At 58.1% G+C, this 40,892-nt stretch carries 33 protein-coding genes, 1 pseudogene and 1 CRISPR repeat array; of the genes and pseudogenes, 15 read left to right on the top strand and 19 right to left on the bottom strand.

Going from position 1 to position 40,892, the window contains the following annotated elements:
- Window positions 1-36: 36 nt before the first annotated feature.
- Window positions 37-592: direct repeats of the CRISPR family, unit length 36 nt; unit sequence GTTTCCAATTTCTAGGGATCCCCCCGAAGGGGGAAC.
- A 251-nt stretch (window positions 593-843) separates the two neighbouring features.
- From cas2 to csx2, 10 genes are all read right to left on the bottom strand, one after another.
- Entirely contained in the window at window positions 844-1,122 is a 279-nt protein-coding gene (gene cas2 / locus SYN65AY6A5_RS12565; RefSeq protein WP_011431332.1) for a CRISPR-associated endonuclease Cas2, read from the bottom strand.
- Window positions 1,122-2,111 carry a CRISPR-associated endonuclease Cas1 gene (gene cas1, locus SYN65AY6A5_RS12560; protein WP_099812782.1) on the bottom strand — a complete coding sequence of 330 codons (990 nt, stop codon included), beginning with the start codon at window positions 2,109-2,111 and terminating at the stop codon, window positions 1,122-1,124. The genes cas2 and cas1 overlap by 1 nt, the downstream gene beginning before the upstream one ends.
- A complete protein-coding gene (gene csx18, locus SYN65AY6A5_RS12555; protein WP_099812781.1) occupies window positions 2,111-2,410 on the bottom strand; it encodes a CRISPR-associated protein Csx18 in 300 nt (99 codons plus the stop codon). Before csx18 ends, cas1 begins: the two co-directional genes overlap by 1 nt.
- Before the next feature lie 32 nt (window positions 2,411-2,442).
- Entirely contained in the window at window positions 2,443-4,401 is a 1,959-nt protein-coding gene (locus SYN65AY6A5_RS12550) for an RAMP superfamily CRISPR-associated protein (RefSeq protein ID WP_099884685.1), read from the bottom strand.
- A 29-nt stretch (window positions 4,402-4,430) separates the two neighbouring features.
- On the bottom strand, window positions 4,431-5,072 hold the full coding sequence (locus SYN65AY6A5_RS12545; protein WP_099812779.1) for a Uma2 family endonuclease: 642 nt from the start codon (window positions 5,070-5,072) through the stop codon (window positions 4,431-4,433).
- Complete coding sequence (locus tag SYN65AY6A5_RS12540) at window positions 5,072-5,464, bottom strand: hypothetical protein (RefSeq protein ID WP_099884683.1); 393 nt, start codon at window positions 5,462-5,464, stop codon at window positions 5,072-5,074. Before SYN65AY6A5_RS12540 ends, SYN65AY6A5_RS12545 begins: the two co-directional genes overlap by 1 nt.
- A 13-nt stretch (window positions 5,465-5,477) precedes the next feature.
- Complete coding sequence (gene cmr4, locus SYN65AY6A5_RS12535) at window positions 5,478-6,248, bottom strand: type III-B CRISPR module RAMP protein Cmr4 (RefSeq protein WP_099884681.1); 771 nt, start codon at window positions 6,246-6,248, stop codon at window positions 5,478-5,480.
- Between the two features lie 33 nt (window positions 6,249-6,281).
- Complete coding sequence (locus SYN65AY6A5_RS12530; protein ID WP_099884679.1) at window positions 6,282-7,409, bottom strand: type III-B CRISPR module-associated protein Cmr3; 1,128 nt, start codon at window positions 7,407-7,409, stop codon at window positions 6,282-6,284.
- Entirely contained in the window at window positions 7,406-10,396 is a 2,991-nt protein-coding gene (gene cas10, locus SYN65AY6A5_RS12525) for a type III-B CRISPR-associated protein Cas10/Cmr2 (protein WP_099884677.1), read from the bottom strand. Before cas10 ends, SYN65AY6A5_RS12530 begins: the two co-directional genes overlap by 4 nt.
- A gap of 224 nt (window positions 10,397-10,620) precedes the next feature.
- A complete protein-coding gene (gene csx2 / locus SYN65AY6A5_RS12520) occupies window positions 10,621-11,928 on the bottom strand; it encodes a TIGR02221 family CRISPR-associated protein (RefSeq protein ID WP_099884675.1) in 1,308 nt (435 codons plus the stop codon).
- 178 nt (window positions 11,929-12,106) lie between these two features.
- On the opposite strand from csx2, the gene SYN65AY6A5_RS12515 reads away from it, so the two are divergent.
- The 5 genes from SYN65AY6A5_RS12515 to SYN65AY6A5_RS12495 all read left to right on the top strand — a co-directional run bounded on the left by SYN65AY6A5_RS12515 (window position 12,107) and on the right by SYN65AY6A5_RS12495 (window position 20,212).
- Window positions 12,107-12,691 (top strand): Uma2 family endonuclease, encoded by a 585-nt coding sequence (locus tag SYN65AY6A5_RS12515; protein WP_099812773.1) that lies wholly within the window; start codon window positions 12,107-12,109, stop codon window positions 12,689-12,691.
- Window positions 12,692-12,718: 27 nt separating this feature from the next.
- Window positions 12,719-13,327, top strand: coding sequence for a Uma2 family endonuclease (locus SYN65AY6A5_RS12510; RefSeq protein WP_099812772.1), 609 nt, complete (start codon window positions 12,719-12,721; stop codon window positions 13,325-13,327).
- A gap of 76 nt (window positions 13,328-13,403) precedes the next feature.
- Window positions 13,404-13,970, top strand: a complete 567-nt coding sequence (locus SYN65AY6A5_RS12505; RefSeq protein ID WP_099812771.1) for a hypothetical protein — start codon at window positions 13,404-13,406, stop codon at window positions 13,968-13,970.
- 153 nt (window positions 13,971-14,123) lie between these two features.
- Window positions 14,124-17,840 carry a PAS domain S-box protein gene (locus SYN65AY6A5_RS12500; protein ID WP_240531058.1) on the top strand — a complete coding sequence of 1,239 codons (3,717 nt, stop codon included), beginning with the start codon at window positions 14,124-14,126 and terminating at the stop codon, window positions 17,838-17,840.
- Between the two features lie 320 nt (window positions 17,841-18,160).
- Window positions 18,161-20,212: a prolyl oligopeptidase family serine peptidase gene (locus SYN65AY6A5_RS12495; protein WP_099812770.1), complete on the top strand. Its 2,052-nt coding sequence runs from the start codon at window positions 18,161-18,163 to the stop codon at window positions 20,210-20,212.
- Here SYN65AY6A5_RS12495 and eno read toward each other — a convergent pair.
- Window positions 20,209-21,507, bottom strand: a complete 1,299-nt coding sequence (gene eno / locus SYN65AY6A5_RS12490) for a phosphopyruvate hydratase (protein ID WP_099812769.1) — start codon at window positions 21,505-21,507, stop codon at window positions 20,209-20,211. The two genes, SYN65AY6A5_RS12495 and eno, sit on opposite strands and share 4 nt — an antisense overlap.
- A gap of 659 nt (window positions 21,508-22,166) precedes the next feature.
- Between eno and SYN65AY6A5_RS12485 the strand changes: the two genes are divergently transcribed.
- From SYN65AY6A5_RS12485 to pxcA, 6 genes are all read left to right on the top strand, one after another.
- Complete coding sequence (locus SYN65AY6A5_RS12485) at window positions 22,167-22,601, top strand: alpha/beta hydrolase (RefSeq protein ID WP_240527803.1); 435 nt, start codon at window positions 22,167-22,169, stop codon at window positions 22,599-22,601.
- 210 nt (window positions 22,602-22,811) lie between these two features.
- Complete coding sequence (locus SYN65AY6A5_RS12480; protein ID WP_099812768.1) at window positions 22,812-23,216, top strand: universal stress protein; 405 nt, start codon at window positions 22,812-22,814, stop codon at window positions 23,214-23,216.
- 312 nt (window positions 23,217-23,528) lie between these two features.
- The gene (locus SYN65AY6A5_RS12475; RefSeq protein WP_099812767.1) at window positions 23,529-23,882 is read left to right on the top strand and encodes a ferredoxin-thioredoxin reductase catalytic domain-containing protein; all 354 of its coding nucleotides are present in this window, start codon (window positions 23,529-23,531) and stop codon (window positions 23,880-23,882) included.
- A gap of 113 nt (window positions 23,883-23,995) precedes the next feature.
- Window positions 23,996-24,112, top strand: a complete 117-nt coding sequence (locus SYN65AY6A5_RS12470) for a photosystem II reaction center X protein (protein WP_011431350.1) — start codon at window positions 23,996-23,998, stop codon at window positions 24,110-24,112.
- 82 nt (window positions 24,113-24,194) lie between these two features.
- Window positions 24,195-25,598 (top strand): glycosyltransferase, encoded by a 1,404-nt coding sequence (locus SYN65AY6A5_RS12465; protein ID WP_099812766.1) that lies wholly within the window; start codon window positions 24,195-24,197, stop codon window positions 25,596-25,598.
- A gap of 157 nt (window positions 25,599-25,755) precedes the next feature.
- Window positions 25,756-27,126: a proton extrusion protein PcxA gene (pxcA, locus tag SYN65AY6A5_RS12460; RefSeq protein WP_240527802.1), complete on the top strand. Its 1,371-nt coding sequence runs from the start codon at window positions 25,756-25,758 to the stop codon at window positions 27,124-27,126.
- 172 nt (window positions 27,127-27,298) lie between these two features.
- Here pxcA and SYN65AY6A5_RS12455 read toward each other — a convergent pair whose 3' ends face one another.
- The 5 genes from SYN65AY6A5_RS12455 to SYN65AY6A5_RS12435 form a co-directional block, all read right to left on the bottom strand.
- The gene (locus SYN65AY6A5_RS12455) at window positions 27,299-27,886 is read right to left on the bottom strand and encodes a DciA family protein (protein WP_011431354.1); all 588 of its coding nucleotides are present in this window, start codon (window positions 27,884-27,886) and stop codon (window positions 27,299-27,301) included.
- 8 nt (window positions 27,887-27,894) lie between these two features.
- The gene (locus SYN65AY6A5_RS12450) at window positions 27,895-29,751 is read right to left on the bottom strand and encodes a mechanosensitive ion channel domain-containing protein (RefSeq protein ID WP_099812764.1); all 1,857 of its coding nucleotides are present in this window, start codon (window positions 29,749-29,751) and stop codon (window positions 27,895-27,897) included.
- Window positions 29,752-29,833: 82 nt separating this feature from the next.
- Window positions 29,834-31,921, bottom strand: a complete 2,088-nt coding sequence (gene uvrB, locus SYN65AY6A5_RS12445) for an excinuclease ABC subunit UvrB (protein WP_011431356.1) — start codon at window positions 31,919-31,921, stop codon at window positions 29,834-29,836.
- A gap of 201 nt (window positions 31,922-32,122) precedes the next feature.
- Entirely contained in the window at window positions 32,123-32,983 is an 861-nt protein-coding gene (locus SYN65AY6A5_RS12440; RefSeq protein ID WP_011431357.1) for a hypothetical protein, read from the bottom strand.
- 28 nt (window positions 32,984-33,011) lie between these two features.
- On the bottom strand, window positions 33,012-33,989 hold the full coding sequence (locus SYN65AY6A5_RS12435) for a GTP-binding protein (RefSeq protein ID WP_011431358.1): 978 nt from the start codon (window positions 33,987-33,989) through the stop codon (window positions 33,012-33,014).
- Between the two features lie 122 nt (window positions 33,990-34,111).
- On the opposite strand from SYN65AY6A5_RS12435, the gene SYN65AY6A5_RS14085 reads away from it, so the two are divergent.
- Together SYN65AY6A5_RS14085 and SYN65AY6A5_RS12425 are read left to right on the top strand one after the other, a co-directional pair.
- Complete coding sequence (locus SYN65AY6A5_RS14085) at window positions 34,112-34,282, top strand: hypothetical protein (protein WP_011431359.1); 171 nt, start codon at window positions 34,112-34,114, stop codon at window positions 34,280-34,282.
- A 364-nt stretch (window positions 34,283-34,646) separates the two neighbouring features.
- Window positions 34,647-34,778, top strand: a pseudogene (locus tag SYN65AY6A5_RS12425) (IS200/IS605 family transposase); the annotation flags it as partial.
- A gap of 215 nt (window positions 34,779-34,993) precedes the next feature.
- Here SYN65AY6A5_RS12425 and SYN65AY6A5_RS12420 read toward each other — a convergent pair.
- Window positions 34,994-35,590, bottom strand: coding sequence for a chromophore lyase CpcT/CpeT (locus SYN65AY6A5_RS12420; RefSeq protein ID WP_011431360.1), 597 nt, complete (start codon window positions 35,588-35,590; stop codon window positions 34,994-34,996).
- Window positions 35,591-36,057: 467 nt separating this feature from the next.
- Between SYN65AY6A5_RS12420 and rlmN the strand changes: the two genes are divergently transcribed.
- A complete protein-coding gene (gene rlmN, locus SYN65AY6A5_RS12415; protein ID WP_099836005.1) occupies window positions 36,058-37,128 on the top strand; it encodes a 23S rRNA (adenine(2503)-C(2))-methyltransferase RlmN in 1,071 nt (356 codons plus the stop codon).
- Here rlmN and SYN65AY6A5_RS12410 read toward each other — a convergent pair.
- Together SYN65AY6A5_RS12410 and SYN65AY6A5_RS12405 are read right to left on the bottom strand one after the other, a co-directional pair.
- Window positions 37,125-40,061, bottom strand: coding sequence for an ATP-binding protein (locus SYN65AY6A5_RS12410; protein ID WP_099812763.1), 2,937 nt, complete (start codon window positions 40,059-40,061; stop codon window positions 37,125-37,127). The genes rlmN and SYN65AY6A5_RS12410 overlap by 4 nt on opposite strands.
- A gap of 7 nt (window positions 40,062-40,068) precedes the next feature.
- Complete coding sequence (locus tag SYN65AY6A5_RS12405) at window positions 40,069-40,710, bottom strand: ABC transporter permease (protein ID WP_011431363.1); 642 nt, start codon at window positions 40,708-40,710, stop codon at window positions 40,069-40,071.
- 78 nt (window positions 40,711-40,788) lie between these two features.
- Between SYN65AY6A5_RS12405 and SYN65AY6A5_RS12400 the strand changes: the two genes are divergently transcribed.
- Window positions 40,789-40,892: MerR family transcriptional regulator (locus tag SYN65AY6A5_RS12400; RefSeq protein ID WP_346426191.1), on the top strand; the 104-nt coding region annotated here is incomplete at its 3' end.

The following is a 40,892-nucleotide window of genomic DNA, read 5'->3' as shown; positions in this document are numbered from 1 at the left end:
CCTTTATTTTTGACCAACACTCCGATAAGGAGAGTAGTTTCCAATTTCTAGGGATCCCCCCGAAGGGGGAACTATTTAGGTTTTTCCGAAACTTCTGGTTATGCAAGTTTCCAATTTCTAGGGATCCCCCCGAAGGGGGAACAAGGGCTCGGCAAAGTTAACACATGACCAAGTTGAACGTTTCCAATTTCTAGGGATCCCCCCGAAGGGGGAACAAACCGTAAGCTCCGCAGAGCAAAAGCTCTCGCTAAACAGAGTTTCCAATTTCTAGGGATCCCCCCGAAGGGGGAACCTGTTGTTGATGTTATAAACGGCGTAGAAATTTACGCCAGTTTCCAATTTCTAGGGATCCCCCCGAAGGGGGAACAACCGGTGTTCACCATCATTGTCCGTGATGATTTCACGTTTCCAATTTCTAGGGATCCCCCCGAAGGGGGAACTGCAGCAGCAAATCGAGGCGCTGCGACGACAGAACGAGAGTTTCCAATTTCTAGGGATCCCCCCGAAGGGGGAACGCAGTGGTTTTGGGCCGGTTGCTGCGCAGTTTTGTGGGATCGTTTCCAATTTCTAGGGATCCCCCCGAAGGGGGAACTCTACCCCTATTAAACCCAAGCAGGGCAAGGAATGCAAGACCCATTTGCGAGGGGGTCGGTCGAAGAGGGCAAAAAAGAGCTTGGGAGAGGGGGGTGAGAGGCCTGAAAGCCTTGTGGCGCAAGGCATCGAGCGGGTCAACGAAAGAATCGGCCTTTGCGGGTTTTGGCGAGGCGCTCGCGAAAGCGTTGATACCGTTTTTGTGTGCTTTTGAGAACATCAAGTACTGAAGTGGGTGGAGAGTTGCTTGAGCTAGACAACGATCGAGTGGGGGGGTGCAGTTAAGGGGGGCCCACCCCAGATTTCCACTTGGTCAAGGGCGTGGCTGGTGAGGGGATAGAAGCGGACGCTGTCCTCATCGGGCTTGACCCTTTTCCGGAGCCGTAGCTTGAGCTCCTCGAACTTGTCCTTGTCGAGGACACACTCGAACACGCTGTATTGCACGCGCTTGCCGTAGCCTTCTAGCAGGTCGGCAATTTTCTTGCGGCGCTTATCACAAGGGGTGTCGTAGGTAACGACATAAAGAAACATCAGCGAATCCGGTAAGGCTGATACAGGTCTTGAGGATTATAGACAGAATGCTTAAATTTCTTAACCTGCTGCGTCAGCAAATCCCAGCGGGGTTGATCCCCATCGGGGGTTTGGATGGATCCCTCCATTCTCTGGAGAAAAGCTTTGAGATACTTCTTTCTGCCAGCATCGCTGAGAAAACAGCCCCCATCTCGATACTCGAAGTCTTCTTGGATATCCATAACACCGCTGTTGACCAGCCACAGTACCAGTGAGTCCACAATAGGCGCTCGGAACTCTTCCAGCAAATCGGAAACCAAAGCAGCGTGGCGTTCGCTGCTGGCATGTAGGCAACCTTGATAGGGATCCAAATCTTGCAGCTCAATTAAGGTTAATAGGTGGTTCCAGAGCACCATGTAGCCAAAGCTGAGCATGGCATTCACTGGATTGGTGGGCGGCTGTCGGGTGCGCTTGATCAAAACAAATCCTTTTTGTTGTAAGCAATTGCCCAATTCGGGAAAATACAAAGCTGCGCCGATCCCTTCAATGCCTCGCAATTGATCCAGCGAAGTAGCCTGCAGAGCTTGAGCGGCCAAGTGTTCCAGGCTGCGCAGGGTTAGATCCCTGGTTTCGCTGGGGCGCTGCCTAAGTTGTCGCATCAACAGCACGCGGCCATTGAGGAGCTTAGCTCGCACTATTTGGGCTGCTGTTTGCAGTCTCCATGCTTCAGGGAGCGCCTGTTGCCAATGGGCCAGGCGGCGGTAGCCCCTTTCAATGGGAATGAGGCGACCGTAGCAATAGCCGAGCCGGGAGAGGTAGGCAATGGGGATATTGCGCTTCAAGCACTCCCTCACAACATCGGTAGTCACCTGAGAGCGGCCAAAGATTAAAATTTGCTCCAGCAAGGGCAGAGGCATCTCTTGCAAGAGCGACTCGCCCAAATGAACCAGCACAAACTCTTGCCTGAGGCTTAGCCTGCACCCTTGCTGGGAAACATACAAGGTTCGCATTATTGATCATCTCGACGCAGACTCTCTGAGCCTCGCCTTGGCTCTATGGAAGTGCTGGTCTTGGATTGGCGCTCTTCTGGCAAAACCTCCACGTCAATTTCAGGGCTTGACAAAAGATCCATGACCATCTCTGTTAAGCTTCCAGAAAAGAAGCTGGCAATGGCAACCAAAATAGTGTTGGTAATCACGGCTGCCAGGCCCAAGGGAGCAATGAGCAAAATGGCCAGTGTAATCGAGCCATTGATTACGGCTGTAACAAGGTTTCTGAGAACTTTGGCATTGATCTTCTTTTTGGGCATTTTGTTTCTCCAAAAATTCTTCGAGATTTCTTCTATCTCAAGGGCCAGATTACTTGAAAATCATCAGCATCTTTCTTGAGCTCCTCAAGATACTTTTTCCTAGGATCTGCCGTTGCCCCAAAAACGGTAACCACTTGGTAATCACCCAAATCGGCAATCCAAACCGGAGAGGGCAGAGCACCTCCCTGTACACCCCCGCACAAGAATTTGTCGTACCGGCCTTCATCTTGTCGGCCTAAGCGATGCAAAGTTGCCAGGGCATAGGGTTTGTTGAAATCTTCCTCGCCGCTGCAGACTACGATCCTGCAGTTGGCATCCACCGCTTGCGGCCATTTATCCCTCTGAACCTGGCCAGCACTTCTTGGGCTATCGGGGTTAATGGCCTGCTTGGTTAGAGTCTTGAGAGCGTCAAAGAAGTTGCCCAGGCGCTTTTGGAAAAGCTTCTGAAACCCGGCCACCGACTCCGCCAGCTTCCAAAAGGCATCCTCCGACCTGGGAATTAGGGTAGAGCCGCGCCACCAGGGAGCCCGCTCCCGGTTCTGGCGGGAGTAGCAGGGTCTTCTAGCTCCTTGACCCACACCTCCCAGATGGAACATCATCCAGGTGAGGTTAGTAAAGAGCCTTTTCACCGCCTCCTGCTCTGCTTGGGAAGCGTAATTTTGGCACTCGCTAGAAAAACTCAAGACAAGGATCCCTTCCTGTTGGCCTGCGGCTTCTCCTCGCTGATTGGGCTCCAGCCGAGAGACTTTGCCGTTCAGCAAATCCACATGGATCCAGCCGTGTTTTTGCTGGGGAGTGATGGCCCCAAAAAGTTGCCCCTCCCATTCCTGCACCTGCTTCACGGGCAAAACACCCAGGGCAAAGGTTCGAAACCAGTAGCGCAGCATGTTCTTAAAGGCTACCGGTCGGACTTCGGCAATTGATTTGTTGTCATACCGGTTCTTATCAGGTTTCCAGTTGACCACTTGCCGCCCGTGGATCAACTGACCCTCCAGCTCAAAAGGCAGCCGCAAGAATTCTCCCTTGTATTGAGATAGAGTTTTGCCAGTTTGAATCAGCCGACCGTAGCCGGTATTGACTTGGGATCCCACTCCTTGCTCCAGCCCGCGGATGAGCCATTCTTTCACTTGGGCCAACATCTCGTCGGTGCAGCCTGGGCCTTTGCGGATCCCGATTAAAAACGTGGCCTGTTTGAGAGAGAAAAAGACATTGGGATTTGCTTTATATTCCAAGCTGTTGCCATTCCATCTCCAAACGTTATTGGCAATATCAACAGCCAAGCCTCCCGACCTGGAGTTATCAGGATCCCCTTGTCTTTGGGGACGGGTTGGCACGGGGTAGGCATCTAAAAAGATCACCTTGCCAGCACTATCTTTGTCCTCAGCTTCTAGATGCCCAAGCCAGGGTGCCACTGCTTTATCTGCCTCCTCCCAAGACAGATTGTGCTTCTGCATCAACTCTCGAATGGCCTGGGATCGGGCTACGCCGCGCAGGGTGGAGCTGGGAATGTAAGGGATCCCTAAGGGATCGAAAGCGGGGAGCAACATGCTCTCTGGACCCTTGGCCCCACCGACTCGAATTCGCCAGGGACAAGTAACCTGAAAGGTGTCGCTGGCAATGCGTTGGGTGCGCTCATTCAAAACTTTCAGGCGGGCTCCAAGGTTGATCGTTGTTTCCACTTGGTGCGCCAGCTCCGCTTTGGTGCCGTCTTTAGAAGCATCAAGCGGCGCTCGCATCCAGCGCAGATATTCAATAAAGCCAGCGGTGGGATCCGGCCTGGGCGTGGGATCCAAGGGGTGACCCAGCCAAGGCGAGGGCGGAGGATTGTTGCCTCCTCCACCGCGCGGCTGGTTTCCCCCTCCATTGCCTCCTCTAGGAGAATTAGGGCCCCGATTTTCCTGAGGCGGCCGGCGGCTGGGATCCCCTGGCCTGGGGGGACGAGGAAGCGGCTGAGGAGCGTTGCCAGGACGAGTAGGGCGATTGCCAGTCATGGGATCTTCTCCAAAAGTGGGAAACAGCGTTAGGAATTGCCAAGGGTTTGCCGAAATTTGCGCAACATAGCGCTGGTGCCAATTTCTAGGGCGCGTCGAATGAGTTGAGGTACAAGATTGGGGATGTCGAAGTCTGGAAAAAGCCAGCTGCAGCTTGATTCTACGTAGTCTTCTCCCTGCAGAATAAAGATCCGCAAACTTCGCTCACCCAAGATCCAAACTTCCGGCACGCCGATGGCTCTATAGGCCTCGATAAAAGTTCGGGAAGTAACGTCGGACTCGATGGCCAGATCAGGTGGGGGCAACTGATCGACATCGATCCTGCCCTCGCAACCTCGCACCAACTCCAGGTGATTGACATAGAAGCAGGTGTCGGGCTCCACGCCAGCTCTGCCTGGCTTTTTGAGGGTTGTTGAGCCAAAGTCTTCCCAATCTCTCCCCTGAGCATCTAAGAGAGCCTTTACAATGTCACTGGCAATGCGATGAAGGCGCTCGTGTTTGGATAAAGGAGACATGATCTCAAAAGTGCCATCGTAGTAGGCAATGCGAGTGTGGCGATCTTCGCCCAGCTCCTCCAGAATGCTCTCGCAGTCTTGCCAGGTAAGAGAATGAATAACCACTCGGCTGCCTTCTTGCAGGGAAATCGCTTGCAGGGGGATCGCGACGCCCATTACTCTCCTCCTTTAATGTCGTGGTAGATGGCCATAGCCCAAAAGCCGAATTCCTGAGCCAAAGCCAGACCTAGCCCTGTTAAACCTAGATACTCTTCAACTCCCAATTGCATAAGACGATCCAGGCCGTTGGAGTTAGCAATTCCCTTTTGGCCAGAGATCTCTTCTAGGCAATCAAAAAACTCCTTGACTACTTGTTTTTTCCCTTCCTGGTTGAGGGCATCTTCTTCTGCCTTAAGGCGCAGCAGGCCCCAGGTGGAAAGGTAGGTGTAGAGCTCCACAGTCTGGTTTTTCTGCTCCTTAAGCTTTTCTTGGTCTCTGGTTTGAGCCCTTAACTGGCGAAGGGATTCGTAAACGGGCTTGGCCAACGTGCGGGGATCAAAAGTTTCCATAAAGCCTCCTCAACTAGTTCCAAGACAACTCGACAAAGCCCCGGCCTAGGCTCTCTTGGCCGCCAATTTGTAGAAGTTGGTTCTTCTGGAGAAGCTTCTGAAATTGCTCCACTGCTTCTTGGGAACTGCCGTTGGCCTGGGCTGTTACCCCCCAGGTAAAGTACATCAGGCTATCGGGGGGGATGGCCTCTTCGTAGCGAAAGCCGCCTTCTACAACTTTGTGCTCGCTGAGCTTAACTTTTACCTGCCGCCACAGGCTCATTTGAATAAGGGTGGCACAGTGCTGATCCGGCAAGACAAGGACGCGGCTGATGCTGGAAGATTTGACAAAGCTTTGCCAGTTTTCCCACTTTTTCAGGCCATTTTTTAGGATGGCATCCTTAAGGTAGATGGGTCGGTTTGTCTCCAAGTTGGTGCTATAGGGATCCGGCGCATCCAACTTTTGACCACTTAGCCGCAGCCAGCGCTTGAGCAAGAGGGGGCAGCTAATCCAGACTACCCCGTGGCTGAGGGAAGCCACCGGCACCCACAAGAGGGATCCATCCCCAATCCAAATGGAGCCTTGGGTAAGCTGATCCCCTTCCCCAATTTCGTTGCCAAAGAGCTCGAACTTTAACTCTTTCTCGGCCACGCTGGCCCGCAATTTGCCGCGGATGGTGCTGGAAGGAATGTAGGGCAAGTTGGTGTGGGCTTCGCGGGCAATGCCCAAGAGGTTGCCTTCTTGGGTGGTGCCGCCGGTGTGCAGGGGGGTTAACAGGGTGAGATAAACCAGGTGAAAGCTCATAGAAAAACACTCCTTATCCGTCAAAACAGGACTTCAAAAGTTGACCCAAGGCAGCCAGAGCAACTCGCTGTAGCCCAACAGCCGCCAGCGGTGGAAGACGTTGAGCCGGCCATCTTCCAGCTCCGGCTCGTCCTGGGCAAGGGGAGCCGGCTGCTCCAGGTAGTAGACGCTGCCGGGCGGGGCGGCAAAGACTTGCGGAGCCGGTAGGCTGGTCTTGCGCGGCTCTGTTAGGGAGTCCACCCGCAGGCGACCGCTGATGGGAACTGGCTTGCCGGTGGCCACGCTCACCAGAGGACCGGTGAGGGAGTGGGCAGGATGGGGGGTGACCAAGCGCCATTCCCAAGGCCAGGCGCGGCAGAGGGAGCGCCCATCCACCTTTTTGATGAACACCCCAGGCGTGACGAGGTAGGCCAGGGATCGCTGGCCTTGCCGGAAGGTCTGCCGGGAGAGCTCCTGCAGCGCTTGCCATTGCTCGCCCAGCTTTGGACAGGGGCTTAAGAGGGCGCCGTGGCCTTCTCCTCCCAGCCGCACCACCACTTCTTGCTTCAGAGGCAAGGGATCCCAAGTTTCGCGATCGGGATCCCAGCACTCGATGGAAAGGGCCAGGCTCCAGCCGGGCTGCAGGCGGATGCAGGTCTCCACAAAGTAGCCCTCGGCCTCCCGCACCTGGCGTTTGCCTGCCTGCAGGGTGTTGTGGGGCCGCACTTCCGCCACCCAGGGGGACTTTACTGCCTGCTCCAGATCCCAGCCCTTGCCCTGCAGTGCAGTTTGCACCGCCTGAAAGGGCAGGTAGCCGGCGGCCTTTTGCTTGGAGCTTGGCCGTTCCTCCTCCGGAGCTGCTGCCACCAAAGGGGCGGGCCGGGTGGGATCCCAACGGTAGCCGTCATAGGAATGGCCCTCTTCCAGCCAGGGGATGGGCACCAGCGGGGATCCCTGGTAGAGGTGCAGAGGGCCGGGGAAGTAAAGCTGCTCATCCCAGCAAAGGAAAGGGCCGCATAGGCGCAGGGTTGCCGGCTGGCCCAGGTGAGCCAGAATGGCGCCGGCCAAGGTGTGGCCGCTGGGGGGAAAGCCGCTATTGGCCCAGGCCCGCTCCCCCGGCGCAAAGGGCTTGGCATCGCGAAACATCCACACATCCAAAGGCGAGAGCACAAACCAACTCATCGCGCATTTCTCCCCAATTCCACGGTGCGGTTGCGCAGCACAAAGGCCGCCAGCTTGAACCAGTTTTTGATGGCCAGATCCCACGCCGCCGGCTGGGCGGGCAGGCTGTGCTGCCAGAAGTGCTGAATAAACTCGACCAGCTTGGCCTGGAAGCGATCCTTCTGCTCACTTTCGCCGCGAAAGAGATCCCGGCGGCTGCAGAACAAGCGGGCCCAATCGGGCACTGCTTCCAAGGTGGGGGCTGGGTGCTGCTCCCAGAGCTGGGCGGCGTGTTCAAATAGGGAGCTTTGATCCTGCTTTTGGCCCAACAGCTTCCAGTCAAAATCCAGCAGGTCTTTCCACTTGTCGAAGGTGTCGAACTTGCAGGTGCTCACCAGTTGGTTGCCGTTGGCAAACAGTACCCGCACCTGGGCGCTGTCTTTGGAGCTGCCCTGGGCATAGGCCTGCTCTTTGGCGCCTTGTTCTGCCTCCCAGAGATTCTCCAGGGCAATGGCCAGGGGCACCGAGTGGTGGGCAATCACCACGCCAAAGCTAATACTGGCCAGGGATCCCAGAGTAAAAAGAGGGCGACGGCTGAGGCCAGCCGGCAACTGCGCCTTTTGCCACTGCCAGTAGTCCCCTTCGTTGGCAAACTCGCGCCAGTCGTCTTCGCCGCCGCGGAAACATTGGCGGATGTCCCAGAGCCAACTATCCCACTCCCAGAGGTTGGTGTAGGCCAAAACGTCGTCTCCGCCGGCGTAGATAAGCCTGCCGGCATAGCGCTGCTCGGTGAGGTAGGGCACCAACTGGCCGGAAAAATCCAACAGAGCCCGGCTGAGGGCGCTGTGGGTGGCCGGGCCCATGCGCTTGCGGCTGGCTTTAACAAACTCGCTGAAGGCGTCCTTGACTTGCTTGAGCTCTTCAGAGTCGAGGACGCGGCCAATAGCGTCCCTCTGGCCATCCGCTAGGCGCTGCAGCGGCTGGGGCAGGTAGTCGTAGTAGGGCTTCATCTTCCCCCCGCTCAGCCACTGGCCCATGTCGTCGCCATCGCCCGCGGCCACCACGTACCAACTGGCGGGGTTGATGCTGGGGTAGTAGCGGCTGAGGGTGGCTTCTATCTCCTGGCGGCAGCGCTTCTGGGTTGCCTCGTCTGCTTCCAGGTCCTCCACCAGCCAGCCGGCGTTGAGCAGGCGGGGGTGGTAGCGCAGGTTTTGCTGGTCGGCCCACGGGATCCCCCACTTGCCGCGCATTTCTCGGATGACCTCCCGCATGCCGGGGTGAATGGCCTCAACGGCGCGGCAGGCCTGCTCGAAGTGCTCCAGCTCGCGTCGCCCGTGGGTTTTCAGGTAGCCGGCCACGCCAGCGGTGAGATCTGGGTAGGAAGCGGCGATCTTGTCTTTATCAAGGTTGGGGAAGAGCTCCGGCAACACCTTGTCTAGGGCCCGCTTAACCGTTTCGGTGGCGTTGAGCTGCTCGCGGCCATCGAAAAGCCCTGCCTGGCGCTGCCAAAGCCGCCGGCTCTCCCCTTCGCCAATCCAGCGATCCCCGGGGGAAGGGTGAACCACCGGCCCTAGGCCAGAGACGGTGCTGCGCGGCCCAAAGGCCACCGGCAACTGCCAATCGCGGGCCTGTTTGCAGGCAGCCTGCAGCCGGCGCGTCGCCTCCACTGCCGCTGCCCACCAGGAGCCTACGTTTAGCCCTGGCTTGTGCTGGCGGTGCTGCTGCCTTTCGGGATCCCAGAAGCTGATCCGCAGGAACTTCAGCTCCGGATCGGCAAAAAGCTGCCGCTCTCCTTTGAGGTGGTAGGTGCGGTTTTGGGTGCTGACCCAGGGATCCCGCTCAATGGACTCCTGGGACCTGAGGATGGCGGTGTCTTTGAGCCTTTGCTGGGGGGATCCCAGGGGCGCCGCCGCCCAGTAGATCTGCCACTGGTGCTCCAGCCATCCCTTCCAGGTGGGATCCTCCGGGCGCAACTGCACCAGCCAGCGGCGCTCCAGTTGCAGGTGCTCCAGCGCTCTTTCCGCCAGGTGGCGCCATTCTTCTTTGAGGGTCTGCTGGGCAAACTGCATGGCCGCCTGCAGCCGCTCTTCGGGCAACAGCAAGAGGATCACGTTGGGGAAGCCGGCGGTGAGCAGAGTGTTGGCAGAAGGCTGCGGGATCCACTCGGCAAAGGGGGGGTACTTCTCCAGCAGCCAAGCGTCGATCAAAGGCTGGCCGTAGAGGCTGGGGTAGAGCAGGCAGTCGGGGCCGTATTTCTCCGCCAGGCGCCAGCAAAGCCGCGCCGAGAGGTAGTGCAACAGCCAGGATCCGGCCCAAAAGTCCCGCATCTTGCGGCTGGCTTTGATCAGCTCCTGGATGGGGTTGAAGGTCAAGCTGGCCAAAAAGGGCCGCGTGAACTTGGGCTCGTCGTAGCCGGCCAAACAGCCCGCCAGAGCGGCCACGACGCTAGTGTGGCTCCACAGGGATCCATCGGGCAGCCGCGTTTCTGCCGGCAAAAGCAGGAGGCTTTCATCGCCAAACTCCCGCGCCAGCGCCTGGGGAAAACAGCGCCAGAACCACCAGAACACCTTCTGGATATCCTCCTGTTCTTGCCAAATCCAGTCGGGAACTACCCTTGCTTCCTGCGCCAGCAAGTACTCGGCGCGGGAGCGGGCCTGCTGCAGGGCCCGGTGCTCCTCTTCGGGCAGTTGCCAAAAGCGCTTGCGCCCGGAAAGCAGATGGCTCATCTCTAAGCCCGGCCCCAGGCTCTGGCCGCGATCCGCTAGCTGGTAGTCGATGGCAACGGGCAGGTGGCCAATGGCGGCCCGATCGCTGGCGGAGGCGACCAGATCCGCATCTCCCACCTGTGCCAGAGGGGATCCCTCTGCCTTGGGCGAGATCCACCCCTGCATCGCTGCTAGGTTTGGCCACAGCCCTTCCTTAGCGCGGCCAGAGGCGTCGTGGAGGGCTTTGAGGGCAGGATCATGCAGCAGGCCCCAGAGCTTTGCTTGCCAGTAGTGATAAGCCATGGTGTTCTCGCAGCAGGAAGGGGACGTTTAGAACAACAAAGACAAGAACCCGGCAGCCGTCTGGTGTCGAGGTTACAGAGGCTACAAAACACCATCCGTCGATCCCCCTTGCTTCGTAGATTTCTTCAGCTTTTTTTCTGGTCGTCTGGGAGGATCAAGCTTGAGCTTGGCCAACTTTTTAACTAGGCTTGAAAAGCGGGAACGAAGCTGCCAATGTCTTGGGTTTACCAAGAAGCGGAGGGATCCTTTTCTAGCCGAGTCAATTCGGGAAACAGCGCCTCCAAGCTGGGCAGCAGATCCTGCAGCACAAAGCTCTCCAGAACTTCGCTGCGTAGAGATTTGGGTTTCATCTGCACATGGGCCACGTCGTTGCGGTATTCGCTCAGCCGAGACCAGAGCTTAGCTAGCTGCTGCACATCTGGGACATGGGCGGCAATGGGAGGCAGGGACTGAAGCTGCTCTTGGTGTTGGATAAGGGATCCAGTCGCAGGGAGATCTCCCAAGAGCTGCTCTTCCCGCGGGATGAGGGATCCCAACTGGTGTTCAATTCCCTGCCGCGCTTCTCGTTCGAGGTAGTTTTGGATCCCCTCACAGAGGCAAAGGGCAGAAACCACCCACTCGCGAGCCAAGAGAAGGGCTTGGGTGGTGAAGCGCTTTTCCACATACCAGCGCAGCAGTTGAAAGTGCTTTTGAACTTGAGCGCGGGGATCCTCCTTCTGGTCTGCCGGCAGCGCCAGTTGGCTGTAGCTATTTTGAATGCTTTGCAGCAGCAGGCCGAAGGGCTTGGCAAATTGGCCCACCTCTTCTGCCAACTCCTGGGTAGAGTGTCTTTGTAACTTGCGCAAGTCCTCCTGCAGGCTGACCGGCCTCACCAGCTCCAGAGAACGGGAGATGTCGCGGATGGCTTGTCCAAAGCTCTGCAGCCGGGTGGGCCTGGGATCCCCTTTGCCGGGCCTTTGCTGTCGGTAGAAGTCCCGTTGAACGGTGTCCAAAAGCTGGCCCAGCTCTACTGCCGAGCCGGTGCTGATGAACTTGTCGCTGGCCGTCAGCCAGTCCAGAAGCCGAATGGCCGGCGTGAGATCGATGATGGGGGTTTCTGCCTGGCCATGGCGGTAGAGGCCGTAGTAGAGCCCCTGGATCTCGACATTTTTGGCCTTGCGCAAAAGGGCGGCTCCCAAGAGCACCAGCAGCGGGATGGAGCGAAAGGCGTGGGTGATATCAAAAAGCAGCCGGCTGTTGGGCTCGATGCCATCGACCAGCACGTCGAAAATCTCCCAGGTCTCCGCTTCCGTTTTGCCCTCAGGAATGGCTTTGGCCACCTTCTCCACCTGGGGTGGCAAGGACTCCTGCAAGCGGCCCCAGTGCTTGGCGCGGGCCTCCTCCGTCAGCAGGAGGATGATTCTATCAATTTCAAAGAGCTGGCAGAGGGCCTTGGCGACGTAGCAGGTTTTGTCTGCCCTTTGCTCCCCAAAGAAATACGTCGTCTCGGTGTAGTCGCCAGTGCCCAGGGTGGTCAAAAGGGTTTTAGCCATAGGGATCCTCCAGGTGGGTCTGCAACGCATCAAAGCACAACCGCTGGCAAGCTACCGCAACCTGGAAGCCCCCCCTTCCCAAAAACAAGAGGCCTTTTCCCGCGCAGTGAAGGCGAAAAACCCAAAGTTAGCCTAGAACTAGAAAGCAGTTGGCCTCTAGAACGAGAGGGATCCTGGCATGCTATCGACCGAAGAGCTGTCGATTGCTCATCCAAAACTTACTCCCGAACAGTTTCTCGCCTTGCCAGAGGAAGATACTACCTATGAGCTGGTCAATGGACAAGCTGTTCCCAAAGATTTGCCGATGTCTCCTCAGAGATTTCATGCCTCTTTGCAGAAGCGGCTGCTTTTCATTCTGGATGCCTGGTGTCAAGGCAAGGGGGATCTGTACACAGAGCTGGCAGTTGTTTTGCAAAGGCAGGATCAAGATTGGCTTCCTGTTCCCGATTTGCTCTATGTTTCCTTTGAACGCTGGCCAGCGCAGCTTGAGGAAGACGGCCCTTGTCCCGTCGCTCCCGAACTGGTAGTGGAGATTCTTTCTCCCGGCCAGAGTTTTGGGGCTGTACTTCAAAAAGCAGCGGACTATCTGGAAGCTGGGATCCCTCGCGTTTGGGTTGTGGATCCCCAAGCCAAGAGCATCACCGTTTTCTACCCCGATGCCCCGCCGCGGACTTTTACGGGATCCCAAGCCATCCAAGATGAGTTTCTGCCCGGCTTGAAGGTTGTCCCCCAGGATGTGTTTGCCCAGGCTCGGATCCCTTAGTTGTTTTAGCTATCTGAGAGGGCTACCATGATTGAAGCTCTGGAAAGGCTAGCAAAGGAACCTGCCGAAAGCTCTGCAACAGCTTCTCGGAAGATTTGGACTGATGAAGAGTTTATGGCTCTGCCCGATGATGGCAATTGCTATGAAGTTGTCGATGGGAAGCTGATTGCTTTGGGTTCGGCAAGTGCAAGGCATGGATACTATGTAAGTTTGATTCACATCCTCCTAGGTGCCTATGTTCGCAGCCAAAAGATTGGCTTTACTTTTGACTCCGATACTTCGTTTAAGATGAAATCTGGCAATCGCCGCTCCCCAGATTGTTCTTTCTTCTCCAAGGAGCGGCTGCGATCTCTCGGCGGGATCCCCAAGAGCTATATCGAGGGATCCCCAGATTTGGTTGTAGAAGTTCTCTCTGAAGTCAACACAGTGGGAGAGATCCACAATAAAATCGTCGAGTACTTTGAAAATGGATCCCGCCTTGTTTGGCTTATTCATCCCGAAGAAAAGTATGTTTTGGTTTACCGTCAGCCTGAGCCCGCAGCATTGAAGCGGCCAGGAGATATCCTGGAAGGCGAAGAGGTGATCCCTGGGTTTGCCTTGGATTTGTCAGAGTTTTTTGCCGAACCTGAGTTTTAGCTGTTTGCCAAGCTCGCAAGTCTTCCAGGGTTCCGCGGCACCTGGTAAACTGGCGCCAAAAACGGGATCCAATTTCATGAGGCCGGTTTACCTGCAAGTTCTGGAGCGCAACCCCAGACGGCTGCGAATTGCCCTGCAAAGGTTTACCCCTGAGCAACTGGCCTGGCGGGTGGTGGCGGGTTTGGGGCTGTTGGCGCTGGGATCCCAGCTCTGGGGCCGCTCGCCGCTGGTGGGGTTGCTGGCCGTAGCAGCGGGCCTGGGGATTGGGATCCCTTGGGGGCTGGGGCAGATCCTGAGCTTGGATCGGGAGCGGCAGCGAGCGACCCTGACCCGGCTGGGTGGCCCCTGGGGGCTTTGGCGGCAGCAGGTATTCTCTTATCCCCTCGCCCAATTGCAAGGGGTGCGGCTGCAGCGGCTGGGACAGGAGATCTTGGATGAGGAGGCGCGGGAGAGCTTTCAGATCCAAGCTCAGGTGCGGTTGCAGTTTCGCCGCGGCGCTTTTGAACAAAAGCTTGAAGAAAAATTTCAAGAAGAGGTTATTGCTTGCTTCAGCAGCCAATCGGCGATCAAAGAAGGCGAGCCGGAAGCGCTTACCCTGGCACAGCGGCTGGTGGGCTGGATCCAGGACTATCTTAACCTGTGAGGTTCCCTTCTGGGCAATTGCCGAGGTTATATAGAAGTTCGTGAGTTGTTGATTGTGATACTTGGCAATCCTTGGCAAACTGCCGAGAATTGGTGTGGGTTTGAATAGGCACTCTCGCCTATCTTAACAGAATTTTGGCAATGCTAAGCTGTCATGATCATTCCTTGGGAGACCATTGTTGAGGAAGCTTTGGGCAACTGGCCGTGGCTGCTTTTGTGGGCAGCCTGGCTCCTGGCGCTTGTCTTCTGGCAGAGGCGGCGGCCGCATCAGGCCCAGGTTGGTTTTCCCGATGTCATCATGCTGGCGCGGGCGGATACAACGGTGGTGGAGTGTAACGAGGCCTGCCAGAAGGTTTTCGGCAATTGGCAGGGCCGGCGCTGGATCGAGGCCTTGCCGCCAGAGGAGCAAGAGCAGGTGCGGCAGAAGATATCCCAGCTTACTCCTCAGCAGCCTACCTTTGCTTGGGCTCACCCCTTGTTCGATGCGGAAGGAAAGGTGCGGTGGTTTGAGTGGATCAACCAGGGCCTTTTCGACCGGCGGGGCCGCTTGCAGTTTATTCGCGGGGTGGGCCGAGACATTACCGAGAAGAAGCAACTGGAAGAAAATCTGCGCCTGCGGGAAGCCCAACTGAGGGCTCTTCTGGACGCCCTGCCGGCAGCCATAGGGGCCAGGGATCCCCAGGGAGTGCTGATTTTGCAAAATGCCACCGACTGCGCCTGGTATGGCGATCTGCTGGGCACTTCTCTGCAAGAGGCAGCGCAGCAACATCCCCACTGGCTGGAGTACACTGGGCAAGCCTTGTTTGACCTGGAGCGGCAAGGGTTTTCCCGATTGGAGAGCAAGGAAATCATCCAAGGCCAAGAGCGCTACACCTATCGCCTGGCTGTCAAGCTGCAGGATGAGTCCAAAGGTTTGGGATGGCTCGGCATTGTCTTGGATATTACCGAGCAAAAGCGGCTGGAACAACAACTGCGAGAACAACAGGAGCGCTTTCGCGCCTTCCTCGACAACAGCCACGACATTTTGTGTTGGATCGATGCCCAAGGCTTGGTTCATACTCTCAATCGCCCGGTTACCGAGAAAGTCTTGGGTCGTTGTCCTGAGGAGGGAGAACCTATACCTCTGGATTGGGTTCACCCGGAAGATCGCCAGATCGTTGCCGACGCCCTTGAACAACTGAAGGCTCGGCCTGGCGAGACGCTCAGCTTTGTCTATCGGATGCAGCATGCCGATGGCCATTGGGTGTGGTTGGAGAGCCGCTGCACCAATCTTTTGCAGGATCCTGCGCTAGGGGGAATTGTCTGCAGCACCCGCGACATTACCCAGCAAAAAGAGGCAGAACAGGCGCTGCGGGAAAGCGAAGCCCGCTTTCGCGAAATGGCCGAGGCTGTGCCGGTTTCCTTCTTTCTCTATTCTCCAGATCTCAGTCAATTGTTTTATAAAAGCCCTCAGTGCGAGCAGATCTGGGGATACAAGCCGGAGGAGTTTTACCAAAAGCCCGATCTGTGGCGAGAAAAGATTCATCCGGAAGATCTGCCGAGGATTTTGCAAGCCGTACCTCAGGTCATCCAAGGAGAGAAGCCGATTACCTATCGCATCATTCATCGAGATGGCCGGGTGCGCTGGTTGCGGACTTCCTGCCGGCCTATTTTCAATGAACAGCAAGAAGTGATCCGCATTGCCGGCATTACCGAAGATATCACCCAGCAAAAAGAGGCGGAGCTGGCCCTGCAAGAAAGCGAAGCCCGTCTCAAAGCTATCCTCGATGGGATCTCTTTTCCCATCTTTGTTAAAGACCTGCAGGGCCGCTACTTACAGGTCAATCGGGCTTACCTGCAGAAAAAAGGTAAACTTCCAGAAGAAGTTCTCGGCAAAGTCGATGCGGAACTCTTCTCGCCAGAGGAAGCTCTGAAGTTTCGCGAGGAGGATCAAAGGGCAATCCAATCTGCTCATCCCATCAGCTATGAGCACACTGTTTGCCGTGATGGGCAAGAACTGGAAAAGTGGATCACCAAGTTTGCCCTGCGGGATCGGCGAGGGGATCCCTATGCCGTTTGCGGCATTGTGGTAGATATCACCCCCCTCAAACAAGCCCAGGATCTGCTGCTGCAAGAGGCAGAGCGAGAGAGACTCCTGGGATCCCTGCTGCGCCGCATCCGCGAGAACTTGGACTTGCAGCCCCTCTTGCAGACCACGGCGGCGGAAGTGCGAGAGTTTCTCCAGGTGGATCGGGTGATGATCTACCAGTTACAGGACGGCATAGGGGGATGGGTAGCTGCCGAGGCGGTGCTGGATCCCTGGCCCAGCCACTTGGGCCGCTCCGTGTGGGATGCTTGCTTTCGCCAGGATCCCTGCTATCGCAAGTACCAACAGGGCTTTGTGCAGGCCATCGACAATGTGGCGACAGCCAGTTTGGATCCCTGCCATCGGCAACTCTTGGAATCCTTTCAGGCTCAGGCCAACTTGGTGATCCCGATTCGGCGGAGGGAGGATCTCTGGGGCCTCTTGGTGGCGCAGCACTGCCAATCCAGCCACCCGTGGCAGGAGTGGGAAATTGAGCTTTTGCAGAAACTGACCGACCAGTTGGCTGTCGCGTTGCAACAGGCTCAGTTGTACGAGCAGATAAAAGCTCTAAAGCAAACGCTAGAAGAAAAAGTGCGGCAGCGCACTGCGCAGCTAGAGCGGGCTTTGCAATTTGAGGCTCTCCTAAGAAGCATTATCAACCGCGTGCGCGATTCTCTCGACGAAGCTGAGATCCTCAGCGCCGCCGTGCGCGAGCTGGGAGAAAGTCTAGATGCCGATGGCTGCGACATCAGCCTTTACAACGCCGATTTCACCCTTGCCACCATCCGCTACGAGTATTGCCCCCGCTCCGATTCTTATCTGAACCTCTCCATCCCTTTGCAGGGAGGGCCTTACGAAACCGTGTATCGACAATTAACTGCAGGGCAGCCTTGTCTATTTTGCTTCTTAGGGCGAGCCTCGGAAAACCGCCAGGTAGTAATGGCTTGTCCCTTGCTAGATAAAGGCCAAGTGCTGGGGGATCTGTGGATCTTTCGCTCGGCGGCGCGTCCTTTCGACGACCAGGAGATCCGACTTATCCAGCAGGTGGCCAACCAATGTGCCATTGGGCTGCGGCAGGCGCGCCTGTTCCAGGCTGCCCAAGAGCAGGTGCAAGCCCTGGAGCGCCTCAACCGTCTCAAAGACGACTTCATCAGCACCGTCAGCCACGAGCTGCGCACTCCCCTGGCCAGCCTGAAAATGGCCCTGAAAATGCTGCAGATAGCTCGCTCAGAGGAGAAACGAGCGCAATACTTCCTCATTGCCGAGCGGGAGTGCCAGCGGGAGATCGAGCTCATCAACGACCTGCTGGATCTGCAGCGGCTGCAGGCGGGGGCCTATGCGCTGGAGGTGCAAGCCCTCACCTGGCGAGATCTGCTGGGGGATCTGCTGACCGTTACCGAAGAGCGGGCCCGCGCCAAGGGGCAAACTTTCCAAGCCAGCGTTCCCCTGGAGAGCTCCCTCACGACAGATCCCTTGCTGTTGCAACGTATCCTGCGGGAGCTGCTGCACAATGCTGTGAAATACACCCCGGCCCAGGGATCCATCCGCCTACGGGTAGAAACCGAAAACCGCCGCAGCATCGTCGAGGTCAGCAATAGCCAGCCGATCCCCGCCGAGGAGTTGACCCGCATCTTTGAGCGCTTTTACCGCATTCCCAGCAACGATCCTTGGAAGGAAGGGGGCACGGGTCTGGGCTTGGCCTTGGTGAAACAGATGGTGGATCAGTTGCGCGGATCCATCGAGGTGAGCAGCGCCGCCGGCTGGACAACCTTTACGCTTCACCTACCTCATCTGCCCCAACTTTGACACAAAAGGATAGCTTGGTAGCCCCGTACTTGAGTGCGGGGCGGAAAAGCCCTTGAGCCACTTTAGTTGCTTCTTTGTTATAGTTAGTACAGAGCTTCTCCAGGAAAACAACCTACTGCGGTGCAAAACCCGCGCGGCAATAACTAACCTAGAGGAACTTAAGTCCGAAGTAAGCAGAACTTTGAGGTTATGCCTCAAAGGACTGTCTAGGGGCGTCTTGACAGCGCCTTCGCGAGTCCATTTGGGTGGGAGTGTCAAATCCCACGCTGAGGTCTCAGGCTTCTGCCATAGTGGAATTGGTCTTTTGTTGCTCCGTCTCTATGCTCAACTACCCGCCCAGCCATCCGGATCCCACTGTTGTCGACTTCTACCATGGGCAAGCGGTGCCGGATCCCTATCGCTGGCTGGAGGATCTGGATTCTGAGCAGACGCGAGCTTGGATCGAGGCGCAAAACCGCCTAACTTTTGACTACTTGCAGCGGATCCCGGCCCGGCAGCGGCTTCTGGAGCGCCTGAGGCAACTGTGGAACTACGAAAAATACAGCCAGCCCTTCAAAGAGGGCAACCGCTACTTCTACTTCAAAAACGACGGCCTGCAAAACCAGAGCGTTCTCTATACCCAAGAAAGCCTGGAGGGAGAGGCGCGGGTTTTGCTAGATCCCAACACCCTCTCGGAAGACGGCACGGTGGCCCTCTCAGGGATTGCCATCAGCCGCGACGGGCGCTACCTGGCCTATGGTCTCTCCCGCTCCGGCTCCGACTGGCAGGAGTGGAAGGTGCGGGATATCGAAACGGGAGAAGACCTGCCGGATCACCTGCGCTGGATTAAATTCTCCGGGGCCAGCTGGACGCTGGACGGGCAGGGATTTTTCTACAGCCGCTACGACGAGCCGGCCCCTGGCAGCGAGTACGAAAGCGCCAACTACTTCCAAAAACTCTACTACCACCGCCTGGGCACCCCCCAGTCGGAAGATCTCTTGGTCTACCACCGCCCTGACCAAAAAGAGTGGGGCTTTGCCGGCGGGGTTACCGAAGATGGAGACTACCTAATCATCTCCGTCTGGCGGGGCACGGATCCCAAAAACCTCCTCTTCTACAAAGACCTGCGGGATCCCAGCTCGCCGGTGGTGGAGCTTATCCGCGAGTTCCAGGCCGAGTACGCCTTTGTCGGCAACGACGGCTCCCGCTTTTGGCTGTTGACGGACCTCCAGGCTCCCCGGCGGCGACTGGTGGCCATTGATCTCGACAACCCAGGTCAGTTGCAAGAGGTGATCCCCGAAGCCGAGGAGACCCTGCAGGGAGTTAGCCTAATCCACAACCAGTTCGTTGCCTTCTACCTCAAAGACGCCCACACCCAGATCCGGACCTTTGCTTTAGACGGCACCTACCTGGGGGAAATCCCCCTGCCGGGGCTGGGATCCGCCAGCGGCTTTGGCGGCAAGCGCCACGACACCGAGACCTTCTACACCTTCACCAGCTTTACCACTCCCCCCACCATCTACCGCTACGACTTCACCAGCGGCCGCAGCACCCTCTTCCGTCAGCCCCAGGTGGATTTCGATCCCCAGGCCTATGAGGTGCAGCAGGTGTTCTACGCCAGCCAAGACGGCACCCGCATCCCCATGTTCCTTGTCCACCGCCGCGGCCTAGCGCGGACAGGGGATCACCCCACCCTGCTGTACGGCTACGGCGGCTTTGGCATCTCTCTGACCCCCAGCTTTTCGGTGGGCCTGGTGGCCTGGCTGGAGAGGGGAGGGGTTTACGCCCAGCCCAGTTTGCGCGGCGGCGGCGAATACGGGGAAGCCTGGCACCAAGCGGGCACCAAGCTCAACAAGCAAAAGGTCTTCGACGACTTCATTGCCGCGGCTGAGTGGCTCATGGCCAACGGCTACACCAACCCCTCCAAGTTGGCCATCGCCGGCGGCAGCAACGGCGGCCTCTTGGTGGGGGCCTGCCTGACCCAAAGGCCGGATCTCTTTGCAGCAGCCCTCCCCGCCGTGGGGGTGTTCGACATGCTGCGCTTTCATAAGTTCACCATCGGCTGGGCCTGGATCTCCGAGTACGGATCCCCGGAAGACCCGGAGGAATTCAAGGCCCTCTACGCCTACTCCCCCCTGCACAACCTCAAGCCCGGCACCGCCTACCCCGCCACCCTGATCACCACGGCAGATCACGACGACCGGGTGGTGCCCGCCCACAGCTTCAAGTTTGCCGCCGCCCTGCAGGCGGCCCAGGGGGGATCCCAGCCCATCCTCATTCGCATCGACACCAAAGCCGGCCACGGGGCCGGCAAGCCCACTGCCAAGCTCATCGAAGAGACCGCCGACCGCTGGGCCTTCTTGGTGCAGGTGCTGGGGATCCAAGCGGGCTAGCGACTCCGCGCCGGCAACCCCCTAGGCCCCAGGCCCACCCGACCGGCATAGACGGCCGCTTCCCCCAGCTCGTCTTCGATGCGCAGCAGTTGGTTGTACTTGGCGATGCGCTCGCTGCGGCAGAGGGATCCGGTTTTGATCTGGCCGGCGCGGGTGGCCACCGCCAGGTCGGCGATGGTGGTGTCTTCTGTCTCACCGGAGCGGTGGCTGATGAGGGTGCGAAAGCCCGCCTGAACGGCCAGTTGAATGGTCGAGACCGTCTCTGTCAGGGTGCCGATCTGGTTGAGCTTGATCAAAATGGCGTTGGCAGCGCCGCTGTCGATGCCTTTCTGCAGCCGGGCCGGGTTGGTTACAAACAGGTCGTCCCCCACCAGTTGCACCCGGGATCCCAAGCGGGCGGTCATGGCCTGCCAGCCGGCCCAATCTTCTTCCGCCAGCCCGTCTTCCAGGGAGAGGATGGGATAGTTGGCCAGCAGTTGCTCGTAGTAGTTCACCATCTGCTCGGCGCTGCGGGCTTTGCCCTCGAAGTGGTACTGCCCATCCTGCAGCAGCTCGTTGGCCGCCACGTCCAAGGCCAAGGCGATATCCTCCCCTGGCCTGTAGCCCGCCTGTTCAATAGCCGTCATCAATAGATCCAAAGCTGCGGCGTTGGAGTCGAGGTTGGGGGCAAATCCGCCTTCATCCCCCACCCCCGTGGACAGTCCCCTCTGCCGCAGCACTTGTTTTAGGGCTGCAAACACCTCGGCTCCGTAGCGCAGCGCCTCGCGAAAGCTGGGTGCTCCGATGGGCACGATCATAAATTCTTGAGTATCGAGGTTGTTGTCGGCGTGGGCGCCGCCGTTAAGCACATTCATGAGCGGCACTGGCAGCAGGTTGGCAAAGGGTCCACCCAGGTACCTGTACAAAGGCAGGCCCACCGCATTGGCAGCCGCCTTAGCCGTGGCCAAAGAGACCGCCAAGATGGCGTTGGCTCCCAGTTGCGACTTGTTGGGGGTGCCATCCAGATCGATCATCAACTGGTCGATGCGGGCTTGGTTGAGGGCATCTTCCCCTCGCAGCTCCGACTGGATGGGGCCAAGAATGTTTTCCACCGCCCTCAACACGCCCTTGCCGCTGTAGCGCCTGGGATCCCCATCCCGCAGCTCGTGAGCCTCAAAAGTGCCGGTCGAAGCGCCACTGGGCACCTGGGCCAAGCCGGTTGCCCCATTGGCTAGGCCCACCAAAGCTTCTAAGGTCGGCTGCCCCCGGGAGTCGAGGATCTCATGGGCGGTAATCCACTCGATGGCCGTTTCCACAGTTGCACCTCAGCAATTGGCTAGACAGTTCTGGCCGAAGCCAGATTGCCAATAGACTAGTGGATTTTTGCCCCCGGATCCCTTTGGCTTCCGGAAAACTTTAATGGGCACAGGCGGCACAGTTGCTTTCGGTCTGAGCTAGGAACAGGCAGGGAGTAGCTGAGAACATAAAGCCCTATCTCCGTCCACAGCTTCAGATGTCTCGACATCTCCTCTGGGCTCCTTACCCCTTGGCTGGGCCAACTCTGGCTTGATTGAAACTAATCTCAAGAAAAAAGAGATTTTTTATCACTAGCTGCCACGGGATCCCTTGCTTAAACCCGGCCCTTTAGGAACAACTACCGCCTACGAGAGCCGCAGCCTGCGAAGTCAATCCAGCTTTTAACAAAACTTAACCCTAAGTATATTGATATCTTTTCTCAAGAAGCTTAGAGTAGACTACAGCTTAAAGTTGAGATTTACTATCAATAATTGGTTGTATGGCTCGAAAGGATGTGTCCGTGCGGCCAGAGGCAGCTCTGGGGCAAAGTCTCTGGCCTTTTCCTAAAAAAGCTTGTTTAGCAACGCAAAAGGAGCGGGGATGACAGCGACAACATTGAGGGCAAGAAGGGGGATCTAACTTGCAAAAGTAGATCCCCTAGGGGGCGGGCAACGCCCGTTTGACTGATCTTTTTGGCTGCTGGGGGCGCATGTGGCCCATGCAGCGAAAAATGTTTTGCTGTAGCCGAGAACAGCTCCTGGTGCGTATAGCCCAGAGCCTTCTGCCAGCTTCAGAACAGTGGCGAGCGCGCTCACTCTCCTATGCCCTGGCTAAAGATTTAGACACTTCCCCCATACCTCACTCCCTATTTCAGGTGGTAGCGATTCCAACCCAGAAAGTGTCGGTGCCGATGTTGGTTTGCGCCAGCGAGGATGACCCCATTGTGGATCCCGCTTCGCTCGAGAAGTGGGGAAACCACTTAAAGCCAGGGGATCAAATGTGGTTTTGCCCTGGGGGACGACAGTTTTTTCATTATTCTTTTCCAAGTTTGGTCAATCTGAAAATCATGGATTTTTGGCAGGAATTGCGTAAATTTCAGCCCAGCATGGCCTAAGGCGGCTGGAGTTTTGCGGGATGATGGGCATGGCCGCTCATCCCAACAGGAGAGGGGCTCCGTTTGCAGCCCAGGTCGAGCCCCTGACAATAGAAAAACGGGCAGGGGTGGAAGGAGGCCATTGAGCTTCCGGTAAAATTGATTGGTAGAATAGGGCCAGCCCCCGACGTGGATAGGGAAGGGGCGGGCTTAAGTGTGGGATCCGCGACTATGTTCGACAAACTGCTCTTTCCCATCGACAACTCGCGCGAAACTAGCCACGCCCTGCCCTTGGTGGCGGACATAGCGCAGCGCTACAAGAGCCAGGTCTATCTGCTCTCCGTCCTAGACAGCACGGACCTGAGCCCAGAGCAAGCCGAGCAAGCCCGCCAAAGTATCCACAACTTGCTCAAACAGGCTGAGGCTGGCCTCCAGCAGATTGGCATCCAAAATGTCAAGAGCGAGTATCGCGAGGGGAAGGTTCCTTTTGTCATCTGCGACGTGGCGGACGAGCTGGAGATCAGCCTGATCGTGATGGGATCCCGCGGCATCAGCTTGTCTGCCGAGGGACAGAACAACTCCGTCAGCCACCGCGTCATCGACCTCTCCCCTTGCCCGGTGCTGGTGGTGCCTTGAGGAAGGGGATCCCAGCCGACGCCATTCTTGCTGTTTTGTTCTATTCTGTAGAGTGCGTTGAGGCCGGCTCTGGCTGAAGAACCCGAATGTTGCCTTCTGTAACAGCAAGGCGGCTGATATTTGTATTGTCCAAAAGTCTGCAGTACAACGAAGAGCGAGATACAGCTTTTTCCGACTCTGTGAGAATCTTGTGGAGAGGTAGGATCCCTGTCATACAGGAGAAGCATCTGATTTTTATGAGCGTTGGTCAGCGTTGCTGGGAAAAGCTGTAAGCTCCATTGCTATTCACTAGTGCCACCTTTAGGAATCGTCATGGAAAGTCGTGGTTACAACAAGGCCTCCCAGAAGACCTTCGAGGTGATGCGGCATTTCGCAGAAACCTACGCCAAACGTACCGACACTTTTTTCTGCTCTGATCCTACGATTACGACGGCAGTGATCGAAGGCTTGGCTCTCCACAAAGAGCAGTTGGGCGCTCCGCTCTGTCCCTGCCGCTTTTACGAAGACAAAGAGGCGGAAGTGAAAGCCGGCTATTGGAACTGCCCCTGCGTGCCAATGCGCGAGCGCAAAGAATGTCACTGTATGCTCTTCTTAACCCCAGACAACCCCTTTGCCGGCACCAGCCAAACCCTAGAGGAGGTGCCCCTGGAATACCAAACGAAATAATCGGCCAAGTGCCTGTCATTGGAGGGGACGATCGGGCGGGGAGGGGTGACAAAGATCGGTATAGTCAGAGAATAGCTGGGTAGTTGCTATTCGCAGGAGGAGGAAACTCTTTTATGACTCCCTCACTGGCTAACTTTCTCTGGAGCTTGCTGTACGGCGCAGTGGTGCTGGGGCTTCTCTTCGGCGCCATCGTCTTCGTCAGCCAAAGAGATAGGGTGCGTCGTCGCTGAGTCTCCTGCTCGCCAGGGCTTGTCTGCGGATTGCCCACCGCCCTTTATGATCTAAAGCTGATCTGGCGACATCCCGGGAGCGTTGACCCACCCCCTGCACTACTGGCGGCAAAAAAACCGCTACTACCACGAGGATCTGGAGCGGCTGCACCGCTTCTTCGTTCCCCCAGGCCTGCGCATTCTGGAAATCGGCTCCGGCACCGGATCCCTGCTCAACGCTTTGCAGCCCAGTTTTGGGGTGGGGATTGACTGGGACGCAGAGATTGTTGCCCAGGCGCAGAGGCAGTTTCCCCATCTTCACTTTCGGGTGCAGGATGCCCACACGCTGGACAAGCAGGATCCCATCTTAGCGGAGCCTTTTGACGTTATTTTGCTCGTCAACACCTTGGGCTACCTGGCAGACGTTCAGCAGGTTCTTGAGCGGCTGCGCCGTTTTTGTACCCCGCGCACTCGCCTGATCCTCTCGTACCACAACCCCCTCTGGGAGCCGCTGCTAAGCCTGGCGACCGTCCTCAAGCAGCGCATGCCCCTGCCGGCAGCCAACTGGCTCTCGGCAGGCGATGTGGCCAATTTGCTGCACCTAGCAGGGTACGAGGTCATTCAGCAGGGCAAGCGGCTGTTGTTGCCGCGGCGGATCCCACTGCTTTCGACGCTGATTAACCGCTTCATTGCCCCCTTGCCCGGGATCAACGCCCTTTGTCTAACGGAATACACGATCGCCCGCCCCCAGCCCGATCCCGCCTGGGATCCCCCCCTTGAGGAGCAACCTTCTTGCACAGTGGTGATCCCAGCCCGCAACGAGGCGGGCAACATCCGCCGCTGTGTGCAGCAGTTGCCAGAGATGGGATCCCGCACCGAGATCATTTTTGTAGAGGGGCATTCCAGCGACGACACCTGGGCTGAGATCCAGCGGGTTCAGGACGAATACCAGGGGATCCGCACCATCCAGGCTCTCCGGCAAGAGGGCAAAGGCAAGGGAGATGCGGTGCGCAAGGGGTTTGCCGCGGCCAGCGGCGATGTGCTGATCATTCTCGACGCCGACTTGACTGTCCAGGCGGAAGAGCTCCCCAAGTTTTTCCGCGCGGTGGCCTCCGGGCGGTGCGACTTTGCCAACGGCTGCCGCCTCGTCTATCCCCTGAAACCAGAAGCGATGCCGCGCCTCAACCAGTGGGCCAATCGTTTTTTTGCCGCTCTCCTCTCCCACATTCTCGGCATCCGCATCAAAGATTCCCTCTGCGGCACCAAGGCCCTGTGGCGGGAGGACTATTGGCAGATTGCCAAGCTGCGGCAAGAATGGGGGGATTTTGACCCGTTTGGGGATTTCGACCTGTTGTTGGGGGCGGCCAAGCGCACCCTCAAGATCCTGGACATCCCGGTGCGCTACTTCCCCAGAACCTATGGGCGCTCCAACATCCAACATGTGCGGGACGGGCTGCGGCTGCTGCAGATCTGCGCTTTTGCCCTCAGCCGCTTCAAGGGATCCTGAGCCCTAACCCCTTCAACACGGTTTTGATCCAGACGGGCCGCTTCCCCATCCGGATCCCTGCCCAGCCTCCCAGAAGTTGTTACAATAGTTAGCCATTGAAAAATGCATGGATCAGCCCTGAGAAAAACCGCCACAGGAAAAAGCAATGGGGGAATCCGTGTTGAGCAGGCTCGGCCAATGGATCTCAAGTACTCCCCTACGCTCCCTCGATCGAGCCTATGAAGCTGCCCTGCGCATCAAAGCCATCGAAGACCGCTACTTTCAGGGGGGATCCATCGGCAGCAACGGAAACCACGGCCAAAACACCAGCCGCTACTTTCAGATCCAATTGCGCCAGGAATTGCGTCAAATTGATCTTAGTTTAGCGGAGTTCAGGGCCAGTAGCGTTTTTTCTCGCCTGCCGGATCCCGAGCAAAATGGCAGCGGCCCTCCCTTCTCTTCCGACAAAGATCAGGCCAAAGAGGCCCCCGTCGGCCCTTCTGAAAACGACGGTAAAGACGCTGAAAATGGCCGGCAAAGTCGGGATCCCTCGATTTTGGAAAAGCTGGAGTTTATCGATCAGGTGACCTCGCGCTACAAGCGCCCCGCTGCTCAACCCAGGTCCACCTCCCCTCCGCCCAAGTCTCAAGAGCAACCAGAGCCACTGACCTCAAGCCAGCCGGAGCCCTCCGATCCCTCCATCAAGACCAATCTTGCTAAGACAAACCTCGACAACAGCAATGCCCCGGTTGCCTCTAAAACGGCCCTCCTGCCTCGCTCCATCCTGCGTACGGCCAACCAGATCCGCCGTGAGCTGAGTTCGCAGGCAGAAGAAGAGCTGCTCCAGGAGTATCGCGGCCAACGCACGCGCACACTGGTGGCAGTTCGGTTTTTGTTGCTGCTGGCCATTTTGCCGCTGCTTGTCCAGATTTTCTCGAAACACTTCCTGTTCGGGCCGTTGGTGGATCGCTTTCAGCCGCGGGAGCCCACCATCCTGGCTCTGAGCTACGAATTTCAAGAAAAGGCTCTCTCCGAGTTTGAGTTTTTCAAGGAAAAAATAGAGTTTGAGCGGGCTTTACACCACCAATCTCCAGAGCTCGACCTGGAATCCGAAGACCAACTGTCCAAGAAGGCAGAGGAGTTGCTGCAAAAATACAGCCGTAAGAATTTGGAAGGCCTCAAGAACGTCCTTGCCGACGTGCTATCGCTGCTGGTGTTTGGCTGGCTGATCTTCATCGGGCGCGAGGAAATTGAAGTTCTCAAGTCTTTTTTGGATCGCCTGATCTATGGCCTCAGCGACAGTGCCAAGGCTTTCATTATTATTCTCTTCACAGATGTGTTCGTCGGCTACCACTCTCCCCATGGCTGGGAGGTGCTGCTGAGCAGCTTAGCTGCCCACCTGGGTCTGCCAGAAAACCGCAATTTTATCTACGGCTTTATTGCCACTTTTCCGGTTTTCCTCGATACACTCTTTAAGTACTGGATCTTCCGCTACTTGAACCGCGTATCGCCGTCGGCGGTGGCCACCTACCACGCCATGAACGATTGAGGGTTTGCAGTTGCCTTCATCGAGAATCCAGGCCGCTGCCGCCACCATCCACAACCTCAGGGGGAGTTCCCCTCACCCCCGGCCCCTCTCCCTCTGGGAGAAGGGAGCTGGGGATCGACCTAACGAGTTGTTTCGTTGCCCCTGGAAACAGCCCTAATTTGAGTTCCCTGAGTTAGCTGCGCACGCGCAAGGACTGGCGATGGCAAAACCCGCAGACCAACCAACGCTCCAGTTCGGCGGCAGGGGCGGGGCAGCCACAGGCAGGGCAAGGGAACAGGTTTTGCTGAGTTTGTCTCTGTTTCACCAGTCGGGCCCAACGTTCGAAAGCGGCTTTAGCATCGGCGGGAGACGGCCGTGAGCCGGAGCGGCGAGCGGTTGCAGGCTGCTTTTGGGCTGGGGTTGCAGATGAGATGGGGTAAAACTTGCCTACCAACTCCGCATCAGGGTGGGGAGCGGACGGGCTGGATCCCTCGTGCCAAGCGCCGGGGCTGAAGCGAATGTCGCTGAGAGGAGGGTGCAGGCGGCTGTTGAGTTTCCTGAGAATGAGCTGGCGCTGCAGAGTTAAGTTTTGCGCCCAGGACGGGGTAGAGGTGGCCACCTGTAGCACCTGGCGGCGCAGGTTGAGGGGATAGGTTTGCGCTGCTACCGCCTCTCCCACCACTTCCGGCCAGAGCTGTCTTAGGAGCTGCATTTGCTTCAGTTCAGCCCAACACGGATGGCTGCCAAAGCTACCCAGTGCCTCATCTAACCGTTGCAGCATGGTGTCGCTCAGGAAACGCCATTTTGGTCTTCCAACGATTTTGCCGCTTCGCTGAGGGCGGACTGAATGGAAGCGGCATCGGGCAGGGAACGGGATCCGCCGTTTTGACTGGGGGGAGCAAATCCTTCGAGGCTGCGAATGTGAATATCTTGCTGGGGGAAGGGGATGCGGATCCCACGCCGGCGAAACTCTGCTTCGATGGCAAAGTTCAGCTCGCTGATCAAGACAAATTGATCCTGGGGCCGGTTGATCCACACCAGCAGCTCAAAGTTGAGGGAAGAGGGGCCAAAAGACTTGAGCCACACCTGCGGGGCGGGGCTGCTCAGTACCCGCGGATTTTCCTTGGCGGCGCTGAGCAGGGCTTCGGTGACCAAGGTGGTATCGGAGCCGTAGGCCACGCCCACGGGAATGTGGATGCGACAGCGGGGATCCCGGTAGCTCCAGTTCACCACCTTCGACTCGGTGAAGCGGGAGTTGGGCACGATTACAAAGATGCGATCCAAAGTGCGCAGGACGGTGGCCCGCGGGCCAATGCGCTCCACGGTGCCGAGCAGGTTGTCCACTTCCACCAGATCCCCGACTTGGATGGGGCGCTCCAGCAGGATGGCGATGTAGCTGATGTAGTTGTTGGAGAGGTTTTGCAGACCAAAACCGATCCCCAAACCCACCGCCCCGGCAATCACCGCCAGGGATCCCAAATTGAGGCCACTGAAGGGCAAGACCAAGAGGATCCCGAACAGGGTGAGGATGTACTTGAAGATGGCCGTTGTAGACTCCTGGGTGCCCAGATCCAGTCCCAGCCGGCTCAGAAACCGCTGCTTAAAGCCAACGCTGACGTAGTGGGCAACGGTGAAGACCAAAGCGGCCAGCACAAAAAAGACCAGCAAGCTGGCGATGGAGACGCTGGAATTGGGCAGCGGTTGGGTGAGGACGCCCAGCGCCGTGGCCACCACGCGCCCCAAGCCCAGGTAAAAAGCGCGCTGAAAAGGCCGCAGGGCAGGTATAAAGCTGATGCCGCGATCCAGAGAGATGCCGGCAATGAGAATTGCCCCCAGGCCTCGCAGCAGCACCCCTGCGATGTCGATCCAGCTCCCCCAGGCCGGGTCGGCCTTGAGCTCCAACCAACTTTGCAGGCGGACGAGACTGCGGTCGAACAGCCGCCAGAGAAAGAACCCCACTGCCACGGTGGCCAGCCCGGCCAGGATGGTGAGCATCAGCACGCGCGGATCCTGCGCCCGCTGCAGATCCAGCCGATCCTGCCGGTAGTCGGCAATGGCTTGCTCCAGCCGCCGCGCCCAAGTGTTGGCCACCAGACGCACGTCGTTGAGGCTCACCTGGCCCAGCGGCACCCTGCGCTCGGCGGCGGCGTCGGCATAGGTGACGGTAAACAGATACCGCTGGGTGGCCTCAAAGCGACCTCTTTCTCCCAGGCGGAGGACGTACTGGCCGTTGGCATCCTGGGCCACCCGTACCTCCGGCTCTGGCAACTGGCCTTCTTCCAAGAAGCGCTCAATGATTGCCCGCACGTTGTCGGCCCGCACATCGCTGGGGTATTCTGCCGTCTGCAGGCGAAACACCGGAATGTTCCCCACCAAGACTTCTGTGCCCTCTTGGCCGGTCAAGGGGATCCGCAGTGGGCTAGAGGTCGGGGAAGGGGATCCCTCAAGAGTTGGCGCTTCGGCAGGAGTGGGGTGGGAAAAGCCGGGATCCCGCAACTCGAGGGCTTGGGCCACCGGGATCCCAGCAGCCTTGGAGACCGGAGCGGGCAGGAGCCAGAGGCCAATCCCGGCTATCAGCCCCACCGCCAGGGCCGCTCCCTTCAGCAGGACAGAGTCTCGAATGGCTCGTTGGACCCGAACGCCCATTGTCTCGGGGATCCCTAGGATGCTGCTGTAAGCCTATGGTGGCATAAGCAAATCCCGATTTTGGCCGATCCAAGCGAGGACCTTAAGTGCTCTGATGGTGGCCCAAAAGGCGTTGGCGCAGCTTTTTAATTTGGTCTCGCAGTTGCGCAGCTTCTTCAAATTCCAGGTTTTTGGCCGCTGCTTTCATCTTCAGTTCCAGTTGGCCGATCAGCTCTGGAATCTCCGAAAGAGGGATTTCGTCTGCAACTGGAAAGGCTTTTTCCAGGTCTTGGCTGTTGAGTTTGCGGGAGATGGCCAAAAAAGACAGAATGGCGTTGCTGTTTTTCTTAATAATGGGCTTAGGAGTGATGTTGTGTTGGCGGTTGTATTGCAATTGAATCTCCCGGCGGCGCTGGGTTTCGGCGATGGCCCGGGCCATGCTGCCGGTCAGGGTGTCGGCGTACATCACCACCGTGCCACGGACATTGCGCGCTGCTCGCCCGATCATCTGAATCAGGGATCGCTCCGCCCGCAAAAATCCCTCTTTATCCGCGTCCAAAATGGCCACCAAGGAGACTTCCGGCAAATCCAACCCTTCCCGCAACAAATTGACCCCTACCAGTACGTCAAAAGCTCCTTCGCGAAAATCTTGTAAAATTTCGATCCGCTCAATTGAGCTGATCTCGGAATGCAAATAGCGAACCCGGATCCCGCGTTCTTGCAAGTATTCTGTGAGATCTTCGGCCATGCGTTTGGTGAGGGTGGTCACAATGACCCGTTCCGGGAGGCCCTGCTGCGAACGTTCCAATCGCAGGTAGATCTCTCCCAACAAATCCTCCACCTGCCCGGCTGTGGGGCGGACATGCACTTCCGGATCCACCACCCCGGTGGGCCGAATGACCTGTTCTATAACCCGACCGGTGCCCGGCACATAGAACTTCAGGGTTTTGCCGTTTTCCACCACCGTTTCAAATTGGGCTCCGCTTTGCTCCAGTTCCCAGTTGCCGGGCGTGGCGGAAACAAAGACGCATTGGTGGACTTTGGCCCAGAACTCCTCGGCTTTGAGAGGGCGGTTGTCGAGGGCGCTGGGCAGGCGAAACCCGTGATCCACCAGCACCTGCTTGCGGGCGCGATCCCCATTGTACATGCCGCGGATTTGCGGCACGGTGACGTGGGATTCGTCCACCACCAAGAGCCAATCGTTGGCCTTGAAATAATCCACTAAACAAGCAGGCGGCTCCCCTTCCTTGCGCCCCGTCAGGTGCCGAGAGTAGTTTTCGATGCCGTTGCAATAGCCCACCTCCCGCAGCATTTCCAGGTCGTAGCGGGTGCGCTGTTCTAGCCGTTGGGCTTCCAGTAGCTTGCCTTGTTTGCGAAAGAAAGCCAGTTGCTCCTCCAGCTCCTGCTCAATGTTGAGGATCGCCTGCTGCAACTGGGCTTCTGGCGTTACAAAGTGGCGAGCCGGGTAGACTCTGAGGGCGCTGAGGCTGGTCAAAATCTCACCTGTAACCGGATCAATCAGGCGAATGGCCTCGATCTCATCGCCAAAAAATTCAATGCGGATCACCCGATCTTCATACGCCGGCACAATTTCCAGCACATCGCCCTTGACGCGAAATCGCCCCCGCGCCAGCTCCAGGTCGTTGCGCTCGTACTGAATGCCGGCCAGATCCCGCAAGACCTCCCGCTGGTTGATCTCCTGGCCGACTTGGAAGGGGATGGAAGCCTTCAGGTATTCCTCCGGCATGCCCAAGCCGTAGATGCAGCTTACCGAGGCCACCACGATGACATCTCGCCGTTCAAATAGAGAGCGGGTAGCGGAGTGCCGCAACATGTCGATCTCATCGTTGATGGAAGAAGACTTGGCGATGTAAGTATCGGTGCTGGGCACATAGGCTTCCGGTTGATAATAGTCGTAATAGCTGATGAAATATTCGACGGCATTGTAGGGAAAAAGCTCTCGCAGCTCGTTACACAGTTGGGCGGCCAAGGTTTTGTTGGGAGCCATCACCAAGGTGGGCCTGCCGACTTGCTGGATAGTATGGGCAATGGTAAACGTTTTGCCGGTTCCGGTTGCCCCCAGCAGGGTTTGAAAGCGATGGCCCTCTAAAATCGACTTCACCAAGCCGGCAATCGCCTTGGGTTGATCCCCCGTGGGCTGATAGGAAGAAACCAGTTGAAACTCCGACATAAGTCTATCCGTTGATCTTTTGAGGATCCATGGTTGAGTGTTCTGGTTAAGACTTTTAATTTAGACAACTGGGCAGTTACAGCCTGCTTGGCCAGAACCTATATCGTCCCATAAGCTAAAACCTTTGTCAGTGGAGTTTCCGTCGGTGCGCTGGATCTCCTGACGAAAGAGCAAGCTGTAGTTGAATTCGGCGGCTACACCTCACAGGCTGTAAATTTGTCCATCGATTAGCAGATGGGTAATGCCTTTCTTCTGCAATTGTGGGCGTACAATCTCCAGAATGTATCCGGGAAATTGGATGACCCGGTAGGGCGGATAGGTGTTGCTGCCACGACGGCTCATCTCGGAAAAGCGCCGAGCCACCTTGTGGTTGTCGAAAATGGGCAGCGTATTGGCGTTTTCGATCCCCTCTACGGGCAGGGATCCCAGCCCCAGAAATTCCTTGAGGGGGCGGGTGGTCAGCTCTTGGTAGCGATCCACCACAACATAACAGGTCTCAGGCAGGTCGAGCTTCTCTAGGGGGAGTACTTGGATGTGATGGACGGGATCCGCCAAGGGATCTTCTGAGGGCACCGCTGCCGCGTCGTCTAAAAAATCGTCGGCATCCTCTTCTTCGTCGTCATCGTCTTCTTCGTCTTCCAGGTCGTTGTCCTCGTCGTCTTCTAGGTCTTCTTGAAGCTCGGCTACGAGCTGGGCCGGCAATTCTTCGGGGGCCAGTTCTGCCACCGTGGCCGTCCTGTCCTCAGGGATCCGCTCCCCTTCGCTGACATCGCTGAGATCGGAGGCGTCGGCAGCCCCCTGTGGGGGCAAGACCTGTTGCCCCTCCATGCCGTCCAGGGGAAGGGTGGGTTCCTCGCCCGTGTCTTTGCGGCGAGCTGCTGAGCGTTTGAGCTGGATCAGCCGCTGGTACTCGTCGGCAGCGATGTTTTCCTTGAGGACACGGGTGATGGTGGTAACGCTTACCCGAAATTGCTCGGCCAATTCGGCGGCAGTGGCTGCCGAGCCGCGGTAGGTGCTAACAATTTGCTGTTGTTCTTGTTCTGAAAGTTTGCTGCGGGCCATCGCGGTTATCCCATCCCAAAACTTGGACTCATGGGCAGGCGGCGGTTGCCCGACACAGCCGGTTGAGGCCGGCGGCCAGCGCTTCCCGCTCTAGTTCCTTGCCGATGAAGACAATTTTTGACCAACGCGGCTCATCGGGATCCCACTCCCGCTCCAAGAAGAGGGTCTGTCGTCGGCCCACCTGATGAAAGATAACCCGCTGCGGCTCGTCCGCAACCCACAGCACCCCCTTGGCGCGAAAAATCGTCTCCGGCAGATCCTGCAGCCAATCGCGGAAGGCCGCCAGATCCAGCGGTTGCTGCAGTTGAAAGCTCAGAGATTGGATCCCGTCTTCTTCCAGATGGTGACTGGGGTGAGCGTGACCTTCAGCCTCGGCAGCGGAGAGCTTGGGATCCCACAGCTCTGGGCGAAAGGCGTGCACATCCAAAATGCGGGCCAGGGGCACCTGGGCGTGGGTGGTGGGCAGACAGGGAGCGTCGGGGTTGTAGCGACGCAGATCTAACAGGATCTTCTCTTGTTCGGCTGGGGTGATCAAATCTACCTTGTTCAGGAGCAAGATGTCGGCGCTGCTGATCTGGTGGGCGGTAGTTTGGGACCGCTGGAAGTTGCGCCAGTACTCGGCCCCATCCACCAGGGTCACCATCCCATCCAGGCGCAGCTCCTCGTGGAAGGTTCTCTGTACAAACAGCTCGGCCACCTGCCTGGGATCCGCCACGCCGCTGGTCTCCACCACCAGGTAGTCCAACGCCTGGGCATGCTGAAGCAGCTCGCGAGCCGCCCGTTCGAGATCCTCCCGCACCGTGCAGCAGAGACAGCCGTTGCTGAGCTGCATCAGCCCTCCTTGGGGCATGTTGACCAGTTCGCCATCGATGGAGATCTCGCCAAACTCGTTGAGGATAACCCCGATGCGCAGCCCGTGTTCCTCCTGCAAGATGCGCTTGAGCAGCGTGGTTTTACCACTGCCCAAAAAGCCCGTCAAAATTGTAACCGGAAGCTGAGCTTTCATACATTCATTACATATCAATCACTCAAGACTCAATCGACAAGCGGCCAACAAACCCTTTTCTCAGGTTCTCTGGAGGCTCTACTAGCTTAGCTCCAGGGCCAGTTTTCCAGGATCTGGACTGAATGGCGGCGCTGCTGGGATCCCTAAGCCAGCAGGTTCGGGTGGACGAGGTGGGCATGCAATCCACCTACCCCGTCTGGGTGGGCTGCGCCGGCAGATCCGCTGGGCCGATGTCGAGCGCCTTGACCTCGCTCCACCAGCCAGGGGGGCCTGTTGACACTCCCACCGTCTAAAGGCGGGGGATTCTTACGCAGTCCACAAAAGAACCCGCAACGGCGTTGTCAAAGCGCCTCTAGACAGTTCCTTAACGCAAAGCCCCAAGGTTCTGCTGACTTTCTTAAGCAGGTTGGCGGCAGCATTTGCCTCAGCCCAGAGGGTCTCCACCCGTCGGGTTTTTCACCATAACTAGGTAGCTCATCTCCATCTAGGAAGCTTGCCTGCGAGCTGTACGCCTCCTCTACCTCAATAAACTCCATGCCATAATGCTGACATAATTGCACGATACGCTCCTTGAACCGACCTGTTGGGACGAAAACAAAGTTTTGGTTAAAACCGCATTCTTGTTTTTGTTCTTTGTTCCAACCTAAATAAGCGATAGTGCGAGAGGAAAGTCAACGGTACAATCACTACAACCATGGTGTGGGGCTAGCGGTTGTTTATCTTATTTTTTGGCCAAAGAGAAAGAAAGAGGTCTTGGTGGGAGAAGTCAGGAAGAGGTTGTTTGAGCTATGAAACTATATCAACGACCCCCATCATGGGTAAGCGACTAAAGTGGCTAGCGGGCTTTTCCGCCCCGCACTCAAGTGCGGGGCTACCAAGCTATCCTTTTGTGTACTACCTGGTCAGCGGCCCTATGTCCAGCCTTGGATGGACAGGCTGCTGGGGGTTTGCCCTGTTGCTCTTGCTCTGGATGGGATCCTGGCCTTCTGGGTTTGGATGGGGAGCTAGCTCCAGCGGGGCAAGTAGCAGGAAAAATCCTGTTTTTTAACAAACCGAAAGGGCCCGGAAAGGGATCCCCAGACCACCTGATCTGTTTCGGGATCGCGCCCCTGATCCAGGCTGTGGAAGTAGTCGGCCCCGATTTCAAACTCGCTATAGAGGTAGGTGGTTCTGCCCTTGCGCTCGACGATACAGCCCTTGCCGGGTACGCTGCGGCCCCGGTAGCAGGATCCCGTCCATTCCACCTGAACCGCGCAGCCGGGCAAAAGCTCCAGCTCTGCCGCCGCCAGGCTGGCCAGTTTTCCCAGATCTCGGCCAGCACATTTGTAGGCCTCCGGGGATCCCAGGGCGTAGTTTTGAATGCGGATCCCGTCTGGCGTCTCGAAAAGGTGGATGACCCGCTGCCGGTAGGGCTGGTCGGGGTAGATATCGTACAGTTGCTCCACGTAAAACCCTATCCCCTGAAACACCGACCACGGCAGAGGGCATTGGTAGACGTGAATGTTGGCGAACCAGACCGGCTCGGCTATAGCCTGGTGCAGATTGTTGAAATGTCCGGCCATCCAGGTGGCCAGTTGGGCCAGTTGCGGCGAAACCGACATAGCGCAAGTGACATACTCCCGTCTCTCACCCTAAAGCGCTCTGCGCCGCTGACGCGAACGGGTAGAGAGCAGGCTTCTCGCTTCGAAGGACTCCGTTCCGCTAGCGCGAACGGGGAGCTATTGCAAGAACCCTCTGCAAGCAGCCACGGAATGCCCTATCGCAGGGCTGTACCAGATTCCGGCAACGCCGTTTTGTACAGCCAATCTGATTTTACGATATTTTTTGCGGGGGTGGCTGTATCCCGACCCTGACTGCCCCCCAGTCGGATATAGGGGGGTACAGGGCGGGGCTTATCCACCCCCGCACCCCCAGAAGCGTAAGCGTGCAAGCCTATTATCCGGGACGGCAGGCCCGCTTGCCAAAACCAGCTCTAGGGATCCAGTTTGGCCGACAGGCTAGAGTAGAGAAGCTCGATCCCCTCCGCTTGGGATCCGATTTGCCTTTCAATGGATTTGCGAACGGCGCTATGTCTGCCCCACCCCTTCCCCTGCTTGGGCAATCCCTAGCTGCCTTGAAAGACTGGGCGGTTGAGCAAGGGCAGCCGGCCTACCGCGGCCAACAACTGCACACCTGGCTCTACCACAAAGGGATCCGCTCCCTGCAGGAGGTGACGGTCTTTCCCAAGGCCTGGCGCGAGGCGCTGCAAGAGTATCCCGTGGGGCGCTCCCAGGTGGTGCAGCGGATAGAATCCCGCGATGGCACGGTCAAGTTTTTGCTGCAGTTGGCGGATGGGGAGTTGATCGAGACGGTGGGGATCCCGACCGCCAGGCGGCTGACCGTCTGCGTCTCCTCCCAGGTGGGCTGCCCCATGGCCTGCAACTTCTGCGCCACCGGCAAGATGGGCTACCGGCGCAACCTCAAGCTGCACGAAATTCTGGATCAGGTGTTAACGGTGCAGGAGGACTTTGGCCGCCGCGTCAGCCATGTGGTCTTCATGGGCATGGGCGAGCCCCTGCTCAACCGCGACACCGTGGTGCAGGCCATTCGCAGCCTCAATCAGGATATTGGCATCGGCCAGCGGCACATCACCCTCTCGACAGTGGGCGTGCCCCGGCAGATCCCCTGGCTGGCCCAGCAAAAGCTGCAGATTACCTTGGCCGTCAGCCTGCATGCCCCCAACCAGGAGCTGCGGCAACAGCTGATCCCTTCCGCAGCCCACTACCCCCTGGACGCCCTTATTCAAGATTGCCGCGACTACATGCTCTGCAGCGGGCGGCGGATTAGCTTTGAGTATACGCTGCTGGCCGGGGTCAACGACCTGCCCATCCATGCCCGCCAACTGGCCCACCTGCTGCGCCAGGCCAGCCAGGCGGGGGCACGCCTGCACGTCAACCTAATCCCATACAACCCCATTGCCGAGGCCAACTATCAGCGCCCTCACCCAGCGCGGGTGGCGGAGTTCGTCCGCCTGCTAGAGGAACACCACGTCCAGGCCAGCGTGCGCCAGACCCGTGGCCTAGATGGCAACGCTGCTTGCGGTCAGCTGCGGGGATCCTTTTTGCGCGCTTCCCCTGAGCCGGCCCCTGGCCGTTCCTAGGCGCTGCCGGCTCTAGAGAGGTCTTTTGCCGCCGCCGGAGCGGGATCTGGGCTTTGGGGGAGCCAAACGCGGAAATGGGTCCATCCTTCCAGGCTGCTGACGGAGATCCGGCCCCCCATGTGCTCCACCAGTTGCTTGACCAGGGACAGCCCCAGGCCGGTGCCGCCGTGCTCCCAGCGATCCGCCTTCGGGATCCGATAGAACTTTTCAAAGATGCGGGGCAGCTCCGCCTCTGGGATCTCGCTGCTGTTGCTACAGACGAAGAGGATCCCTTCTCCTTCCTGGGCCACCCGCAGGTGGATGGATCCCTCGGGGGCGGTGTACTTGATGGCATTGTGCAGCAGCTCGCGCAAAATGCGGCCCAGAGCCGTGGGATCCGCCTCAAGGGGTGGGATCCCCTCTTCCAGGTGCAGTTGCAGGTTTTGCTGTTTGCTCTGTGCCAGGGGCTGAGCTGCCGCCACCAGATCCCGCAAATAGCGCGGCAGGAAGATCTCTTCCGGCTGGAGCAGATACTTCTCGGCTGCCAGCCGCTGCATGTCCAGCAGGTCGTTGATCAGCTCAATTTGTCGGTTACACTCCTTGAGGGCAATGGCGAAATAGTGCTGCTGTTTCTCGGAGTTATTGTGGGCTATTTGCAACATTTGCAGGGCCATGCGCACATTGGCCATGGGGGTGCGCAGCTCGTGGGAGACGGTGCTCAAAAAATCGTCCTTGAGCAGGTTGAGCCGCTCCAATTCCTTCACCTGGGCCTGGGCCGCCTCATACAGACGGGCCTGCCGCAGGGCCAGAGCACACAAGTTGGCCACCTGGTAGGCCAGTTGCCTTTCGGCTTCCGAAAACTCCTGCTGTCGCTCCACCAGCAACACCCCCAGCCGCTCTTGCTTGTCCCAAAGGGAGCAGGCCAAAAGCTGCACCCAGTGCCCGCCTTTTTCCTTTTGACAACAGCAGTGGACTTCCCAGGGCTGCTCGAGAAAAGTATGGGAGTGCAGCAGGTGCACCAGCTCAGGGTCGTTGAGATAGACGGGATCCGCCTCCTCCGGAAACGAGCAAGCCGGGATCCAGCCTGACCCCCCGGCGCCGGTCAAGAGAATGTGGCAGCCGCTTAGGTGGAGGGCTTCGGCCAGGCTCTTGACCACCTCTTCCAGGATCTCCCCCTCGTTGAGGCTGGCCACCATCTGGCCGCTGAGGGAGCGCAGCACCGCCTCAAAGCACAAAGCCTGCTGCAGCTTAGCGGTGCGCAGCGCCACTTGCGCTTCCAGCTCGCGGTTGAGGGCTTCTAGCTGCTGTTGGGCCCGCTTTTGCTCGGTGATCTCCCGCCCCACCGCCAGGATCTCCACCAATTGGCCTTGGCTGTCGAAAATGCCCTGATCCACCCAGCTCACCCAGCGGGACTGGCCACTTTCGCCGGGGTACTCCCGCTCGCTGCGGTAGAAAGGACGTTCAGGCGTAAGAGCCGCAAGAGACTGCAGCACCGCCTCCCGTTCTTGCGGCGGCAGAGAGTCCACCCAGCGCCTGCCTATTGTTTCTTCTGCCGAACAACCAAAAAAGCGCAGGTAGGCAGGGTTGACATAGGTAATGCGGCTATCGGGCAAAGAGCGACAGATCAGCTCCGTCTGCTGCTCCACCACAGCGCGGTACTGCTGCTGCTGTTGCCAGAGGCGATCCAACAGCGCCTGTTGGCTGGCCGCCGCCTGTTGCCAAGCCTTGGCCAGGGTCTGCACCTCCCAGATGGGGCCGGGATCCACAGGGGGCCAGGCCGGGATCCCAGTTTGCACAAATTGCTCCGCTATTTGGGTCAGGCGGCGCAGCGGGCGAGAGAGGGCTTCACTGAGGAGGATCCCAGCTCCCAGAAAGCCCAGCAGCAGCCCCCCGCCCAAGAGGGCCGCCTGCTGAGTGCTGCGATAGACAGGGGCGAGAAGGATCTCCTCCGGGATCCCCTGTACGAAATAGAAACTCAGCCCCCCTTCATCCTGAATGGCCGTCACCTGTGCCAGATAACGGATCCTGTCCACCCTAAGGCGCAGCAGATCTTGCGAGGCCGCCGTCTCCCAGGATCCCACCTGCGCTTGCACAGCCAGCAGCAGCGGGTGGGGGGAGAGCTCCTCCGTGCCGGCCACCACCTGGCCCTCTTCATCCAGCAACCAGCTCACCCCCGGATACCCCAAGCTGACCTGCAGATCTTCCAGAAAAGCCTGCAGTTGCTGAGCCGAGAGAGCAGCCACCAGGCTGCCGTAAACCCCGCCCTCCCCATCCGCCAAGGGCAGCGCCGTCAGGACCAGCCGCTCCGGCCTTTGATGGGGAGACTCGACAAAAAAGTTGCTCACCACCCAGGTACGGCGGGCCCCTTCCTGTTGCAGGACTGCGGGAAACCAAGACAGCCGCCGCAGATCCACAAAGCCCAATTGCCGCGTCAAGCCGGTGGGATCCCCGCTTTCCGGATCCCGTTGGCGGCCTTGGACGGATCCCGGCTTCAGGCCCGGCGTGTGGTAAGTCCAGATCGAGCCATCGGCGTGGCGGCGGGCCGTGATAAACCCCCCCTGCTCAGAGACAAAGCCGACATAGCTCAGCTCGGGAAACTGCTGCAACTGGCGGGCAAAATACGCTTCCAAGACTTCCAGATCGGGAGGCTGAGGAGCGGCCAGATTGGGCAACAGCCCCCAGCGCACCGCTCCCTCAGTGAGGGCATTGACCTGCAGGGGGGCCTGCAGATACCGGTGTAGGTTCTCCTCGGCTCGGTGGTTAACCTCACGCTTCAGGTGCTCGGCCAACTGCAGCGCCATCTGCCGCCCGGCTCGCCAGGAGAGGTAGCTCACCCCGCCCGCCCCCCCGGCCACCGCCAACAGCAGCGGCAACAGCAGCGCCACCTGCAAAGGGATCGACCGAGAAGCCAGGGAGGGCAAGCGCATCCGGGAAGCAATCGAGGAAAATAGCATGGGATCCCTAGGCTTGAGGAGGTTCTAGCGCTCGCTGCACAGCGCCGAGGACAACTTCGGCACCCATGGCCAACAGCGCCACCGGGATCGCCCCCACCAGCAGGATGGCGGTGTCGTAGAGGGCAAACCCCAGCGTGATAAAGCTGCCCAGCCCGCCCGCCCCGATAAAGGCCGCCAACGTGGCGCTGGCAACCACCTCGATAGTAGCGGTTTTAACGCCGGCCAAGATTACCGGCAACGCCAAAGGGATCTCCACATAGCGCAGCACCTGGGCAGGGGTCATGCCCATGCCCAAGGCGGCTTCGCGTAGGGCCGGATCCAGGCTGCGGAAGGCCACGTCGGTGCTGATTAAAATGGGGGGCAAGGCCAAGATCGTCAGGGCAATGGCCGCCGAGCGGAAGCCAAGGCCAAAGTAGGGAATGGCCAAAAACAAAATCGCCAAGCTGGGGATCACCCGCAAGCTGCTAAAAGCATTGATCACCACCAGAGAAACCACCTGCGAGCGGGAGCTGCCAAAACCCAGCGGCAGACCCACCAGCAACGCGATCCCCAGCGGCACCGCCACCAGTTGCAGGTGTTGGAGGAAAGCTTGAAGTAGCAGGTCGCTGTTGCTTTGAGCATAGTCCAAGGAGCGGGCCAGGAGGCTCATCGAGAGCATGACTCTAGTCAATGATATGCTGGACTATACTGAAAATAATGTACAATATGTTCAGTATGGCTGCTTGGTATGGCTAGGTATGTAAAACCGAGAGAAGCGGCGGATTATTTTGGGGTGTGTCTCCACACCTTGAGGCGATGGGAACAGAAGGGCTGGATCAATGCAACACGTAC

The sequence above is a fragment of the Synechococcus sp. 65AY6A5 genome (genome assembly GCF_002760415.1).
Lineage (GTDB): Bacteria > Cyanobacteriota > Cyanobacteriia > Thermostichales > Thermostichaceae > Thermostichus.
This window is presented reverse-complemented; position numbering and strand designations above follow the sequence as displayed.

Bases quoted from the DNA above. Each gene is read 5' to 3' on its own strand.
- cas2 (WP_011431332.1), bottom strand. From the start codon at position 1,122: ATGTTTCTTTATGTCGTTACCTACGACACCCCTTGTGATAAGCGCCGC.
- cas1 (WP_099812782.1), bottom strand. From the start codon at position 2,111: ATGCGAACCTTGTATGTTTCCCAGCAAGGGTGCAGGCTAAGCCTCAGG.
- csx18 (WP_099812781.1), bottom strand. From the start codon at position 2,410: ATGCCCAAAAAGAAGATCAATGCCAAAGTTCTCAGAAACCTTGTTACA.
- SYN65AY6A5_RS12550 (WP_099884685.1), bottom strand. From the start codon at position 4,401: ATGACTGGCAATCGCCCTACTCGTCCTGGCAACGCTCCTCAGCCGCTT.
- SYN65AY6A5_RS12545 (WP_099812779.1), bottom strand. From the start codon at position 5,072: ATGGGCGTCGCGATCCCCCTGCAAGCGATTTCCCTGCAAGAAGGCAGC.
- SYN65AY6A5_RS12540 (WP_099884683.1), bottom strand. From the start codon at position 5,464: ATGGAAACTTTTGATCCCCGCACGTTGGCCAAGCCCGTTTACGAATCC.
- cmr4 (WP_099884681.1), bottom strand. From the start codon at position 6,248: ATGAGCTTTCACCTGGTTTATCTCACCCTGTTAACCCCCCTGCACACC.
- SYN65AY6A5_RS12530 (WP_099884679.1), bottom strand. From the start codon at position 7,409: ATGAGTTGGTTTGTGCTCTCGCCTTTGGATGTGTGGATGTTTCGCGAT.
- cas10 (WP_099884677.1), bottom strand. From the start codon at position 10,396: ATGGCTTATCACTACTGGCAAGCAAAGCTCTGGGGCCTGCTGCATGAT.
- csx2 (WP_099884675.1), bottom strand. From the start codon at position 11,928: ATGGCTAAAACCCTTTTGACCACCCTGGGCACTGGCGACTACACCGAG.
- SYN65AY6A5_RS12515 (WP_099812773.1), top strand. From the start codon at position 12,107: ATGCTATCGACCGAAGAGCTGTCGATTGCTCATCCAAAACTTACTCCC.
- SYN65AY6A5_RS12510 (WP_099812772.1), top strand. From the start codon at position 12,719: ATGATTGAAGCTCTGGAAAGGCTAGCAAAGGAACCTGCCGAAAGCTCT.
- SYN65AY6A5_RS12505 (WP_099812771.1), top strand. From the start codon at position 13,404: ATGAGGCCGGTTTACCTGCAAGTTCTGGAGCGCAACCCCAGACGGCTG.
- SYN65AY6A5_RS12500 (WP_240531058.1), top strand. From the start codon at position 14,124: ATGATCATTCCTTGGGAGACCATTGTTGAGGAAGCTTTGGGCAACTGG.
- SYN65AY6A5_RS12495 (WP_099812770.1), top strand. From the start codon at position 18,161: ATGCTCAACTACCCGCCCAGCCATCCGGATCCCACTGTTGTCGACTTC.
- SYN65AY6A5_RS12480 (WP_099812768.1), top strand. From the start codon at position 22,812: ATGTTCGACAAACTGCTCTTTCCCATCGACAACTCGCGCGAAACTAGC.
- SYN65AY6A5_RS12475 (WP_099812767.1), top strand. From the start codon at position 23,529: ATGGAAAGTCGTGGTTACAACAAGGCCTCCCAGAAGACCTTCGAGGTG.
- SYN65AY6A5_RS12470 (WP_011431350.1), top strand. From the start codon at position 23,996: ATGACTCCCTCACTGGCTAACTTTCTCTGGAGCTTGCTGTACGGCGCA.
- SYN65AY6A5_RS12455 (WP_011431354.1), bottom strand. From the start codon at position 27,886: ATGCTGCAACGGTTAGATGAGGCACTGGGTAGCTTTGGCAGCCATCCG.
- SYN65AY6A5_RS12450 (WP_099812764.1), bottom strand. From the start codon at position 29,751: ATGGGCGTTCGGGTCCAACGAGCCATTCGAGACTCTGTCCTGCTGAAG.
- uvrB (WP_011431356.1), bottom strand. From the start codon at position 31,921: ATGTCGGAGTTTCAACTGGTTTCTTCCTATCAGCCCACGGGGGATCAA.
- SYN65AY6A5_RS12440 (WP_011431357.1), bottom strand. From the start codon at position 32,983: ATGGCCCGCAGCAAACTTTCAGAACAAGAACAACAGCAAATTGTTAGC.
- SYN65AY6A5_RS12435 (WP_011431358.1), bottom strand. From the start codon at position 33,989: ATGAAAGCTCAGCTTCCGGTTACAATTTTGACGGGCTTTTTGGGCAGT.
- SYN65AY6A5_RS14085 (WP_011431359.1), top strand. From the start codon at position 34,112: ATGGCGGCGCTGCTGGGATCCCTAAGCCAGCAGGTTCGGGTGGACGAG.
- SYN65AY6A5_RS12420 (WP_011431360.1), bottom strand. From the start codon at position 35,590: ATGTCGGTTTCGCCGCAACTGGCCCAACTGGCCACCTGGATGGCCGGA.
- rlmN (WP_099836005.1), top strand. From the start codon at position 36,058: ATGTCTGCCCCACCCCTTCCCCTGCTTGGGCAATCCCTAGCTGCCTTG.
- SYN65AY6A5_RS12410 (WP_099812763.1), bottom strand. From the start codon at position 40,061: ATGCTATTTTCCTCGATTGCTTCCCGGATGCGCTTGCCCTCCCTGGCT.
- SYN65AY6A5_RS12405 (WP_011431363.1), bottom strand. From the start codon at position 40,710: ATGAGCCTCCTGGCCCGCTCCTTGGACTATGCTCAAAGCAACAGCGAC.